The organism is Candidatus Nitronauta litoralis (assembly GCA_015698285.1).
Taxonomy (GTDB): domain Bacteria; phylum Nitrospinota; class Nitrospinia; order Nitrospinales; family Nitrospinaceae; genus Nitronauta; species Nitronauta litoralis.
Genome location: CP048685.1, coordinates 2,479,872 through 2,537,542, shown reverse-complemented (window position 1 = coordinate 2,537,542; position 57,671 = coordinate 2,479,872). Strand labels below are relative to the sequence as shown.

Sequence of the window (57,671 nt, the reverse complement as noted above, 5' to 3'; positions counted from 1 at the left end):
CCACAATTTTCCAGGATCATTTTGTATGATGGATCAGAACCCTCCGTGATTGAAAAAAGGAATGTGTTTTCATCGACCACCTGCATGGCTTTACAAATGGACGCAAATTGGCTCTTTGTTAGTGCAAAACCATCTTTGTCATAAAATACCAAAATATGCTCAATAAAATCCTTGGAGAAGGGCTTACTCGAACATAAAGAAAAGTTTTTACTTCACAACCGGAAGCTGAGTCACCTCATCTAACTGGGATCCAGTAGTTTCTTCAATGAGTTGAAGCACACTCGTGTCCATCGCCTCCATTAAAGGACCTGGGTACAAACCAATTCCCAATATCATAATGGCTAATGGAATCAGGGTAGCCAGTTCCCGGTTCGACAAATCCGGGAGAACTTTAGCGGCTTCGGTTTTTGGCTCTCCCAACACCAGCCTCTGGAGCATCCACAACATATAAGAGGCCGCCAATAGAATACCGCCCATGGAAATAAGCACCATGGCAAAACTGACATAGGATGTTCCTACCAGAACTAAAAACTCACCAATAAAATTACAGGTGCCCGGCAACCCAAAGGCGGCGACGGAAAACAAAAAGAAAAACGCCACAAACCTTGGCATGGGCTTATGCAAACCACCGTAGTCCGATATCGCACGACTGTGAGTGCGGTCGTATAATTGTCCCACAGCAATAAACAAGGCGGCAGTTGTGATCCCATGATTAAACATTTGCAATACTGCTCCCTGAATACCCTGGCTATTGAATACAAAAATCCCGAGGGTAACAAACCCCATGTGAGAGACCGAGGAATAGGCTACGAGTTTTTTCAAATCCGATTGCGCCAGCGCGAGATACCCGCCATAGATAATCGCAATGACAGACAACCATAAAATAAAAGGAGCAAAATTCGCTGAAGCCTCCGGAAACATCGGCAGACAAAACCGCAGGAACCCGTATCCTCCCATTTTCAATAACACCCCGGCCAGAATCACACTGCCAGCGGTAGGGGCTTCAGAGTGAGCGTCCGGCAGCCAGGTATGAAAAGGAACCATTGGCATTTTTATGGCAAAGGCCAGGAAGAATGCCAGGAATAACCAGAATTGAGTGCTGGAAGAATAAGTTTGTTCAGACAACACCAACAGGTCGTAGGTATGCCCACCGTTGAGATAAATACCCAATATTCCCACCAGCAGGAGCAGGCTTCCTGTCAGGCTGTACAACACAAATTTAAGCCCGGCGGCAATACGATTGGGACCTCCCCATAGAATGATCATGAAATACATGGGAATCATCGTGACTTCCCAAAGCATGAAAAACAGGAAAAGGTCGAGGGCAGTGAAGACCACGATCATCGCGCCTTCAACCAGCAGGATTAACGACAGGTAGGCTCTTACCCGTGTTGTGATTCCGGTCCAGGAACAAAGAATGCAAAGCGGGCAAAGAAAAGCGGTGAGAAGCACCAGAAGTATGCTGATGCCGTCAACACCAACTGCATACTGAATATTGAACGTGGACATCCACATCACGCGTTCCACGAACTGCATTTCATGCTGGGTGGGGTCAAATCCTCCCCAGAGAATCAGCGAAAGAAAAAACTCCACCAAGGTGATGATAAAAGCTATTCTTCGAATCGATTCAACTTTACGCACAAAAGCCAGAATGACGATTCCTAAAAAAGGAACAGCAATCATCCAACTAATCAGATGATCCATCAACATAGCCATTAAAAATACCCCCTACCTCAAAATGAAGCAAATTCCCGACGACTCAACGGCGCAGGAAAAAATGACATTTGGCGTTTTACAATCAGACCCATTCGTAATTATAGCAATACAAACCGCAAACCTCCTAAACCAGGAAATACAGGAGGCCGGTCATTGCCACCAACCAGAAAATCATTACTAGTAGTTGATGTTGAATGGTGCGGGATTCCATCTCTTGCAGAATTTGTCCCGCATCATTTACCTGCTCCGCCATTTCACCCACATTTTTCTCCAACCAGCGAATATCCACAATCCGCCACAACCGCCCGGCAAACTTTACAGAATAAGACGCAATAAAATGAATGAACCGGTCAATAATGCTGACATCCATTATTCGCCACAGCCATCTGGCAAAATTCACTGAATAGTTAGCTATAGAATGAATGAACCGATCTATTACCTTTATGTCAATCCTCTGCCACATCCAGTGTGCAAATCGAATGGTTGGTTTTATCAGATATACATCATAGATTTCATCAAAATAACCCTTATTCCAAAAAAGAACATAAAAACGATTGCTTTTCCAAATGGATCTGGAAAGCTGATGTTGAGAACGGTTCTGATTCAGGTAAGCATAGGCCCACCCAACTGCAGCGACACCAAGGGAAACCACAAGCCATACTGAAACTCCCTGTTCAACTTCACCGGCACCCAACAAGACTTTTTGAAAAATAAAAACCGGAGCAAGAAAGTTTGCGAACCAATTCCAAAACAGAGTCATTAACCCACCCACCAGAACCAATGCCAGAACCAGACCAGTTAATATGGAGCTATTAAAAAGCTTCGGCCTGGCAAATTGGGCCTCCTGGCCATATTCACCGGAAGCCGGCCAATACGTTTTTGGACCGTGAGCAAAAATCGATGTCACTCCCTTAAATAAATACTGGGACGCCACAAATACCGTGATCAGGCCAATGACTTTGAATCCGAGAGAAGCAGAAGCAAATCCTGTGACTTTCCACAAATTTTCATAGGACCCAGAGAACAACACAAATGGAGGGAGCAGCGCCAGCAACAAGGCCCCGCCATATAAAACCCCCATGCCATCGGAATTGTGATGTTCATGGTCAGCGTGTTCAAGATCCTGCTCCACTGACCTCAACGAATTGCCGGTGGATAGAAAAAAGAAGGCTTTGTAACATCCATGTGCAAGAAGATGGAAAATTGCCACTGCAAACGCGCCTAAACCACATGCCATGACCATGAATCCAATTTGACTGATTGTCGAATAGGCCAAAATCTTTTTGATGTCCGACTGAGTCAGCGAAACTATCCCGGCAAATACTGCGGTTGCAGCTCCGACAATAAAAATAAACGTCATGGCGCAGGGAGAAAGGACAAACAACGGACTCAGTCGCACCAGCAAAAAGGGACCTGCATTCACCATAGTGGCTGCATGAATGAGTGCCGAAACCGGAGTCGGGGCTTCCATCGCGAAGGGCAACCATACATGAAATGGCATTTGTGCTGATTTTCCCATAGCCCCCATAAAGAGGAAAAAGGGAATGACGGTGACGGGATGGATAAAGAGCTCCATTCCCATCCATCCCAGGATATTGATGGTATGGTCCTGCATACCCTCTGCCTGAGCCAGAATAGTCTGGATATCGAGTGTGCCGAAGGTAAAAAAGGTAAGTATGATGCCGAAGCTCAGTCCGATATCTGCAACAGCGTTGACCAGAAAAGCTTTGGTGGCCGCCTTCCCTGCTGATGGCCGCTCGGCTGCATGAGAGATTAACAAATAGGAACAGATCCCCATGACTTCCCAACTGATCAACAACATCAGGAGGTTACCGCTCATGACCAGCAAAATCATTGAAAAAGTAAACAGGGCTATGACGGCGAAAAATCGATTGTAGCGAGGCTCTCCTATCATGTAACGAGAAGAGTAAACATGCACCACTCCACTGACGCCTGTGACAAGGAGCAAAAGCAGAACCGTCAGTTGGTCGACGTACAACGAAATGTCTATGGTTAATGAGCCCGATTGAAAGAGACGATAAAGAGAAACAGAAAATGGACCATTTCCCAACACCTCAACAAAAGCGGCCACGGATAGCGCAAAGGAAAGGCCGATTGCAGGAATCCCGATCCGGTGACCGTTCTCACCCCAGCGTCGCCCACCAGTAAAAAGAAGTATGGAAGCGAGGAGCGGAAGCAAAGGAATGAGGATGAAAATGGCCATGATTTCCCTTAGAGACCTGGTGGCAGAGTCCGGCTCAGCAAGAGCTCAACAATGGGAGCGCTCAATAATCCAAGAATCACAACTGCCGCAGATGTGATACCCAGGGTCAGTTTAAAGGAAAAGGGAATTTCACTCGATGGAATGTCTGATGGAGTTGAGGTTTTTCGGAAAATTCCCTCGAACAGTTTAACGAAATAAGCAAGTGTCAAGAGCGTAGAGAGTAAAACCGCAGCTACCGAAACATAATTGCCCGCATCCAACGCCCCAAGAATGATGTACCACTTTCCAAAAAACCCACCTGTCGGAGGCAGGCCAATCATGCCCATAGCCACAACAATTAACGATCCCGTAAGCCACGGAGCGTGCTTCCCAACACGGCCAATGTCTTCAACAGTTCTGACCCCATATTGACAAAACGCCACGCCTGCTAAAAAGAACAAGGCAGCCTGCATAACAGCATCATTCAGTAAATAAAAAATACCTCCCGCAAAACCCGTTGCGTTGCCCTGGCCGATTCCAATAAGAATAATGCCGATGTGGGAAATCCCTCCATAGGCAAACATCATTTTAATATCCTTCTGAGCCAGAGCCAGACTCGCCCCTATGATCGCCGCCAATGCGCCAAGAACTTCTACCAATAACAAAATCGGAATATTATAAATAACAATTGAAGCGTTAAAGACCCAGTAAATCACCCTGATCCACGCCAAAAGCGCTACTTTAGTGACGAGTGAAGCCAGAATTGGAGAAACGGACTCGGGTGCATAGGAGTAGGCTTCCGGCATCCATGAATGGAATGGAACCAGGGCCATTTTGATTCCCAGACCAATAAACATAAAAAGCAGTCCACCCACCAAAGCTTTAGAACTGAGTAAGGAGGGAATTATGACAGCCAAATCCGACATATTCAGTGTGCCACTCACCGCATAAAGATAACTCACCCCTAAAAGATAAAGGGAGGCACCCAGAGTCCCCAAAACAAGATATCGAAAAGCTGCAAACAGGGCTCTTCCTCCTGCTAAACCAATAAGAGCGTAACTCGAAATAGCAGCAACCTCTAAAAACACGAACAGATTGAATAAGTCCCCGGCAAACACAATACCCGTCATGGCTGAAATCAATAGCAGCACCAACGTATAATAGTGGACGATTCGTCCACCCAGATCCTTCGGGACTGTTGATACCGTAAACACCACCCCCAACAAGCCCAGGGCACTCAATACCACCATGATCACACTTGCTAATCCATCAGCCACCCATTCAATGCCAAAGGGCGCAGCCCACCCGCCAAACACATACCTCATCTCCCCATGTTCAATGACGTATAACAGATTTAAGATCGAGACCAGCACCATTGCAGAAAGAATTGCCATGGAAATTGGCTGACTCCAATGTCGGTGTTTCAGACAAACCACCGGCATGGAGATAGCGGCAAACAATGGGAGGAGGAACAGGACTACGGGAAGTTGGTGAATCATTCTAGTTTTTCGAGGATTTTTTGTTCGTCAAGGCTTCCATATCTTCTATAGATCGCCGCGCACAAGGCTAACCCCACTCCTGTAGTCGCTACACCGACCACAATGGCTGTCAGCGTTAATACATGAGGCAACGGATTCGCGTAACTGGCGGCTTGCACCGGTTCAGTGGTTGACACGAGCACAGGAACCGTAGCGCCCCTCTTCGCACTAATAGATACCAGAAAAAATATCACGCTGGTTTGCACCAGATACATCCCGATGAGTTTCTTCACGAGATTGTATCGGGTGACCATGATATAAAAACCCCAAAGAAATATGATGACGAAAACCAGAAAATTGGGTCGCTGGAAAACTGCGAGAATTGCATCAGCCATTTATGGAATCCTCCATAATCTCTTCAGCAGACAAGCTGAACACAATGGAAACGGCTGTTACCGCTACATCCACGGCCACACCAACTTGCGTGAGCACGATCCCCAAAGACCTTCTGGAAGCCTCTTCAAGCCCTGGAATTTCCAGATTCGCATAATTCAGAAACTCTCCACCTCCAATCATACACAGGCCGCCTACTCCCGCATAGATCAGCATCCCGACCCCATCACCATGTAAAATCTTTTTTGCAATTTGACTCCGGGAAGCATCGTGACCAAATATCAAAACCGACAAGATCATCCCAGTACCCAGAATTACCCCGCCCACAAATCCTCCCCCTGGTCCGTATTGCCCAAAAAACAGAACATACAAGCCAAATATCTGGACGACAGGAACGAGGAACCGTCCTAACGTCTGTACGATAATGCTGTCGTGTGGACGTATCATTAAACATGCCTCCTGAGCAATAAAGCACACGCAATACCCGCAGTAAAAATCACCACGGTTTCGACCATCGTATCAAGCGATCGGTAGTCCATCAGCACCGAAGTCACAACATTCGGGGTGTGGGTATCCTGATAGCTCCGCTCCAGATAAGTCGGCGAGATATGGACACTCGCAGGAGAATTCGGGTCCCCAAATCCAGGAAGGTCATTTGCGGCATAGAGCAAAAGAACTCCCAATAAAGGGAAAACAATTAACGTCGACAAAGTGGGAGGAGGACGTCTAAGCCGAGTGTCTTTGGGAGCGGTGCCGAATAAGGTTAACAGGAAGAGAACTGTTCCCAACCCAGCCCCTACAACTGCTTCCACAAAGGCGACATCAACAGCCCCGAACCATGCCCATACCAACGCAAGGAAAAAGCTATAAGATCCCAGGAGCAGGACGGAACTCATCAAATCCTTGACCATGATTGCTCCTGCGGCGGTAACAAGCAGCAAAAGAAGCAAAAGAATTTCAAATGAAAAAATCAAGGGGTCTCCTTTTTCCAGGGTTTCAGACCAGACCGGAGGGCTGCGCGAACCGTGGCATGTGCGATGACCGGGTTTTGAATATAGAGCAAGGCCAACACCACTAGAATTTTTAACGTATTTTTATCCAATCCTTCGTGCATGGCGATTCCAGCTAACATCAAAAAGGCTCCCAAAGAGTCTGTCAGTGATACGGCATGGGCACGACTGAAAACATCAGGCAATCGAATCACGCCAATCGCAGCCACAACCAGAAAAAACAACCCCACTGATAAGAATATTACGGAAAGCGTATCCATGTTATGGGAGCCCCTTTTGTTCCAGATATTTCGCCACCGCAAGTGCTCCAACCAAATTTAGCAGAGCATATCCAGTCGAAATATCAATAAACATATCTTCCCGTTCAAAATAAACGCCAATGACAATAAGCAAAATTATCGCCTTGGTGGAAATACCATTTAGTCCCAACACGCGATCAAAAATTGTAGGCCCCTGCAGGACGCGGTACAAATACGCACCAATAAGGAAAGCCAGCAACACTAAAACGAAGAAAAGGAAAGCTGTCATAAATCAGGCTTTTCATCCTTAAAAATGTCGGCGATTTTTAATTCAATCTCCTTATTCACCACGTCTTCACCTAAGACCTTATCCATCGCGTGAACAATCAACTTATTACGATCGACCTCGGCTGTAATCGTTCCCGGGGTTAACGTTATGGAATTTCCAAGAAGAACAACCGCTGCGTGGTGATTCAGTTTTGATTCCACAGAAATCAAATGAGGAGAAATAGGGAGTTCTGGATGCAAAATAAGCTTGGATAAATGAACACTGCTCTGGACGATTTTATAAAAAAGCCAGGGAACATAAAGGAAAATTCTAAGCCACAAACGAAACTTTGGAACAAAAGGTGAGTGTCCAGAGTTAAGCCATGCCACAACAAAGGAAAAGAAAAGCCCCAAAGCAAGATGAACCCATTCAAAGCTGGCAGATAATAAAATCCAAAATACGAACAGGGTCATTGCTTTAAAAAACAGGAACTCAGATGATATTGGCCTGGATCGATTTACCATGAAATTGCCCGATACGAGTTTAACGGCAGAGTATCAGTGTTATTGGTGTTTACCTAAGAAAACCAACCGGATATTTTTTATAAAACTTCTGCATTCCTTTAAAAACCCGGCACCCTCATCCTCAATCAAAAACCAGCTCACGGAGCATGAAGTATTTCCCATGTTGCGTTCGGATTATACCGATGAAATTCAAACTTATGAGGATCAAGGGCCACAAGATTAAGCCATTGATTATGAAACAACTGCTGAAGGATCGTGTGTTTTTGAATGATCGATGAAATAACACTGGGGGTATGCTCAATAACAGCCAGCAGACGCATGGGTTCATGATAGTGAATGTCCCCGTTGTTGACAGTTTGCAGGGGAAACCCCATTTGCAAATCACTTTGGGTTCCCAGCATCATACCAACACCACCAACGACATTGTGCAATACCTTGCTCCCACTTCCATACGCCCATGGATCGACTGCAGAGAAATAATAACCGGTATTAATCCACTCGCCGACAATTAATGGCGCGGTCATGATTTTTTCGAGGATTGCCCCTTCCGGGTCCGCAATAGGATCATAAGAGTGCAGAAAAACCCTGCCCCCCAGATCCATTCCTTTAGTCAGTCTTCGTCTGGCAATCAGGAATGCTCCATTGCCCGCCAACCCCCATTCTGGCCGGGTATTCGCCCAATCACAACTGCGTTCATCTACATGAGCAAAAGCCTGCTCTGAAGAAATATCGGCTGGAGCACCGGGAATACGATGGCACCGTTCCAGGGCCTGCTCTGCACCCGCTTGTTCGAGATCCTTATTCAACGCCTGCAAATCTTCCTTATGCGATTCCGGCAATTCCTCCAGATCATAAAATTCAACCCGATCAGTAGTCGTGTTGTGTTTTCCTGGAAGAAACCAGGTGTCATCGGGAATCGGCAATCCATTTTCCTTCAGAATGCTACGAACTTCGGGTTCATTTGCCATCGCAGCAAAAACCCGCGCATTGGCATCGCCCGGTTTTCCACCACAAGCTCCGCAATCCAATGCACCATAATAAGGGTTGTTATCTGTCTCACTCCCATGTCCGCAGAGGCATACCAACCGCGCAAAGTTTTTGGTGAGCCCCATAGCACGCAAACCGTTTTCGATAAATGTCGCTCTTTCCGAAAGAGAAAACCCAAGAGAAAGCCCATCAGGGATCTCTTCCCCATTCACCTCTCCAATTCCAGGGTTTTCCGGATCGGCAGGTTTGGCAATCGAAACCCGGGTTGGAACCTTACAGGTCAGCCCTCTCCGAACAATAGAGATCATGGAACGAAAAGTTTTTTGGAATAAAGTTTTGCCCACCAATCCCAGACTGAAGAAAAACCCCAATACATCAATCACCATCATCGATCCAATAGGGTGATGCTTCATGTCGTGAAAAAGATGATGCCCCATTTGGCTCCAGCGGGTTCCTGAAGAATATTTCCCTAACGCCGCTCCTTCTCCCGACCGGGGGGTTTCCCTCACGGCATGGCCAGGGGTCAACAACACCGGGCATAATAAGGAGCGTTGGGCACTATCAAAAGGCTGATGGTTAATGGGAACGCCAAAAAACCCGGCAAATCCAAAAGTCTCATAAGGACCTTGAGCCTCAATATGACGACGAAATGATTCAGACCTCACATCGATACAAAAAACCAGTTGTGCATTGGGACGAGTTTCCTTTTCTGGCGCCATTCCGCGATGTTCGGAAATTTTTCTCAGTACATTATCTCGAAAAGAATCTTCGTACGCTTCAATCCAAACCCGCCCATGTTGATCAGCAGGAAACTGATCCAGCCATTCCAGTAGAACCTGCGCATCGTCAGGCGAAAGCTCTGAGACTTCTTTCGGAGACAACTCAAGAAACTGTGCCAAATGGAATAATCGCCAGGCATGTTTACACTTTATCTGTTTGATTGGGTCTCCAGACAACCTAACATGCCCAATTCGTTGACCGTATTCTTCAGATCGGTCGTTCCAATAGGTTGTCAGGCTGGGAACCGTTGCGTCAATTCCCCATTCCTGTTGGCACTTAACCTTCGCCAACTCCACCTCGTAAAACAGACGCACGGCCAGATATTGTGTTGCATCAATAGGATGTTTTTGTTGAGCATGGTATGCAGGATGTTCCCCAAGCCATCTAATGTATCGCGTCCAGCCTGGCAACAATGACAGTTGCCGCGAAAGATAATCTTTCCATTGTTCCCGGGGAATTTCGAGTTGTTGCAAACTGGAATGGATGGCATCTTCTGGTGTTGAGGGAAGGTTATGAACTTTTTGGGAAAAACCTGTTATCCCAAGCAGCTGTCCCGAAAAGTCTTTCTCTGCCAGATCCCTCCAGGCCTGATAAAAACCCTCTTCCCGGCCTGGCATTTTCCAGCCGGCCAAACCTTCGTCAAGAAACGCAGTCAACCATTTAATGAGCTGATCATTGACTTGTTCAACCAACCCACCCTCAGTTAATTCATCAATCCAATCACTGAGAGTCCGCTGAAGCGGCAGAGAAATAATCGCAGCCTTTTGTGAGCCTTTTGATTTTGCGGAAGAAGTTATAAAACCTGGTTTACCCAGGGCGGCCACCACATTTTTCCACAAATGGGTCAGGTAAGCCCATTTTGGATGATCCCGATACTGTTGGAACTCGTTGATGGTTCGATCAATTATTTTTTTCAGGGATTCCTGTGGGAGGTCCTGCCGGAACTGCTGTAAAGCTCCGCCACCACTAAACTCCCACTCCAGGAGGGGCAGGGGTAATTCTTCGAAGCCAAAAAGAATATGCAATCGCCAGACATCTTTGGGAGTAATTTTTCGATTTCCAACATCAATAGAAATTTGTTTGTCTTGTTGAGGCCCAACCCGGGAAAAAGCCCGTTCAAAACTTTCTTTTGTGATACGGCCCTTTTGATAGAACTGACGGTATTCCTCATTTGCAAGATATCCATTTCCTCCAAGGAGATCTTTACCTTTTCTAACAGCCTCATCAAACGGCAGATATTCCAATCCATGAATCGGATTCTGCGCAACCATAGTTCGCATGGGCCAAAACGGTGCAATGGGCTCACTGGCGTTTAATACAGTTTGTCGAACCTGATCACGGTCTTCCGGTGCGAGCGGCTTCACTGAAATCGTCTTCATAAATAGAGCGACCTATTCTTCTCTCAGAAACAAAGAAAAGCCGGTCGCCTCTCCACATCTTCAATAAAATGGTTAACCACACGGTCGGCTTGAGCCAGAGTTGATTTTACCAACTGAACCGGCCAAACACCGCACTGTTTTTGTCAAACAGTGAATCCCACCCACTATTTACCCACTTCCTTTAAATGAAAATAAAAGGAAGAAAAAACGGGTTTTGAACCACAAAAAAACAGTACCTTTTATTATTTATATCAAGATTTTCAGGCAGGTCAAGTGATGTTTAATGTATTCCCAAAGAGGTCGAATTGATGGGATTCCTCAAGGAAAATTGTCGTCAACCACTTTGGATATTTTTATCAGGAATAAAACTTCGCGCCCTATCAACATATCAATATTCAACCAAGTTCTACTGAATCTATTTAGACTGCATCGTATACACGCCATCCCAATCATCAGGAAGGATGTTACCTTTATCGCTTCCTCGCCGGCCTCTTTTTTGAATTTGCTGGTATAACTGGCATCTTTTAATAAAGGTAGCGGATGGGCCATCCCCATTTTTGATCTCAATACATTCCTCAAACCTACCGATGGCTTCCTGCCACTGCTTTTTTCGGTACAGGCTTAAAGCCTCCGCATAAACTGTAAATGCATCCTGCAATACAGAATCCAGCTTGCTCTTTTCGCACAGGACTTCGTAAATCGCGACAGGCTGATCTTTACCGAAAACACGAATACGATCCAGCTCGCGACATTCCAGAATTCCTTTTACAAAATCATAGGTAAACCCGCTGATCAAAATTGTGGACTCATAAACCTTGTTAACCCCTTCCAGCCTGGACGCCAAATTGACACTGTCTCCCATGATGGTGTAATCCATCCGATGGGCACTGCCCATATTTCCGACAACCATGGGTCCCGTATTGATCCCTATTCGCATATGTAATTCAGGCCGTTCCTCTTCCTTCCATTTTTCGCGCATCTCAGCAAGACGGTTTTGCATTCTCAACGCCGCAAGGCAGGCTTTGGCCGCATGGTCCTCGTAAGGAAGGGGTGCGCCAAAAAAGGCGACAATTGAATCTCCCTCAAATTTATCAACCGTTCCTTTATGGGTCATTAGAATATCGGTCATTTCCGTTAGAAATTCGTTTAACAACTCCACCAGTTGCTTCGGGGTCAGCGATTCGGCAATAGAAGAAAATCCTTTTACGTCGGTGAAAAATGCTGTGAGTATCCTTCGGTCTCCACCAAGCTTCAGGAGATTTGGATTGTCGACCACCTGTTGAACCACTTCTGGTGCAAGATACTGGCTGAAGGCATCCTGAACGAAACGTTTCTTTCGTTCCTCGAATGCAAACCGATAAATGGTCACTCCTGTATAGACAAACAACTGGGTGAACACCGGGTAAACGGTATGAATCAACAGTCCTTTTTCTTTTAAAAGGAAAAAGTCCAGCCCCAGAAACATACCAATACCCATCAGGGCTAAAACACCTGACGCAATCGCTTTGAAAAAGTGGGAAATAATACCGAGAATGATTCCGGAGGCCAGCATTATAGATATATCCAGAAGGCCAATCCAGGGAGGTCGCTGGATATAATCATTTTGAAGTATGTTTTCTATAACTGTCGCGTGGGCTTCAACACCGGGATACAGTGGATCAAAAGGAGTGATTTTGGTGTCATAAGTAGCCGCAGCTGTGGCACCCAGTAATATTATTTTCCCTTTTAATTCTTTTTCAGGCACTCGCCCTGCAAGCACATCAGTCGCTGAAATATGGCGAAAAGTATAAGACGGACCATAGTAATTAACAAAATATTCTCCAAATTCTGTTGTCGGTATTTCGACCTTGTTAAAAGTCACCTTATCGACTCCATACGGAACAATATTGACCATCAATGGAGTTTTTTGAGCCTCCTGCAACACCTGCAGACTGAGAGGAGGAAACAGGTACTCGCCACCATAACTCATAACAAGAGGAATTCGCCGCACAACACCATCCCTGTCTGGCAGGTAATGGACAAACCCGGCATTATTGGAAGCTTCCATAAATTCAGATAAACTCATGCTCACTTCGTCAATTTCCGGAATTCTGACCTTGTCTTCAGGCTTGTCTGTGCGGTGCACCAGCCCATATTGGGAAAAATCCAACAAATCTAGATGCTTTTGATTCAACCGCTCGGCGTTTGCTTTGCCCTGTTTATTTTTTGGAATGACCAGATAGCCCAATACAGTTCTATCTGATTTAATTATCGACTGGGCAAACAGCCGGTCGGAATCCCCCACTTGTCGAAGCCAGTCGGCTGTTTTTGCACTGTCCCAACCCTGTATTTCCTGCTCCGCCAGAGCCTTGTCGAGGGTTTCGAAAGGAACGTAAACATCTGGTTCTGGGAAAAAGATATCTACCCCGATTACCGCAGCACCGGAGGCTGAAAGCTGATCGATAATTTTTGCATGTTTGGATCGGGGCCAGGGCCAACGACCTTCCTGTTCAAGACTTTTCTCATCAATAGCAACAATGACCACCTGGTCGCTCACATTCCGGATACCCCGGGCGGTCAACTTGACATCATAGGCTTTGAGTTCGAGTAACTTTAAAAAAGGGAGGTCAAACGAATAGATTGAAATGGATACTAGAGTGAGCAGAAAAGCAATAGTGAAATTATTGAGCAAAAAACGTTTCACAATTCATAGCCACCCCGATACCCCGGGGAGGTCCCCCATAACATCATTTATTTTCCGGGAATGATGATACCGCCCGACTCAGGTCAATCACCAGAAATCAGTCTAGCAGTTGGTCTGGGAGTCTTCTATAAAATAATTGAGGAACGTACTTTGAGTGCCTTGCTGAACAAAAGGATTATTTTTCGGAGAAACTTCCACTTCAGCAGGAGTTGAAACTTCAAGAGGAACCACACAACTGGTGGAGCCGTTACAAGTTACGGGGCTACCATCCAGGTTGCCATCCAGGATCAGCTCATTAGCAAATATTGTGATTGAACCACCCGAGGTGATATTGGAATCTGCAGTCACTTCAAAAGTCCCCACACCATCAAGCGTGAAAGAGAAGCTTTGGCCACCCAACAGGACGGGCTGTTCTACGCTGGCCAGAAAATCACCAAGAGTGGAAATATTACCATCCACCAGGATCTTGTCTCCGGCATTCAGAGTGAGGTTGTTAAACTTTGATGAACCCACAAAGGTGATCTGTCCTTTAAAACCTTCAGGAGCCACAGATTGAATGGCGACATTGGCAATGTGCTCTGCGTCTGCACCGTCGACAGTTACCTCTGGTGTATCCAAAGTCGAATCGCCAATCCTCAGTTCATTAGCGGAAATATTAGCAAGCTCATCGTTGTCCACCGTCAGGTCCCCGGCGGCATTTCCAAGACCAATAGTCTTAGATTGTTTACTGTTATTGATATGGACGGTCTCACCCGCAACCAGATCACCTGACAAATTGATATCATTTGCACTTAGTAAGATATCATTTCCGGCTGTAATCGTATTCCCATCCTTCACATCAAAGAACCCGGAAGGGAGGAAAGAGTAAAAGTCATTTACCGCACTGACATTTGCATTTACCACCACGTTTCCAAGTGAAGAGAAGTTGACATTATTTCCGGAAACCGCTGTGTTCACATAGATTCCGCCAAAGGGCAATGCCTGGAGAGTCGAAGAAAAAACTGAAGGCGCATTGACAAAGCGCAAATCACCGGCAGAGCGGAAATCGGTTATTGCCTGATTGGATGTGTGGGGTGCTTGCAACCCTGAAACATAAACATCGTCATTGAATCCGTTTCCAATAACCATTGATTGGCCGCTCGGTGCGTGAACGTTCTGAAGTTCAGTACCACTCAAGGTCAAACCACAAGGACCGTCGCAGATGTTGGATACCTCCCCTGTTCCGGCATCACCATCCACACCGATGGTTCCATTGTCTCGTGGTGTAACATAAACCCTGTTTGTAGAATGAAGCTGTCCCTGAATATCGACATCATCCGCAACAATCCCCAGGTCGCCTCCCCCTACATTCACAATGGCTCCCGATGCAATGTTCACATTGCCTACGCCATTGGTATCAGAATCGGCTGTCATTGTAAGGTTCAAAAGGTCGCCATCACCTGTTGCGCTATCAAAGATATCTGCATTGACATTGATATCGTTGTTGGCATACAGAAGTAGAGACCCGTTATTGGCTCCATCAAAGTCTATATCGCCATCTATATTTAGTGCTTCCGATGGCGGGTTTTCACTAATGACGTCACCACTTGCAGGGGCCTGAACTGTTTTCTCTTTATGAGAAAGGACAATAACGTCAACGCCATCACTCAACGCACCTGCAATCAGATCCACCCCAAGCTTGGAAGTTTGGCGAGTTGATTGGAAATTAGGCCCGGAACTGTTATTTGTCGCACCGCCACCCTCGACCAGATCTATGTTCGCAGGACCAATCAACCAGGTCCCTCCATTACCATTTGGTGCCGAGAGGTCAGGTCCTTGTCCCAGCTCCATGAACTGTAAACCTGCAGTTTGAACTGCTCCGCCATCGCCTCCCTGTTGGCCACCGCGCGCACTGATTAATCCGTAAACGCGAGCCTGCCCTTCCGAGGAAATAATAATTCCGCCCCCGTCACCATCGTCTGTAGCGTCTGCTTTAACCGTTACTTCATCACCTATATAGGTCCCTTTTGCAATTTGCAAATCAGGATTTTCGTTTTGAATTATTCCACCGACCAGGATTCCACCGCCTCCTGCCTTACCGGATGCGTCAACAACGGCTGTCTGGTCCAGCCCTACAAATTCTCCAAGCATGATTGCAGTACCGCCGGTTTCCCCATCATCATTCCCAGTAACATCAATGGTGCCGGTATTCATTACAATACCCGAAGGACCGCCATGCAAAAACACTTCGCCATTTATCTTTTCAACCGAACGCGCCTGAACCAGGCCTTCGTTATTGATTACATTATTGATCACCTGACCCGCATCCCAGGCTGACATGGCGACCATACCGCCATCGGCTTTAATAGTGCCTGAGTTACGCACGCGGTCATTCAATAAACTTCCCTCGGTGTCTTTTACGTCCCCGGAAACTGCCTGAGTGACGGCAAACCGGATGAGGTCATCACCAACAAAATCCAAAGTCCCCGCTTCCCCGGAAGCCATTACTACCGAGCCCAGGTTAGCCATAATCATTCCCCTGTTTTCCACACCAGGGCCGAACAGACCGACAAATCCTTCTGCTGTAATCCTTCCTTCATTAATAACAGAAGCAAGAGACCGTGTCGGGTCCTGAAAAAACCGGTAGTTGCCATCCAGGAAATCCTGATCAGAGATAGAGAGTGTGGTGGCGATCAGACCATGCACGTCAACAATCGCACCTGCTCCAAACAGCACACCTGACGGATTACTCAGGAACACCTGGCCGTTTGCGGAAAGTCGACCCATGATTTTGCTGGGATCGGTTCCTATGACACGATTAAGAGCGGTTGATGAGGAGTTGGGTTGTTGAAAGGTTACAGACTCTGCTGCACCAATAGAAAAACTCTGCCAGTTGGTAATGATCTGTTGCGTATTCTGCTGGATGGTCATGTTTCCACCAGACGTCTGGATGGATCCGTTTCCAGTGGTAATATTTCCACCAGATGGAAGCGCAGAAACCCAAACAGGGGCTACTGCAAACCATACTGTCCACATTATGATCAACAGGCATTTAGTTTTCATGACCAACCACCTTTTCGTACCAGTCAAAAATTATATCTACCCAAAATGTACTAGTTCATACTACAGGATTCCGCATCGGAATCATCAAAGAATTCATAGAATTCAGTAAAATCCTCCTGAGTTCCCGAGCTATCAGAGCCAAGTTCTACGACTACATCTCCAGACTTCGCTTCGCCTGAAAAACTTGAGGCTGGAAAACCGTTGACAATCCGATTAATAAGTATGCGCTCTCCAGGGAGCAACGGAGCCGGTGTGGTGGGAGGCTTCCCGGCTTCAATAATACTCTTCATCATTATTCCTACATTTACATTTCCAACGACTTGTGGATCGACGTTCCTGGCATTCATTGCCCCTGCCTGATTAGCAAGAAGCGTTCGACCCGATGTGGCACTGAAAAAACCTTTGGTACCCCGGGCTGCCAGAATCGCCGTTGGTGTCTTGATCTCAAACTTGGAGTCAGGGTTAATCGACTCTTTATTGATAATGTACATAGACAACCCATGCGCGATATTGACTACACTTTGTCGCAATTTGTTATCGGGCTGGAACAGGTATTTTTCCAGAGTGATTTCTGTTTTGGGTCCCATAGCGAACAAACTTTTGTCTTTAAATAGAATTTTCAACCGGCTCTTTCGGGAGGTGCGGATTCGATCGTTGACATGAATCTCCTGTTTCGGTTGAACTTTTTGCCAGGGACCAAAAGAAACCGGTTTTACCTGCCCGGCTGTGTTAGCTGCCGAACCGCCCTGAGGAGATTGAAACTCGACTGTCCCCCGGATTGAAATAATACGACCCAACACATCTTCCTGGGCCTCAACCCATTGGCCGAAAAATAAAGTGCCTATTAGGGCGATAAAAAATACACCCGGCTTTTTAAAACGAAGAAAAAATGAGTTTTGAATTGTTGAATTCATGCCCGCATGCTCAAGCTAAAAATTCAGCCTGCCTCCAATATGAATTATTCCCAGACTCCCGTCTGATGGATTTTGGTCACCCAGAACCGGGAGTCCATAAGTCAGTGAAAAATCTGCTCCCGGCAAATGACCCTTTCCCTTGGGCACCGACAACCGGATACCGCCTCCTGCGCTGGTAAGAGAAGTGTTTCTTTCCCCCGATTGAGGGTCTTCTATAAATATACGACCGTGGTCGATAAACGCGAATAGTGAAAACAGATCTTTAAAAGTATACACGGGGTTTGTAGTAACGGGAATGTTTATCGGGAGTGGAATTACATATTCAACCGAGGCCAGGTAACCCTTGTCACCCGAAGCATCGGCAAGTGGGTACCCCCTTACCGTTCCAACTCCGCCTAATACAAACTGATCTGGCGAGAGAACGCGCTCGTGGGTGATTTGACCACTGAATTTCATCGTCAAATAACTGTCGAAAAAAAATGCTGATTGATACCGGGTAACGCTAAGGGAGGTGATGATTTCATTGCCCTGACCAAGGAATCTGGAATTCAAAGGGTCTGTTGCATCTGTCTCTGTATAACCAAATTGCATGCGGCCCTGCACAAAAGTTTGCGCCTTCAGCGAGTCTCTAAACTCCAACCCCGCAAACAGGTGAACATTAAAAAGGTCGTCACTGGTTGTAATAATATTCTGAATGGAGTTTTCAAAGAAACGAAAGTCCAGCCCTCCTCCCACATAAATTGTCCTCATTCGACTGCGGTACAGTGTCTGTAGAATGTCTGTAGTGAAAAGGTGTGAGCTTCCTCCAGCATTCAGCACAGACAGGGCTCCGCCCAGTTGATGGTCAGAATATATATAAGACAACTCCAGGCTGGCACCGTTATCATTCAGCGGCATCATGTAACTGGGACTGACAAAATCCTGTCCCAGTCCTGTACGGAGAGCGCGCAACTTGAACATATCCCCAAATGTAAACAGACTTCCAGTTGCCGCTGTAATTCCCACACGGTTTTGGCCGGTGAAAACAGAACCGAAGTTATCTGCATCCAGGGAAAACCTGAAGGGCAAAGATTCCTTAACTTCAATTACCAAATCTGATGTACCGAATTCTTTACCCGGTCGCAAAACAGAAGAAACTCTGAGACCGATCAGATCGTTTAATTCCAGAATAGGACGTTCGAGATCCTTTTCTTTTAAGTCGGGTCGACCCAACAACGGTTTAAATCGCTCCCTTATCAGACTGGCTAAAAATCGCTGGTTACCTGTTACCTCTATCCGGCCAAGTCGACCTTCCACTACCTGGAAAGTAACAACACCATCCTGAATCTTTTGCGCAGGGATATAAGTGCGGGCCAGAATGTATCCTTTTCTAAAATATAGAGCAGTGATTTCCTGACCGATGAGGTCAAGAATACCCAGAGTCACTTCCAACCCTTCATCGAGGGCAATGATAGGAGCCAGTTCTTCATATTTAACCAGACGGTTCCCCTCCACCTGGATGTGTCTGACAAAAAAGGAAGGTCCTGTACCAGGGTCCTTGAGTTTTCGACTATCTTGGATTTTTATTTCAGGAATTACTGTTGGAGGACGACCCCGTTCGGGCCGGGTATTTTCCAGAGACTTTTGAATAATTCCGGATTCTCCCGCAGGAGGAATGATATTTTGTTGTGCATGAACAATGGATTGGAGGAACAAGGTGATTAAAAGCGCTTGAAAAAAAAAGCCCCCCTTAAATTTTCCATCTAAAAGATACGAAAACATTCAAATCCCAAAGGTATCGTCATAATTCAGTTAATGACCCAATCATCCTGCAGTGAATCAATGGCATTAATCAGGCAATCTACCGCACTTCCTCGGGTATCGACCATTTGGATATAAAAATCAATAATTGATACTTATCCCCGGACCCTATCTGCCTTGTTTTGGATGTGGAAAATTATACCATTTTTTACTGGTTAGAGAGCCCGTTCTCCAATAAAAACAATGGAGTAGTTCACTAAAAAGGACTCCGATCGGATGAAAACCCTTTCAAAAGGCACTTTAATAACCCATATACGCGTCACCCACAAAAATAAAAAACTTAGATTTACACTTCCCTCAATCTTCAAACCCCCTCCTATCCGTCCTTCCTGCATATCCTTTATGCTATAGTTTTTCTCTAAACAAAACCTTAGTTTTGCTTATCCAATTTTACGACGAGGGGTCTGTTCGGATAAACCAAATCCCTTTAACTGAAAATAAATTTTGAAACTGCGGGGCAGCAATGCCGCGTATAATAGTTCTGATTTTATTTTCCGTCAGTTTGATTTTGTTCCAACCTGAAAATTTTCACAATACAGTCCCTGCCGAACTAGTGAGCAGCCACCTTAGAACCTCTTCTCCAACGCCTTATTGATTTCAAATTGAATGATCGCAAAATACGTGATTTAAAATACGGGGGAGGGGGGAGGTGCCAGTACATCGATTACCCAACATTAAAAAGCCGAAAAGCTCCAGATTGTACTCTCATATTATTTTTGATAACCTCCCTTCATAAGAATTTGAGAATTATCCACTTATTCGGGCCATCCAGCTTAACCAGATGAAAAAATCATCCTCACCGCTTCTCACAGACAAAACGAAAGCTCTTCTTAAAGAGAAGGGATTGAGCATAACTCAGCCTCGAAAAACTATTCTCGAGTTTCTGCTGGAAAACCACGGTCCTTTTTCTATTGAGGAGATTCACCAGAGGATTGGCGAAAGTGCCTGCGACCTGGCGACGGTATACCGCTGTATGGGACAATTTGAAAAGGAAGAGCTGGTCGAAAAACGTTTTTTAGGAGATGAGACGCTTCGTTATGAATTCAGGGATGAATCTCACCACCATCATCATATTATCTGCCGGAACTGTAAGAATGTAACCCCAATGGATTATTGCCTGATTTCTGAAGTTGAAAAAATGATACAAGACAAGGGTTACACCAATATCACACACAGTCTTGAATTTTTTGGCATTTGCCCTGAATGCAATATTTCTGACTAGTCCCGTCCGTTCAAAGAATATTTTAAGGCACACACTCAAGGATCTTGATTTAAATCCCTCCAGCCATGCACCCTATCCAGGTCTGCTCCCCCTCCACCGCCAAACGAGAAATTCCTTTTTATCTTAGTCTTGTTTCCATATAAGTCCTGAACCTCAATTACTATTTCACCATCCGGCACATTAGCTATTGAAGAGGGGAATTGATACTCCCAGATATGGTCGTCCACCTCAACAAACAGATCTGCAAGGTTAGCCCCTGCGGGACGCCCCGATCCGGGAACAACAAAATTCAGGGTGACGGAAAAGTTCGGATCGAGTTGAGAATAGTAATCGAACGCAGAGAACCGGATACGGGTCATCGCTCCAGAATTCTGCCGGCCCCTTGGAGTTGACAGAAAAAGGGTTGGCCTGAGCTCATCCGCAAAAAAGCCGGATTGCGCAAAATAAGGATCTGCCATGGTGACGGGTGACCCCAGATCAATCCAGCGCGCGATGATCATCTTTTCAGTTTCCGTCAAAGGCGGTACACCCGAACCCGGTGGCGGCATGATGGTTCCCTGATAGTCGATATCTGCCTGTTCGATCTCCTCAACTGTCGTTCCACCATTAGGCAACGTCGAAGGATCGCCTGGTGCCGAAGCTGATGGATGGTCCGCGTTTGTCCACCCATCCAATCTTTGCCCATAGAGTTTCCACATGAGCAGGCTGCGCCGTGACTGGAAGGACCGAATGTACCTGGATTGATTACCCTGGTTCCATCCAAAGGGGTAGGTGAGAGGCGGAAATCCATAAATTCCCTGATAATCGTTTGCTAACCGGTGGTATGTGTTATCGACACCATTCACCAGGAATACATCATCAAGCACTAACCCCGCTTCCGCTGGACCATTGACTGAGTGGCATTGCACACAGGACCGTTCCAGGATCGGTTTTATATTTCGGTAATATTCAAGATCAATCACCGGGGCAGGAATGGGAAACTCAAAACTGTTCCCGTTGCCATCGCTGAAAATAAAAGGTGTGTTGTTAGCCAGATCGGGTATCACATATTCCGGTTTTGCGGCCGCCGTCTGCGAAAAATCCAACGGCTCCTGCGAATGGGCGTGGCATCCGCCGCAGCTTGTGAGAATTTCTCCCGGCCTCACCTGATGCCAGGTCTGGGACATGTTTAAGACCATTCCGTTTTTGTCTATCGTTTGAAAAGTAAACGGAGTGTCGGCAGGAACTTTAGCGAGAAAACTGGTATCCGGGTTTCCTTCCGGATCAAAAATAAGATTACCCTGGGCATCAAATTTTCTTAACGCAATTTCTCCAAGAATCCGCATCCGTTCCGCACCCACACTGATGTAGTTCCGACTGAAGTGCCCAACGTGATTCGGACCGTAACTGATGTGTGAGGTGGGATCTATGGTGACCAGGCGCACTGCAAAAATATCACTATTGTCGTATTTACCCGCATCGGCTCCCTGTCGAATCCAGTTACGAGTTGTCTGGTCAGAGAAAGTATTAAAGGCATCCAGCCCGTCAAAATTCGGATTGCCATTGCCCGGCTTGGTATCACGCTTGTAGAGAGAAGAGGTCCCCACCAAACCGTAGGGAGTGCCTTCGGGTAATTCTGCGGACAAGGTGCCATCGTTTGGTAACCACGGAATCTCTGTCGGTTCATTGACCCCATAAATCTCCTGGTAAGTCTGGACCGCGCGGGGTTGCTGCTCATTATAAGCAGGATCGTTTTTAATCAGTAACATCTCATTGGGATAATTAACCGGACCACCACCGGTAATCACATACAAACCTGCGTCGTAATAAGGCGTGTTGATTGGTCGGTTTTTTTCATTCGCCGGCCCCGGTGTCCAGACCAAAAGCAAATCGTTGTTGGAAGCACCGCTCGGTTGCGTCACTTTACCCGCCCTTACAGAAGAAACTCCATCGATAAAAGGAGAAGCCTCGTCATGCGGCCAGGTAAAGCGGGTCAACGATTCCAGACCATAAGGCATGAACGGATAGCGGTTGTAGGCAAAATCTCCAGTGGGAAACCAACCCATCTGAATATAGGGGTTGTCTTCAGAATTGGGACTGCCAAAACGAACCGCCCCTTGTGGAATCTCTACAGGAAATTTCAGGAGAGTCCCAAATCCATTATTAAACTGACTGTAGTATTCAGTTACAACTATGGAACCATCCGACAATTGAGTTTGAAAGTGAAGGGCCGTATTACTTTGACCTGGAAATGAACTCATCAAGGGAGAGGTGTTGCGTCCATCCGGGTAGATACTGAGCAAAGACCAAAGCCTGACATGCCGAAGCCCCTGGGCTTCATAACTCGAAAACATCACCCTGCCATCCTTGAGGATCGTAGGGTGTAAGGCCCCTCCCAGATTGTGATGCCCGACCTGCGTCACATTCTTTCCATCATCGTCCATAACAAACAATTGCGTGTTGGGGAACAACAAGAGCTTGTTTGGCATAAAAGCATTTCGACTGGAAGTGAAAATAACTTTTCCCCCGGGCAGTGGACACGGTCCCAGATTGTAAATACCATATCCCAGGTAATTCTCATTGCCTGCACCCGAAACCGGGTTGGACGACCAGTTGGCCACGCCTGTATTGGGTGTGAACTCCTGAAAGGTCAGTTGGACGATCTGCCGCGTTTGAAGGTTAATTTTAAAAATATCAGACCCGCTCCGGGCCCCGTCGCGCCGTTCGGTGTTCAGGTCGGTCTGGTCGTGGATTTTTGCGTAATAAACCCATTGACCATCAAAGGAAACATATGGGTCCAGGACCGCGCCATTGCCTCCGGGCACCAGGACTTCTTCCGTTCCGTCCTGATGCAAAAGCATCAGGTCGGTTCCCGGTTCTGCATCTATAGGACTGAACACCTCGGGAATCCGCGTGAGAACAAGGTTTCCTGCACGTGGGGCACGCACGTAAACAATGTCGTAATTAACGGGAAGGGGAGCTGCCAATGCCAGAGATTCACCGGCAATCAATGCAGTAATTAAAAAGATGAGGATCTTGATACCCCATCCGGAAAATGTTGCTGGTTTGAAGAAAATCAGGTTTCTCATGTATAACCCCTTTATAGTTTTTTCTTTACCCTCCACTCAAATTCTTAATTAGCTGGAAACGTTCTATTGAAATCTAAGAACCCCCTGCGACTGAAAAAGACCTTCTGACTTTCGTCACATTGCCCTCAATGTCGGATATCTGAACGATAACCTCCCCGTAAGGGAGATCATCAATCGGTGTTGGTAACTTTATTTCCCATACCTGCCCCTCCACGTTCTGGAATAAATCCACAAGGTTGTCTCCGGGGGCACGCCCATACTCCGGAATTGGAAAGGTGGCAAAAACGCCAACTGAATCGCCATTGATTCCCGAATAGTAATCAAAAGCAGAAACACGAATGGTGTCGAACCCCGAAGGGTTGACTCCTGCCCTTGGGCTCGACAACACCAGGGTTGGCCTCAAGTCATCGCCAAACCAACCCGATTTTTGCCGTCCCGGTTCCGGTCTCGTGATGGGGGTTCCAAGATCGATCCACCTTGCGATGAACATTTTTTCAACTTCACTCAAAGGAGGCACACCCGAGCCAGGGGGTGGCATGATTGTTCCAGTAAAGTCGATGTCTGAACGGTTGATTTCGCTGTTGCTTCCCCCCCCCGGCAATGTGCTGGCATCTCCCGGAACCGCTGCCGAAGGATGATCTTCATTCGTCCAACCATCGAGCCGTTCTCCAAACACCTTCCAGGTGAGAAGACTTCTCCGAGATTGCAACGAACGGATATAGCGGGACTGATTGGTCTGTCTCCAACCGTATGGAGTAACCAAAGAAGGGATACCGTATTGCCCGCCGGAATCATCAGCCAACCGGTTGTAAGTATTTTCGTATCCCCCAACGAGGGATTCATCATCCAAAACCAGTCCCGCTTCTGCCGGACCATTGATGGAATGGCACTGCACACAGGAACGCTGCAGAATAGGTTTGATGTCACGATAATATTCGACATCGACTGCGCCACTGTCCACGGTCCAGACTATGGGATCGCCATTTGAATCCTTCGCTATTAGAGGAGTTGCGTGTGCAAGATCGTGAACCGCATATCCCGGCTGTGCGGCGGCTGTTTGTGAAAAATCGAGAGGCTGCTGGGAATGCGCATGGCATCCTCCACAGTCGGTCCGGACTTCCCCGGGTCTCACCTGGTGCCAGGTTTGAGCTGTATTTAACGCGGTTCCGTTTTTATCAATAGTCTGAAAAGTAAACGGGGTGTCTGCAGGAATCTTGGCGAGAAAACTGGTGTCCGGGTTTCCTTCCGGATCGAGAATAGGATTCCCCTGCGCATCAAATTTCCTGAGAGGAATCTCTCCAAGAATTCGCATGCGTTCGTCTGCTGTATTTTTAAAATTGCGCCCTCCCCCGCCAATGTTATTTGGGCCGTAACTCAAATGCGAGGTCGGTTCCAAAGAAAGAATTCGAACCGCGTGAATATCACTGTTGCTGTACTTACCAGCATCAGAACCCTGTATCCCCCAATTGGAACTGGCACCGTTCTGATAGGTATTGAAGGGATCAAGCCCATCGAAAGCCGTCTGCCCCTTGCCGGGCTTGGTGTCCCGCTTGTAAAAAGAGGATGTACCGATAAGCCCAAAAGGCGTTCCAGCAGGTAATTCAGTTGACAACGATCCATCGTTTGGAAGCCAGGGAAGCTCAACCGGCTCATCAACGCCATAGATGTCACGGTAAGGAACTACGGCACGCGGTTGCTGCTCGTTAAAGTTCGGATCATTTTTTATTAAAACCAGATCGCGTGGATCATTGATCGCCTGTCCACCGGTCTGGATATACAACCCCATATCGTAAAACGGTTTGTTGGTGGGACGATTCAAACTGTTGGCAGGTCCTGGAGAATAGACCAGCAGTAAATCATTGTTGGGAGCGCCACTGGGCTGGGTCACCTTGCCCGCTCGCCCCAGGGATTCGTCGCCAAAAATATAGGGAGAAGCGCTATCGCCTACATTTGCAAATTTTGTGATCGTATCCACCCCAAATGGTGGAAAGGAATAATGCGCATTTTGAGGTTTTCCATTACTGAAATACCCCACCTGGACAGAGGCGTTATTTGAAGGAATGGGATCACCAAACGGGATCTCACCTGGAGGAACCGTAGCCGGGAACTTAAAGAAACTTCCGAAACCGTTGTTGTTCAAATTGTAATATTCAGTAACAACGATTGAACCATCTGACAATTGCGTCTGCCAATGGAACGCTCCTCCGGGAGAATTAAAAGCGCTCATCAATGGTTCCCAATGCCGACCGTCAGGCCAAATTGCCCATATTCCCCAAAGGCGGCGACTGCGATTTCCCTGAGCTTCATAACTGGAAAACATCACACGACCGTCTTTTAATACGGTCGGGTGGAGGGCACTGCCGAGGTTCAGGTGTCCAATCAATTCAACATTTTTTCCATCCTCATCCATTACGTAAAGTTGAAGGTTGGGGAAAGTAAAACTTTTGTTCGGTAAAAATCCGTTGCGGCTGGAGGAGAACATGATCTTCCCACCTGGAAGTGGGCAGGGAGCCAGATTGTAAATTCCATAGCCCAGGTAATTTTCACCACTGTTGGCATTAATGGGGGAAGACGACCAGTTCGCCACACCTGTGTTTGGAGTCCACTCCTGAAAAGTGAGCTGAACTATTTCTCTGGTCTCAAGATTGATTTTAAAAATATCTGCACCGCTGCGTGCCGCTTTTCTTCTTTGGGAGTTCAGGTTCGTCTGATCATGAATCTTTGCGTAATAAACCCACTTACCGTCGAAGGAAACATATGGGTCCATCACCACTCCATTCCCGCCAGCAACCAGCACTTCCTCAGATCCATCGGGGTGCAGCAACACAAGGTCGGCACCAGGCTCCACTCTGATAGGATCAAAAACTTCAGGGACCCGTGTGTTTTGCTCGTCTCCAAACCTGGGAGCTTTTACGTAAACGATATCGTAATTGACTGTGGTCTGCGCCAACGCCTCGGCAGCACTCAAAACAAAAATCAGGCTACAAATAATGAGCCCGAAAGGCCACAACCTTGAAAAACAATTTTTATCCAACGTCGATACCATGCTCCCCCCTGACAAGAGTTAAAAAAACTTTTACACTCGAAAATTTTGTCCCTGTTATCCCTATTGCATATCCCCGAAACACACCGGTGCCTGTTCGAACATTTCTAAATGTTGGATTAATGCAAAAAATTCAATACTATAAACAAGCAAACCGCTTGCCATAGTTTGTGATTTACAGAGGGAAGGTTTTCTTGAAGGGGGAAATCAACAAATTTCAGTTTTGTTTAATCACATTGATCAAACAACATGTAATTTACCTACATAGATTTTCCAGGTTGGTAATTACATTTTTTACATTGCAATTCATCAAATGTAGTTCAGGCTATTTACCTATCAAACAAAAAGGAATGACTTGAAAAGTTTACATATAGTCAAATGAATAAAAACCAAATGGTTACCGATAACAACCCGTAGGGCAAACAACCAAGACCTCAAAATATCCCGTAAGCTTCAAAAACAAACCAGAGATTACCTTCTCCAAAGACTCCAAATCCAAAAAGAATCAGGATTCAAAAGTCCAAAGAGTCAGAGCGTGTTGTTTATTTTGTAAAGGAGAATCAGAATCCTGCCTTTTTCACTTTTGGCGCTCCTTACCTACCGAAACAACCAACTCGATACATGGAAAAAAGTAATGCCGGGTATCATATTTTTGGTATACGAATTTAAGCGAGATCCATCGTTAAAAACCTCAGTGTCAGGCGCTTGATAGCTTCATCAACACCAACCCTGAAACAATGAGAATCATAGCAACGATTCTCGATGCACTGACCGGCTCAGCCAAAAAGGCAATTCCGACAAGAAACGACCCTACAGCTCCTATTCCAGTCCAGATCGTATAGGCAGTTCCGAGCGGAATAGTTCGCATGGCAACGGCTAACAGCCAGAAGCTGGCCACCATCGCAGAGATTGTGATGAGTGATGGTATGAGCCGACTGAAGCCATGAGATTGCTTCATTGTATAAGCCCATACAACTTCAAGAACACCGGCAACGAGAAGATAGAACCAAGGCATTGACCCCTCCGGAATCTAACGGGACCAGGTCGTCCTGGTCATTACTGCCCAAGATGGGGGAGGTCGTCCTCCTTTGAAAAGATCTATACTAGCTCGCGAGAAGCAGTTGATCCACCAGAATTTCCGTTGAGAAAACGAGTTTTAAGCCAACCCGTAAATGAAGGAATCACCCAGATATACCGGATACCCCATATTTTTATGGTATTCCCCAAATATTTAGGATAAATAGAACAAAATTTGTTAATCATTGTGTATTCTATACGAGCACTCAGTGTACATTCAGCCATCCTTCAAATGGGAGTAACGCATGTCAACCCACGATCAAATAGTAGCCGCTTACGAAGCCTACCTCGCCGAGAACGAAAGTTTTGAAACCAAAAACATCAAAGCTGCAGCAGCCCGCGCCCGCAAGGCACTTGGAGAGCTTGGGAAACTGAGCAAAACACGTCGCGCCGAAATTCAGGAAAAAAAGAACAGCCTGTAACCGCTAATCTTTCCATTCCATCATATTTCCTGAAGGGAACCCTTTACTGGATCCTTTGATGGGGGACCTGCGCCCTGCATTTCTTCAAGGGTGAAACGGGGAGTGATGTGCTGTGGGCAATTCCAGTCAAAAGCCAAAACCTGAAACACAATGATGCGCTCAACAATCGCATCATAATCTGGAGAAATAACCTTCTCCAGCAGATCAGGCACTTCCCTGCCCCCCAACACTTGTGCCTCAACCCAGATTTTCAAGCGCTGTTGCCGGGTATAGTCCATAAGGAAGAGGACGGCCTTTTTACTGGCCTTTAAGTTGCCTGCACTGATGTACTGTCCGTTACCCCTGAAGTCTGCATAGGCCAGTCGATTCTCATTAAGCACCTTCAGGAAACCTTTCGGGCCACCACGGTACTGCATATAAGGCCAGCCGTTTTCCCCGACTGAAGCGACGTAAAAGCTGTCTCTTCCCTTAATATAGGACTTCTCCTGCCATGTAAGTGTATTTCGAAACGCCTCTTTTTTTTCCATACGCTCATAGGCAGCTCGAGTGCCGTAGCTTTCCTGCTCTTTTCGTACGGGCTCTGTGAAAGCAAACTCCATAAAGTTATGTGCCATTTTCTACCCTCTTTCGGTTGGAAAAATTCAAGCCCCGGTATTCCGGGGCTTTTTATTTTTAGAACGTGTAAACATTCGATCCCTCATCCTGCAATCGACTCAGACTGGGAAGCCCGGTTGTTTTGGGAACAGCATTGTCCTTGATGAGGTCGTATCCGGATGTATCTGCACCGAACACATCAGCGCAGGCACACGAAATACCTTCAACCTTGTCTGCAACGGCCTCAAACAATTCATGTGCGGGGTGGTCTTCGTTTTGAAGTACCTCGGGCCACCGGGTCCCAGTGCCCTGAAAAATTATCGACACGTCTTTTCCTGCATTTTTTAAATCATAGGCTGTTGCCAATGCGTTAAAAACTCTCCCCAGGGATTCTTCGGATTCGTTCTTTGGATCGGATAACACAATGATTGCGTTTTTCATGTTCGGTCCCTTTCTTTTCCTTAACAGGAAACTTTTCAAATAAAGTTAAATATTTTTTCCAGGTTCACCCAGATGTCTCCCCTATAAAGCAGCATCTGTGCCAAACACAAAAAAAGCACAAAGACCTTTAATTTAAAACGAGTTAAACAAGTTTACCCAGCGAACAATTTTTATTAAATTTCATAAAACATGATTTTTCATGATAGATTAGTCGGAAAACCATGAAATTTCATTATCAAGAGGCTTTTCTTAACAGGCAAAATCATGACCAGTCGCAAAGATCCAAAAGCTTCAGCACAATCCTTTCAAAAAGCACTCAAAGAGATCGAGTATCTAAACAACCTCATCCTCAACTCGGCTGGCGAGGGCATTTACGGTTTAGATGCCGAGGGGAAAACCACCTTCGTGAATAGAGCTGCTGAAAAAATGACGGGGTATACAGCGGAAGAGATGATTGGGAAATGCCAGCATGAACTTTGCCACCACTCCCACCCGGACGGTACCCCTTTTCCCGTAGAAACGTGTCCAATCTACGCAGCTTTTACTGAGGGGAAAAAATATGAGGTATCGGACGAAGTTTTCTGGAGAAAGGATGGAACTCCTTTTCCAGTGGAATACGTGAGCACCCCCATCCTCGAGAACATGAAACTATTGGGTGCCGTGGTGGTATTCCGCGACATCACTGAACGCAAACGGGCGGAGGAGGAAATCCAGAATCTCCGACAACGACTGGAAATGGAAAACGAATACCTGAGAGAAGAGTTTCAAGAGACCACTTCTTATGGAGACATCCTGGGCAACAGCCCAGCCCTCGCCCACATCATCACCCAGATTGAAATGGTCGCCCCCACTGATGCCAGTGTGCTGATTACCGGGGAATCCGGAACCGGAAAGGAACTGGTGGCCAGGGAGATCCATAATCGCAGTTCAAGAAAAAACGGCCCCATCATTAAAGTAAATTGCGCTTCCATTCCAAGAGAATTGTACGAAAGCGAATTCTTCGGGCATGTCAAAGGCAGCTTCACCGGGGCTCTGCGGGATCGGGCCGGACGTTTCGAGCTGGCGCATGGAGGCACTCTGTTCCTTGATGAGGTGGGAGAAATACCACTCGACCTTCAAAGCAAGCTGCTCCGGGTTTTGCAGGAAGGGGTTTACGAACGTGTTGGTGATGAGAAAACCCGCGAAGTCGATGTACGTCTCATTGCCGCAACCAACCGGGATTTGAAAACCTCAGTTCGGGAAAAACAGTTCCGGGAAGACCTTTATTTCAGGTTGAACGTGTTTCCGGTTGAAGTTCCACCCCTTCGCGACCGAAAAGATGATCTCCCTATTCTGGCTGAGAGTTTTCTTGAAAGTGTTGCTGGAAAAATGAATCGCCCTGTCCCTCGACTGACGCGTGCCCATGTTGTAAAACTGAAACAATACGACTGGCCTGGAAATGTCCGGGAACTTCAAAATGTAATTGAACGCGCGGTTATACTATCCAGAAACGGAAAATTGAATCTGGATTTGCCAGCACCTGTCAGCAGGGCTGAGAGGGAAAAAGAAAGTTTTCCCATTGATAAAAACAACGAATCTAATCCCGAAATTTTTACCGCGGAAAAATTTAAGGAATTGGAACGCCAGAATATCTGCAGAGCTCTTGAACATTGCAAAGGGAAGGTGTCCGGACCTGGAGGTGCGGCTGAAATACTTCACATGAACCCCACCACTCTGGCTTCCAAAATGAAAGTCTTGTCCATTCGAAAGCCAGAATAAATTTAAAAAGATAACGTGGTCGAAATATAGGAATAGAGGGAATTCCCCTGCCCTGGCGCACCGGGCGCGCCTTGCTGAAAATCCCCATCAATCCGATAGACCACTCCCCCTTCCAGTTTTAAATTAGGGTGCGCCTTCCACTTCCCACGAAGAAACAACTGGTGCCCAAGGAAATGTTCCGAGTTACCTGTCACATCCCGTAAACCGGATGCCCCCTGCCAACCATCTTTGTTGGATGCCAACCAAAAGGCCCGGTAGGAAATGTACCCGGATACTTTTTTGTGAGGCTGAACCTGTAGTCGTGCTCCCGGAGAGCTGATATTGGCACGGACAAATGCAGTGTGGATACTGGTAGGCCCGAAGTCAGTAATGTTTGGACCAAACAACCTTTCAAACCGACCGCTTTTTCCATCAGCAGGATCAGCGTCACCGCTGGCATAATCGTATTCAAGAAAAAACCGCCAGCGCCAACAGGACTTCACGGTATACCCCACTTCTGCATGATGAAAATGTGCAAAGTGATCGAGGTCTCGGGTGTCCTGCAATGCGGGGGTTGCCCTTACACTCCCGAACTGCAGCATGGTTTCGAGTTCATAATCCAGATTGCCGGCTTTTTCGGGACGATAAAACCTAAAACCCGGGGTGTAAATTTCCCGATTCCGCGTCTGAAATTTATTGGCATCGTCTTCATGCAAAGCAAAAAACGATATCTCTCCTGCATGGCCAGCTGGTAAATCTGGAGCACTGATGAATATCCCCCAGAAAATTTGATGAAGAGACTCTTCATCGAATTCAGTATCGTTATTTAAAAGCTGGGTGGGTACAGTCGGTTGACGGTTCACGGGCAACGTAAGCAAAGTACGGACCTTAACTCCCTGTTGTGCGGTCCATAGCCAATCCAAACCGGAATATCCCTGTATCACATTTCGAAACCGGTTACGCGCAACAAACCTCCGCTTGCCCAGGTCCAGAGTGAAACGGCCCGCTCTCAAAATACTTTCACTGCCCTCCAGGAAAAGGTCTCCTGTTTTCCAGACAAGATTCGCTTCAAGAAGTTCGGCTGCATTGACAATGGAATTGTTTATCCTCGAGCCACTGTCTGCAAGCTCGGCACGCGCATCCTGCAATTCCAGTTTCAATTGAAACTCGTCATTGAATTTAATTCTCGCTTGCGCCAGTGTCCTGAAAGATAAAATCTGGTCGCTGCCGTTGCTACCCAGCCGGAACTGCTCAGATAAAGTTTCATATCGTGCCCGATGCTCCCCCGAAACAGAAAACCATTCAGGCAAATGCAGTGCGTCCTCTATTTTCCAGGGAGAGGAATTCTGAGCAAATGCAGGAAATGCCGTAGGAATAAAAAAGAGAACGAAAAACAAAGCCATAGGGGGCAACCAAAGGACAAGAAAAGCCTTCGGCTTCAGGTTATTCAGGAAGGTCATAACCATAGGATATGATCACTTTTCTGGCCAGCTCGCTTTTTAGAAATTCGAGAAAGTCCTTTGCCGCAGGGTTCCCATTCCCTCTTTCCAACAACACGGCATCCTGGTTAAGAGGGTCATGGAAATCCGATGGAACTTTCCAATACTTTCCTTTCGATTTATTCTTTGGGTCCAATACCTGTGATAAAGCCACAAATCCCAGTTGCACATTTCCGGAGAGTACAAATTGAAATGTTTGTCCGATATTTTCTCCACGCACAGCACGCGCTCCCAGTTTTTTCCAAAGGTCCAGTTTTTCCAGGGTCTGCCTTGCAGCCAAACCATAAGGAGCCGTTTTTGGGTTGGCTAAGGCCAGCCTTTTAATATTCATCTTGTCCAAGGATAAAATTCCATCCACCGAAAAAGCATCGGGGTTCACACTCCACAAAGCAAGCCTGCCCTGGGCATAAGTTAACCGGGAACCCATTTTTGCTTGCCCATTCTTTTCCAGTAATAGAGGTCGCTTGCTATCGGCCGCCAGGAACAAATCGAAAGGGGCACCATGGAGAATTTGCGCGTACAACTTACCAGTCGATCCGGTAATGGCACGGATCTTATGCCCCGACTGTTTTTCAAACTTTCCTGCAATGACTTTCAGGGGATTGTGAAAATTTGATGCCACCGCAACACGCACTTCTTCTGCTCCCGCTGTTTTGGAATTCATAAAACAGAGAGCCAAAGACAAAATCATTAAACTGAAGGCAAACGTAAAAAAAGAGCGCATCTTGAATCTGATTACTCAGTAACAGGGAGTTAATCTCTATTTATTTTCGATATATATTACCACATATAACGAATAAAAAAGAACACATTTTAAAATGGTTCTAGAACTCAAAATTTTAGGGAATTAGAAGGGAAGTACGCCAGCCCCACCGCAAGGTGGTGCTAAGTGCACGGCGAGCACAAATGATATTGCGATGCGCTCACAAATGTTCGGCCATCTGCCCCACCGCAAGATGGTGGTCAGGTCAGGCCGCAGAGATTTTGTTCAGCAGAGATTTCTGTCTTATCGGCAGGATTTTCTTTTTTCCGGGATTGTTCAGTGGGCTGGGGATAGCGGTAGGTATTGCCTTCAAAGTTGGTAACGACAACCTCTTCCTCGGAATAACGGACGACCGTGTCGGGCAACAAGCGCACTTTGCCGCCGCCACCAGGTGTGTCGATCACATAATAGGGGACACCCATTCCAGAGGTGTGCCCCATCAGGCCTTTGATGATATTCAATCCTGTTTCAACCGTGGTCCGAAAGTGGTCTGTTCCCATGGTCATATCAGCCTGATATATATAGTAGGGTTTGACTCGAATCTTGAGAAGCTTGTGAACCAGCTCGCGCATCACTTCAACCGAGTCATTCACATCCTTGAGCAACACCGTCTGGCTACCCAGCGGAATCCCGGTGTCTGCCAGCATATTGCAGGCACGTTCTACTTCCGGGGTAATTTCATCCGGATGATTAAAGTGGAGATTGGCGTATAAGGGATGAAACTTCTTCAACATTTCGCACAATTTAGGCGTGATGCGATCCGGCAAGGTCCCCGGAACACGGGTACCAAGACGAATAATCTCAAGGTGCTTGATTTCGCGTAGCGCGGTGAGAATGCGCTCTAATTCCCGATCGGGCACCAGAAGCGGATCTCCACCAGACATGATCACATCCCGCACCTCAGGATGTCGGGAAATATAATCAATTCCCTTGCTGAGTGTCTCTCGAGTGACCAGTCCAGGAAAACCGATCTTGCGTTTGCGTGTGCAGAAGCGGCAGATAATCGGACAATGGTTGTTGATCATCAACAGAACCCGGTCCGGGTATCGGTGCACCAACTCCGGCACCGGCATGTCACGCTCTTCCTTGAGAGGGTCCGACTCCAGTGCCTCTTCCGTACTTAGAAAATCGTCCAGCTCTTCTTCCGTTGGCACCACCTGGCGCCACAAAGGATCGTTTGCAGATTTAATCTTGTCAGCAAAATAAGAGTTGATCCTTATAGGAAAGACTTCCGCAACCTTATTCAATTTTTCCCGGTAGGATGGGTCCTGGGGGATAAAAGGAAGCTGTTCTACTTTAGTAATGCTGCCGCTCAACTGCCGCTGCCAGGTTTCCATATTTCGCCTTGTTAAATTTCGGGGAGAGTTAAATCAGGAGTTGGCGTAAGTCTTATTGAGGTATTCGATGATGTCATTTTCATCGCTCAACACGACATCGTCATCCACCAGGACAGGAACTGTAGTCTGTCCAGATATCTCCATGACTTGCTTACGCAGGTGATGCGGCCATGGAACATCAATTTTTTCATATTCGATTCCCATCCGGTCCAGATGTGACCGAACCATCGCACAATAACCACAGCCATCTATGTTGTAAAGTCGAATCAGTTCCATATCCCTTGCTTCCTTATGTTTCGTTTTCAATCCGCGATGCAACAAGGAACCATCACCGCATCAGTCATTCCGTGAATCTTCTTTTTATCTTGCGGGCAAAGCGTTGCCAGAATGCCACCTAAACGGGTTTTGCCCTTCACCACAAAATAATACGGTGTGAGCCGAACCCGGCTTTGCATCTCACGCAAAACCTGTCGTTCTTCATCCAGGTAGGAGATGACAAAACGTTTGCCCTTGTGAAACTCCTGCAAAATGCTTGGCTCATTCGGGAACCTGTCCAGCCGCTCATGGAGCGTCGCCTGCCAGTCTTCAGACGAAACATCGTGCCCGACTACCACTCCCCGGCTTCCCCAGGATAAAGGAGAAAAACCGGAGGTTTTCACCACCAATTCTCTTTCCTTTTGGGTCAGTGGGAGAAGTTCACTCCAGTCGGACACCGCCCGCCCCTGAATCTTCAATCCAGGAATTACTGCCTGAGGCGGTAATGGCCGGTTATCGAGAATCCAGGTTCTTGGAATTAGATGGGATAACAGGCTAAAGGTTTCACTTCCGAGATACTTTTCCCACCAATCAGCCAATGAGGGGTGATGAAACAGGCCAAAACTGAGCTTTTCTTCCAACTGCGGTTTATAGGGAGGGGTGACCGCAACCTTGCCCTTTTTGACCGAATAACTGATCAATTCCGCTTTGGGTATGTTGAGGAGGTCAAATAACTCAAAAAAGCGATATACCGCATCAAGTTCCTGGGGTCCTTTGCCATTATCTATATATAGTCCAGTTTCCTGAAACAGAATTTCCTTTGGATGACAAACGGTAACCTGCGCCCCCTGTTCCTGTAAAATGCCGCAAAGATAATCCATTTCTGACCGGTAGTCTTTGGCCTCATCAGAAACCACAATGGCAACCCGGCAATTTTCCTTACCAGATAACGCTTCCATCATTTCCCAAAACAGCCTGGGGATGCCACCTTCCTTTTGACCAACCAGTTCATGCTGCTCCCCATACAGAGACATCAATCCTGATGTGCGCCCAAATCCTCCAGGAACCGAGTCCAACTCCGTAATGGAATACCCGGACTCCGTTACCATAATATCGGGCCGGATTATCCGGGGAAGATGCGTTTTGAAACGCTTCATCCGTGATAATGTCAATAAATCGGAAGGTTTCCCCTCATCCAGGTACTCCGATATCCAGACTGGAGCCCTGCCCTTGATGCTATCGAAATAAAGCTGGTTCAGGCCCTGGTAAAAAGTCAGCAGGTGGGAACCCAGGTTTTCCAGATACTCGACATCCTTTCGGGATAATGGGAAGGGTTCAGGAGAAATACGCCAGACTTCTCCGGGCGCTTCCTCCATTTCGCCATATAGGCCCCAGTCGGTCAGTTCCTGTTTTATATGTTCACAACGGTCTATCGGGTCGGCTATAGCAGTTTTCACTAAATCACAGTCCTTAAAAGGGGGAAATACATCGTTACCAGATTAGATGCACAATTTTGTGTCTTTGATGCAGATTATCGAAAAAAACGTTGAATATAAAGGGGCAAAACCCCCACAAAGGGGTATTTGAAAAGAAATGCTACAATAGCCTTCGAAATTGTAATGCACCGAACTGAAAGGCCCTCATGACTGAAAAACGTCAAATTTCCCTGTTTCCATTACCTTCAACAGTATTTTATCCAAATACCCTGCTGCCTCTTCATATCTTCGAAATGAGATACAGAGAGATGGTCGCGCATTCCATCGAAACCGGGCAATGGATTGGCATGGTGTTGCTGCAATCGGGCTGGGAAGAGCAGTATTACGAGTCACCTCCCATTGATTCCATCGGTTGCGCAGGCCCCATCAAAAAACATACCCAACAAGAAGATGGCAAATACAACATCGTGATATCCGGGCAAACCCGTTTCCGCGTGCTCGACGAATTTGGTGACCGACCATTCAGGCAAGCCAATGTGGAACTCCTCACCAATATTGAGGACTCTCCCATAAATAAAACAGAAGGCTCTCCCTTTTACAATCTTGCTTCCCGTTTCTGGAACTTCAGGGAACTGCTGCCGGAAGAAAAACGCGGGGAGCTGGAACTGGATCTCGACAATTGCCGAAGCCTGGGTGATGCTACCGATCGTATGGCCCACCTGCTGGATTTCACTCTCGACCAACAACGTTTCTTCCTTGAAGAACTCAATGTCGAAAAACGGGTGGCCGCCCTGCTGGAAACCCTCGAACTCAAAACCCGCATCGTCCAGCAATCCTCCCGCTTCGCCCGCGAAGGTCTTGACTCCCGCTGGAATTGATGCCGGAGCATGGCTAACGTTCTTGTCTATTGGATAAAAATGTCATTTTGAACAAAGCAGAATGAAGTGAAATATCTCGCCTTTTATTTATTGCTAGCCCTCCAGATTGTCACACCGAGCCTGTCGAAGTGAAGCAATCTACACCAAACTCCCCAGGTGGGTTGCACACATCCATCGAAAACGTGCATAATCTCCCTTCCCTATTACTAACTGTAAAATACCGAAACCCATGATCTGTATTCCCATAGTCGGTCCATCGCACCAACAGGCATTAAAAGACATCGAACGCTGCCGCAACCTGGCGGACATCGTTGAACTGCGCATGGACCTCATCCCGGACGGGGACCTCAAAGACCTGATGCAGACGGCTGACAACAAGGTCATCGTCACCTACCGGTCGAAAATGGACGGCGGTCAATACCGTGGCTCGGACGAAGACCGCGTGGCATCCATTCGAAAAGCCATCGATCTGGGCGCGCCTTATGTCGACATCGAAACGTCTACTCCCGGCCCGCTGCTTAAATCCGTGTTGGAGAACAAGGGTGAAAGCCAGATCATTCTGTCGCATCACGATTTCACCCGCACCGATGAACGCATCGACAAGTTTTACGAAATCATGTGCGAAATGCCAGCGGATATCATCAAGCTCATCACCTATGCTCAGGACATCACCGACAACCTGGCAATGTTCAAACTGCTTTACCGGGCGCGCAAGAATGAAAAAAAGATGATCGGCTTCTGCATGGGAGAAAAAGGAGAAGTAAGCCGCATCCTGTCAGTCCACTTTGGAAGCTGGCTAACCTTTGGCTCTCTTGAAACGGGTAAGGAAAGCGCACCCGGGCAAATACCGGCCCGCATCCTCAAAGAAGTTTACCGCGTTAACGAAATTCCATCGGATGCAAAAATCTTCGGTGTCATCGGTGATCCGGTCAACAAAAGCATGGGCTACCTCATCCACAACAAGGCGTTTCAACTGACCGACCTGCCTCACGTATACGTCCCGTTTCCTGTTCAGAACGTACAGCGATTTTTCTCCGCATTCGAACCGTACCTCGGTGGACTCAGCGTCACCATGCCGCACAAGGAGGAAATCGGACGTTACCTCGGTTCCATCTCCGCACAAGCGAAAAAAATTGGTGCGGTCAACACGGTGGTGAACGAAAACAAGGCCTGGGCGGGACACAACACCGACGGTACCGGTGCCCTGCGTGCGCTAAAGGCTAAAGGCGAGGTCGCCGGAAAAAACGTGGTCATCATCGGTGCAGGTGGAACGGCCAAAGCCATCGGGCACACATTGAAAGACGCCGGTGCAAAACTGACTCTCACCTATCACCGTAACAAAGAACGCGGAGAAGAGTTAGCGAACCAGCTCGGAGCGCGACTGATCCACATTGACTCGGTTGCCAATGAAACACCGGACATCCTCATCAACTGTTCGCCGGTCGGGATGAATCCGAATGTGAAGCAGACCCCCTGCCCTGCCAGTTGCCTTAAACCCGGCATGATCGTATTCGACTCCGTGTACAATCCCCTGGAAACCCGGCTGATCACCGAAGCCAAAGCCGCCGGCTGCACTGCCATCCCCGGCATTGAACTGTTTGTCAATCAAGCCGTGGAACAATTCGAACTATGGACCGGCACAACCGCCCCCATCGACGCCATGCGACAAGTGGTACTGGATAAGCTTAAAGAGAACTAAGCCGCTTTTCAGTTTCGCAAACTCCATAAAAGCAAATGCGAGATTCTGAGTTTATCGAAGGGTCCCTTTGGTCCTCAGAATGACATACGTGAGTTTTACCTGTCAGATAAAAAGACATAAAGCTCCGAGTTGTCATTCCGAACAAAACGCCGTGAAGTGAAGAATCTCGGCTTTGCTTTGGAGTTTGGAGGTAATGATATTCCCCCTTCTCCGAAGGGGGAAGGCGAAGCCAGGGGGCTTTTAAGCTGTTGCCACCTAAAAAACCTCACCCACAAAAAGAAACATTAAAAAAGAAATTAAAAAACGATCCCCCCAAACCCCTTTACAAGGGGGAGGTGCTGGCGCACGGCCAACAAAACCATTTAAGCTATTTTGAAAAAAGTAAAAAGGAAGAAGCCCCCCAGCCCCCTTCGGAGAAGGGGGAGTAAAAGCAAACTCTTCCGGAGCCGCGCCGCTCCTTTCAGTCGTTCGCGTTGAACTACTCCGCGACGATGCAACCCAGACTCTCCATTCACGCGCCAGCCTTTTCCCTGCATGGTTTTCGCTGGATATTTCCCCGAGGCAGTTTGATACACTGTCCTCATGAAAGCCGTTAAAAAACTTTTGATTGCCCTGGTTGCTTTCGCCATTGTGCTGGGTATCGCAAACCAGGGAATTCCGGTGAATCGAATAGACAGGCAACTAATCGATGCGGCAGAAAATAATGAAGCTGACAAGATCAAACAACTTCTGCAGCAGGGTGCCAACGTTGACAGTCAGGATTTACGTGGACGCTCTGCTCTGCTGATAGCTGTCGATAAAAACCATATTGAAACCGCGCGGCTGTTAATTGAAGCGGGTGCTGATGTGAACCTGCAGGACCGCATTCAGGACAGCCCGCTCTTGCTGGCGGGAGCCGAAGGAACGCTTGAAATATTAAACATGATCCTGCAGGCCAATCCCGATTTCGGCCTGTATAACCGTTACGGCGGCACGGCCTTGATACCCGCCTGTGAGCGTGGTCATGTCAAGGTCGTCAAAGCATTGCTCCAAACCAAAACAGACATCAACCATGTGAACTATCTGGGTTGGACTGCCTTGATGGAAGCCATTGTCCTGAGCGATGGCGGCCCAAGGCATCAACAGATTGTCCAGATGCTGGTCGATGCCGGAGCCGATATTACGATTGCAGACAACGATGGAATCACCCCATTGCAACACGCACAGCAAAAAGGATTCACCGAAATTGTGAAGATTCTGGCAACCGCGAAGACACGTTAATTTTTTCTCAATAAATAAACTCCAAAACAAACCCGAGGGGGCATGATGATCAATACCAATATTATTTCAATAAAACGGTCTCGGATTAAATCGATAACAATAATGACAGCTCTGTGTTTCGCAAGTTTGCTAACTGCAAACGTTGCAGCCGCTGAACTACCAAAAGAAAGTGTACTTCCTCTTGCCCTGGCAGCGAAGGCCGCGCAGGCAGCGGTCGATCAATGCAAAGCCGATGGCTACACCGTCAGCGCCGCTGTCGTCGACAGGGGAGGAAACGTACGTGCCCTGTTGCGTCAGGATGGAGCGGGTCCGCATACGGTTCAAAGCAGCAGCAAAAAAGCCTACACGTCGGCCAGCATGAAACGTTCTACCGCAGATCTGGCGGCCCTGGTTGTCAAAATGCCTGCGGTCCAGGGCCTGCAACACATGAACGACCATATGTTGCTTCTGGGTGGCGGACTGCCCATTAAGATTGACGGCGAAGTGGTAGGGGGAATAGGAGTCGGCGGAGCACCTGGTGGCCATCTCGATGCTGCCTGCGCTGAAGCCGGTTTAAAAAGCATCGGCGCCGAGACAAAAGCTCCCGAGAAAAAATAACAGCTGAGTGCCTTGCCTATCCTGTCTTTGCTTTTGATTTAATATTCCCCCTTCTCCGAAAGAGGAAGGCAAAGCCAGGGGTGCTCGGTGCCCGGCCAACAAAATCAATCAAACTATTTTGAAATAACATTCAAGAAATAATCCCCCCAACCCCCTTTACAAGGGGGAAGTGCTGGCGCACGGCTAACATAAAAACTCCAGGAACTCTCTCGGCAATTCTACTCTCAGGTTCCAGTCGCCCATCAGGCTAGGACTTGCGCTCAGGAGCCATCCACTCGAGAAACTGTCGCCATGCACTGTCAAAAGCGTGGGAGGGGAAGCGCTTGATCTCGGGTGGATCATCTTTAACGGGTGACTTCACAACAACATATTGATTTTCACTGACGTTCAGGTGCTCGACGTATATGGCCACACCATCCGCCATCACGTTCCCCGTCCCGTTCAACAATTCTTTTTCGATTTCAAGCGGCGAACCGGGCACAGGCATTCCATCGCCGTTAAACATTATGGTTTCCGACATCACATCGCCGCGCGGTAACGCGGAACAGAAGCATCCGCGACCTGGGAATAGGCATCGATGCCGCCGGCGAGGTTGTGCACCGTCTTCACTCCGGCTTCAATCAATATATCGGCGGCCCGCCGCGAGCGTTGCCCGACGTGGCAATACACAACGATCTCTTCTTCGAACGCCAGTTCCATCATGCGATCGACCAACTCGTTCAGCGGGATGTGTATCGAATCCGGCAGTGCAACAAGGGAGTGTTCCCACTCATCGCGCACGTCGAGCAGACACTCCACTTCACCGGCATCCAGTTGCCGCTTCAGTTCGATCGGATCGATGTTGTCAATTGTTGGCATGGTCTCCTAACCTACCAGGCCGATCAGCGGCCAGTAAACTTTAAGTAGCAATAGATACGCGATAAAGCCAATCGCAGCCAGGATGAATCCTGTAATCACCATCTCGCGCAACTGGAAACAACGGGAACTGTACGCCAGCGCCGATGCAGGTGTTGCAATTGGCAAAATAAAGGCAAAGTTGGATGGCAGAATAACTGTCATCGCCGCCACCAGGGGACTGATCCCGTAATCCCCGCAGAGAGACAGCACCGGCGGCAGGAGAACAGCGATCACGGCTGAATTGTTCATCACTGTGGTGAATGCCGCCGACAGCACCGCCACGGTTATCAGAAACATCACCGGCATCTCAATAATTCCGGAGAAGACTTTCTGTGCCAGCCACAACGCCGCACCGGTATCGGCCATCACTTCACCGAGACAGATAGCGCCGCCGTACATCAGGATCACTGCCCAGTTGACGTGCTCCTGAACTTTTTCCCATGTGATCAGCCGAAACAGAAACAACACCACGATTGCAATGATCGCAATGTTGGCGATTCCGTAGTGTTCGCCAAAGACAAACCAGAAGAACAGGGTGATCAGCATCACACCACCGACCCCCATTTCGTGAAAACTTATTTTGCCCAGAGCCTCGCGCTTTTTGTGCAGGACTTTCAATGCCGGAGACACATCCTGGATCTCCGGCTTGAACAGGGTCGTCAGCACCAGCCAGCCCGCAGGCAACATGATGAGAAACAAAGGAAACGACAGGGCTGAATACTCCCAGACTCCGAGGGTAGCCACCTTTTGCGTACTCTTCTCAAGAATCTCGACTGCAAGTGGCACGCGTCCACCACCCAGAACCGTTGCCGCACCGCCAATGATGCAGCCCCAGGCCATGGCGAAGTACAGTCCTTTGGCGAATACCGATTTGCCAGGAGTCAGATTGAGCGTCCGCACGATTTCCGAAACGATGGGAAACAGCATCGCCGCCACAGCATGCTCGGACATGAAGCAGGAACTGATCGCACCAAAAAAATATATAGAACCCCAGAGTCGTAACGGACTCTGTCCAAAATTTTCCATGATCCACATCGACAGGCGCACACTCAGTCCGCAGGCGATCATCGCTCCCGACAAAATAAAGGCACCGAGGATGAAGAACACCGCCTTGTTGCCGAAAAACTGGTACACCTGCCCCGATTCCATGATGCCGAGCAGCGGCACCATCCCGATAGCGAGCAGGCTGGTTGCTGAAAGCGGAATCAGGTTGGTCGACCAAAGGGTGACGCAGAGTCCGAACAGACAAATGACCTTATACGCTTCCGGAGAGAGGTCCGATGGACCGTCAAACCCGAGGGCGACGAAAAACAACAGGAAGATCACCGCCAGGAAAATCCCGCGGCGCATACGGTCAAACACCACAATCCACATGGGACGGCGATCGATGACGATCTTCGGAATGGCAGTTTGTTGTTCGATCATGGCCACGATAATACCAGATGAAGGCCGTTTTTCCCACGGCCTGAAGCTAAAAAGCCTCTGTTTTTAAATAGCTTAGAGTAAATTTCCACTCCGGAAAGAGACTTTTAGAAAAACAGAGTCCGTTCTTTCTTCTGTCACCCTAAACTCATCAGCAAAGGGAAGGCCTTACAACTCATACCTTCTGGATCGCCACGCTCCTTTCAGTCGCTAGCGATGACGGTTTGTACCTCATGGCGAGAAGCCTTTGCGACGAAGCAATCCAGATAAAGAGAAGTGAGCCTTTCCGCTGTCACCCTGAACCAGTCGAAGGGCGGCAGCGGCAATCCAGTGCCTGGGCCATCAAGGTTCTCCGATCTTACAGGTTAGGAAAGAACAGGTTCGGGCCTGGGTGTCGGTGTTTCAGGTGAAGGCTGGTCGACCATGTCGACGGTCCAGAGGTCGCATTTGCCACAGGTGTCCCGGTAATTTTCACGGAAGTGGTTGTAATCGCCGCTGTTCCAGATGGTGTTGAGGTCCCCGGTCAACGCGCTGCCTATTTTTTTCTCAGGCAGGAGACAGCATGGAGTGACGTTCCCCTCGCGGGTCACGTAAGTGTAGTCGAAGGTTTTCAGGCAATAGCGACCTGAACGATGCAATTTTTTGCGTAGAAGTCGGTAGAAAAACCGGACCAGCCCGCGTGAAACACCATATTGCAGCCAGTCGAGCTGGATTCCATTCTTACTTGCCACCCGGTCGGCCTTTTCAAATATCCGTTCTTCTTCCAACGGACCCGGTCGGGTCAGCGATGGATCGTACTTGCGGTCCACCCGACCGACATTGACCGCATCATAGCCATGCCGCGCACCATATTCGATCACAGCGCACAGAGCATCGCCACCACCCGCATGCAAGGTGGCCTGCAGGCGCAGCCAGGGTTTTCCCTGCTTACGAAGAGTGGGTATCCGTTCAATATTTTTCAGGGCCTTGTGGCTGGCGTGACCGGAGTCCACCTCCCCTTCCACACTGTCGATACTGAAAGTCAGCGCGTCGAGTCCGGACTCGATAATTTCTTCAGCGATATCCGTCCTTGCGAACAGGCCATTGGAGGTGATTCGCACCGTATGCCCACGCTGTTTGCAATAGCGAATCATGTCAAAAATCCGGGGATGCAGGAAGGGTTCGCCCCAACCGGTGAGCGTGATGTCCTCATCGCCGTGCAGCTTGTCGACCACCTGCCTGAAAGTGTCCCATTCCATATGCTCCAGCTCAATGTCCATCACTTCCCTCGGGCACATCGGACAATCGAGATTGCACCGGTTGGTGACCTCCAGCTGGACCTGTCTCGGCCGTCCGGGAATCCGGTAATTCAAGCGGTTGAAGGTATCAAGAATGAGATTGAGCATGATTGGGTTCGGTGGTTATTCAGTCAGAAAATAGTGAAAAAAGGGCTCAGGCCGCGAGCCACCCGATTTTGGGTGCAAGTCGCCTCACATGAAACCCGGCATCACAGTTGTCACATGAAAATATTTTAACCGTGAAGGCCCTTAAAATCATGGTTTTTATTACAGTTGAGGGGTTAAAATGGTATCTTAACAAGATTGTCCCCGTTGAAATATTGATCGGCATAATACTGAATAAACTCAACTGAATTCATAAGATAGGAAAATCCTCATGGCCATGACCATTACTGAAAAAATCCTGGCGGCCCACGCCGGTAAAACCTCCGCCCAGCCGGGCGATAACATCTGGGTCGATGTCGATGTTCTCATGACGCACGACGTTTGCGGACCTGGTGCCATTTCCATATTCAAAAAACACTTTGGACAGAACGCCAAGGTGTGGGATCCCGAAAAACTGGTCATCATTCCGGATCACTATATTTTCACCGAAGACCCTCATGCCCTGCGCAATGTCGACATCCTGCGTGACTTCGTCAAGGAACAGAATCTGCCCTACTACTACGATCCGGGCACCGATGATTACAAGGGTGTGTGCCATGTGGCTCTGGCGCAGGAAGGCCACAATCGTCCGGGTGAAGTGTTGTTCGGTACCGACTCACACACCTGCACCTCCGGTGCGTTCGGTATGTTTTCGACAGGTATTGGTAACACAGATGCAGCGTTCATTATGGGGACCGGCAAATTGTGGGTGAAGGTTCCGGAAACGATGCGTTTCGAATTCCACGGCACCTTCCCGCCTTACATCATGGCTAAGGATATTCTCTTACAGGTGATCGGTGATATTGGCTGTGACGGCGCGACCTACCGCACGATGGAATGGGCGGGCGACGCGGTCATGCAGTTCTCTATGGAAGAGCGCATGACCCTGTGCAACATGGCCATTGAAGCGGGCGGTAAAAACTCCGTGATCGAAGCCGATAGTGTGACCGAAGAATACGTCAAGCAACGCACCAGGAAATCGTACTCCATTGAACGTTCGGATGCGGATGCAAAATACTTCTTCCGCAAAAGTTACGACGCTTCCAAAATGGAACCCGTGGTCGCGAAACCGCACTCACCGGACAACCGCGCTCTGGCACGGGAATGTACCGACGTCAAACTGGACCGTTCGTATATCGGATCCTGCACCGGTGGCAAGCTGACTGACTTCATCGCAGCGGCTGAAATCCTGAACGGTGAGAAGGTTAAGATTGAGACCTACATCGTACCGGCGACCCGTGAAGTCGAGAATGGCATCCGCGAATACAAAATCGAGGGCAAGACCCTGCAGACGATATTCGAGGAAGCCGGTTGTCACATCGGCGAGCCCTCCTGCGCGGCCTGTCTCGGCGGACCTAAAGACACGTTTGGTCGAACCCACGGGACGGAAGTGGTGGTCTCGACCACCAACCGCAATTTTCCAGGACGTATGGGTTCGAAGCAATCAGCTGTGTATCTCGCATCACCCTACACCGCAGCGGCTTCTGCTCTTACCGGGCACGTTACGGATCCGCGCGAGGTCATGTCCGCAAACGTTTAAACTGAACACACCACCCGCGATGCCGACAACGCGTCTGCGGTTATCAGGAGTTTATTGATGAAAGAACAGTTTGAAGGCCGGGCTTATGTGCTTGGCAATAATATCGACACCGATCAGATCATTCCGGCGGCACATCTGGTGTACAGCCTGAGCGACCCGGAAGAACGTAAAAAATACGGTCAGTATTCACTTTCTGGTGTTCCTTCAGAAGGCGCAGGACTGCCTAAGGGCAACACCCCTTTTGTAGAGGAAGGTGAATGGCAGTCGAAATACAGTATCATCATTGGCGGCAAAAATTTCGGCTGCGGCTCTTCACGTGAACACGCACCGGCCTGTATGGAAATCGCAGGTGTGCAGGCGGTCATCGCAGAATCCTACGCGCGGATTTTCTACCGCAACTCAGTCGACGGCGGATTCTTCACCCCCTTTGAAAGCGAAAAGCTGTTGACGGACGAGATCAACACAGGGGACGAGCTTGCAATTGATATGAAAGAAAACACGCTGACCAACAAGACTCAGAACAAAACGTATAAGCTAAAGCCGCTGGGGGATGTGAAGGATATCATTGAGGCGGGAAACATCTTCGAATACGCCAAGAAAGCCGGCCTGATGCCGGCGTGATCCGGCTTTTCACATGGCAGAATTTCTTCACAACATAAGCCTGCAGGATATTCTCCTTGGTGTAATAGCAATTTTATTTGGGATACCCCTTCTGGTGTTTGGCATCATGACCTTTCTCTACAAGGCAGGACTCATCGCTCCCCCGGTAAGAAAACCGGAGTCCCCTGTTTCGGTTACTTCTGAAAACAACACAATGACCAACAACGTATTCAAACAATTCTGGATGCAGGCTATTTTATTTATTCTACTCAGCCTGATGTTGTTGTTCGGTTTGCGCGGTTTTTCGCAAGCCAAGACGGCTCCCAAGGGAATGGTGTTGATCCCGGAGGGGACTTTCATTATGGGGTCCTCCGATGAAGAAATCTTGTGGGCCGCAGAAACGTTCCTTTCTGAGTCGCTCGAATATTACCGGGATGAAACCCCCGCGCACCCGGTCAACCTGGATGCATTTTTTATCGACAAGACCGAGGTGACGGTCGGCGACTTTAAAGACTTCATGGCGGAAACGGGACAGGAACCGCCCCGATATTTCGACAGTGAAAACTTCAAGGCCGTCACTCAACCAGTGGTCGGGGTCACCTGGCAACAGGCTGCCAGTTTTTGCAAGTGGGCCGGTAAGCGCCTGCCGACGGAAGCGGAATGGGAGAAGGCCGCGCGTGGAACGGATGCGCGAATGTATCCCTGGGGCAAGAAACCGGAAGAAAAGCGCGGGAATTTCCGCGGTAAAAAAGACGGCTTTCGCTATGTCGCACCAGTCGGATCGTTTCCGGAAAATAAAAGTCCGTACGGAGTCCTGGACCTTGCTGGCAATGTCTGGGAATGGACCGATTCCTGGTATGGGCCTCATCCAGGCAATACAACGGAAAACGATTTCTACGGAAAAAAATTTAAAGTGATGAAAGGCGGCTCATGGTTTTCCAATTTGGACCTTGCACGCATAACCGTCCGCGGCAAAGCCCTGCCTACCCAAAAAATGAATTACATCGGGTTCCGGTGCGCCCAGTCTTTATCTGAAAAAGCGGCGGCTAAAAATTAAAACTACTGGCTTCGTAACGAACACATTGAAACATTTGGAGTGACGAAATGAATGGTAAATTGACTTTGGGAATTGGCGTGATCGCCCTGCTGTTTAGCGTGCAACCGGTTTTTGCAAACGACGAATACAGTGCGAACCCACATGGTGGGAATCCGCATGCGGGAGCTGAAAACCCCCATGCGGCAAGTCCGCATGGCGTTGGAGACAATCCACACGGTGGTGGAGATAATCCACATGCTGCCAATCCACATAACCCACATGGTGGGAACCCACACAGCCCGCATGCAAAAGGCGGTCACCCAGGTGGCAAACCGGGTAAGGGCGGACATTCCCATTACTACCGTCGGAGCGGTCCCCCAAAAGATATCCCGGCACACGTGAAATCACGCACGAGCGAGGATGGCCACGGCCTCAACCTGAACAACTCGCAAATCGGCCTAAAAGGCGCGGAAGTGCTGGCATCCTCACCTGAATTAAATCAGGTCCGTAGTCTTGCTCTCAAAACGAATAAAATCGGGGATGCAGGCCTCAAGCTATTGTGTGATTCTAAAAACTTCCGCCATGTCGAAAAACTTTCGTTGTGGGACAACGGGATTACCGGTGATGGGGTGGACATGCTTCTTACTTCTCAAAACTTCAACAACCTGACGGAACTGAACCTGATGAAAAACCAGGTAGGTGATGCAGGGGCTGCAGCACTGGCAAAATCAAAAAAACTTTCAAAAGTTACATTTCTCGACCTGAGTCAGGCGGGTTTGACCGATGCCGGCGCAAAAGCATTGGCGGCTTCCCCCCATCTGGGCAACGTAAAACGGATGGACCTCTATAAAAATAAAATCGGTCCGGAAGGAATCAAGGCATTGTTGCAATCGCCCAACCTCAAAAACCTGGAACATCTCGACCTGACACTCAATTCAGTGACTTTTGAACAGTCACAGGAGCTGATAAAACAGGCCAAGCTGCCAAATCTGAAACTTTTGAATTTGAACTGATCTTTTTATGCTAGATGCAGGATAAATCCGGCTCGGACTGAAAGTAAATCAAACGTGGTTTCTCAGCATGAGTTCTTTTGGATGCGGGTTCAGATAAACCTGATCCTGCAAATAGTCCACCTGATGTTTTTTTACATAGTTGCGGATTAAAGTGACCGGGACAATCAAGGGGAGCAGTTCCTTCCGGTAATCTTCGACTGCTTCCAGTATGTCCGCCTTTTCGTCTTTTGAAAGCATCTTTTTAAAAAACCCCATCATATGCATGAGAACATCTGTATGTTTTTTGGTGGTTGATTTAAGCGCCAACGCCTCCATAAAAATAAACGCATAGGATGCAATCACTTTATTCCAGGGATCCTTTTTTACCTCCGCCACAATTTTCCCCAGAGCTGTGTAATGTTTCCGGCTGTGGGAAAGAAGCAGGAATTTATTTTTCGTATGAAATTTTACCAGGGTGCCCGGCCTGGCCCGGCTGCTGAGCAATTCATTTTTCAACCTTGAAAAACTGAACACCCGGACAATAAAATTTTCCCGGATCCTTGGATCGTTCAATCTCCCTTCATCCTCGACCGGGGTCAGTGGAAAGGTCTCTGTGAATGCTTTGGCGAACATCCCCGCTCCATGCCTCGCTTTACCTTGCTCCGTTTCAGAATACACCGGGATCCGACCGAGACCACATGAAGGAGATTTACTTTTAAAAATAAAGCCGCACAGATCATCGTGATTGAGTTGTTTGATCCTGCCTTTTACAAATCGATTCATCTTACCCGTCCAGTCGGTCCGGCTTTTTCGACCCAGCATTTTTGGCTTTTTAAGATCACCATAAAGAGCAACGGTTTCTCTGGGAACCCCCATCCCGACTTCCATTTCTGGACAAACAGGAAGGTATTGGAAGTACTGTTCCAAAACCTCACGTACATAACGGTCCTGCTTATGGTCTCCATTCCAACGGACTTTCTCTCCAATCAAACAACTGCTGACCCCAATTTTTATTTTTTCTTTCATATCCGTGAGCTTCCCGGTTTATTTGTTGGGTAAAAACTGAGACAAGCGTTTCAACCTATCCTCCAAAACGTGCAACGATTCCAAAACCTCTATTCCACTTTCTTTAAAATACTCTCTCATCATATACGCACCTGCCCCCCCTGCCCAAATCGGACAAATTGGCAAAACCATTTGCACATAGTCCTCGACCAGAGATTTGGCTTCGGGCTCAGTTAATGAGGTTGTCCATGAAAGTAAAACCAGGTTTGGTCGGGTCAATGTACAAAATGCAGCCAGTTCTTTAACAGGCATGCTGGCTCCCAGGTAAAACACCTGACACCCATTCCTCGCACACTGGTAGGCCGCTATCCAGATGGCCAGCTCATGTTGCTCGTCTGGCAGGCAGGCGATTACCACTTTTGGCCCCTGACTGGAGGATGGTATTTGATTTAAAACTGAAAGAAATTTTTGACGGATATGATTGCTCACAAAATGCTCTTCACCAACACCAATTTTACCCTCATGCCAAAGGTCGCCTATTTTTCGCTGAAGGGGAATGAAAATCTTGTAAAACACTTCATCAAATGGCAGTAATGCGCTGTATTCATTAAAAAGACGCACAAACTTGTTTCGATCTAAAGGTGAAATAGAAGAAAGCAAGGACTCCAGTATACGATCAAGCGAGTTTCCGGCTTCCTTACCTTCATTATCGTCTGTCCTCTGGATTCGGGCGATTAACTCATCCCTTCCCAGACTTGCCAGCTCTCCAATGGCGAATCCTTCCTCCAATTGATCCTTTAAGTAAATCAGGAGTTCGACATCCTCTTGGGAATACATCCGGTACCGGTTGCCTCCCCTGACGGGCTTTATTAAATCAAATCGCCTTTCCCAGGACCGGATTACGTGTTTGCTTAAACCCGTCATTCTAGCTACATGGTCAATTTTATAAGTATCCATAACTAAACATTATCAAGAGTTTTCATGTTTGTCAAAACATTTTTATAAAAAACATTTGACAAACAGCTAAACATTGGATAAAGTTTTGAAATAAGCTTTGACAAACCTTAAAAAATAAAAAATGAGAGGTTATCCAAATGAAAACAAAAAAGTACCTGAAAACAGCTTTTTGTGGATTGGCATTGGCAATGTTCATTAGCCCGCAAGCCGGGCTGGCACAGGAATCCCCGGAAAATATGTCCTTTATTCCCGGCGGTTCCTTTCTGATGGGCGTGGATAAATCCGTGGTTGTGGACACGCAAAAGATGACGCAGAGAGAGCGCCTTAAATATGCGGTTTCCCGTGAAGCGTTTCACGATGAAGGACCCGCCCATATGGTGATTCTTGATCCCTATTACATGGACAAGATGGAAGTGTCCAACAGCCAGTACGCAGATTTTATCAAAGCCACCGGTCATCCGGCCCCGGCCTACTGGGATGACCATCGCCGCAACAAACCAGAGCAACCGGTCAGTGGCGTTAACTGGCACGATGCCAATGCTTATTGCCATTGGGCAAACAAGCGTCTGCCCACCGAAGCGGAATGGGAAAAGGCAGCACGTGGTCCCGAGGGTTTTAAATATCCCTGGGGAAATGACCTGGATTCCAGTAAAGCCAATTATGGTCGCAAGCAGGAATTCACTGCAAACGTAGATTCCTATCCGGAAGGAAAGAGTCCTTACGGCCTCCACAACATGGCTGGGAATGTTTTTGAGTGGGTTCATGACTGGTATGACCCGAACTATTACAAAAACACCCAGGACACAGTAAATCCGACCGGCCCGAAACAAGGGGTTTTCCTTAGCAGCACAGGAACCTTTGTGGATCGAATTGCAACCGGCAAAAAGCGGGTAATCCGTGGGGGTTCCTGGTACGCCCCGGAAGCAAGTGTAACCAACACACATCGTTTCTGGAATGATCCAATGAACAACAGTTACGGCGTTGGTCTTGGCTTCCGATGTGCCCGGTCGGTTGATAATGACTCCATGCTTCAAGCTCGCACTTTCTATATGGACGCGCTGATCAACATGGGTGCGGAAAAAAATAAGCAGGCTTTGAAGTCAATTGAGAAGGCACTGAAACTGGATTCCAGTAACGCGGAATACCTGAAGTTGAAAGAAATGATTCAGAAACAGGTTCGATAAGGTATTTCCAGTATCAGGTTTTCACAGAGGAGGGGATTTTCCCCTCCTCTTAAAACCTGGAATATACAAAAGGAAAATAAGGAGATTGAACAATGAAAACCGGCTTCCAATTAAAAACCTCAACAAGAAAAGGTCTGCTGGGAATTTTAGCAATTCTTTTGTTAGCGGTGCCCTCTTCGGCCTTTACTGGAGAGGTCATTAAAGTATCGCAGGTAGAAACAACATCAGATGCCAGGCGGGCGGTTGAAAAAGCGTGGGAAGTTTATCACCACGCTGCCCTGGGCGGAACCCTCGCATCACCAACTGTACAGTCTCAAATGGAGGCGAAACTTCATAAATCAAGAGCCTTGCTTGCAGAAGCGTACGAGGCTGAGGAGCGCGGTGAACAACAGACAACTGAAACATTGATTCGCAGAATTATGAAAATTACCAACACGGTCATCGCGGGAAGTCAGGAGCCTAAAAAATGAACTTCTTCAAAACAATAAAACATAAAAAGATCCTCGCAGGAATTACAGCAATTCTTTTTTGCCTGACTCCTATAAACCTGCAAAAAGCATTTGGGGAAGAAAAGGACCCGGTTGAAATGATTGAGATACCCGCAGGTAATTTTTTAATGGGGAGTCTGTCTGGAGAAGGCAGGGCAGACGAAAGGCCGCAACGGAAAGTCTATCTTGATGAGTTCTCAATTGATGTTGAGGAAGTAACCAACGAACGCTACCTGAATTTTATTCATCGTACGGGAAGAAAAGAACCCCCAAACCCCTACGGTGAGGGTTTGTTGTCCCAGCAGACGGAAGTGGCTTTGATGCCGGTGGTTCAGGTCACCTGGTACGACGCAGTGGATTACTGCCGCTGGGCGGGCAAGCGCTTGCCTACTGAAGCTGAGTGGGAGAAAGCAGCTCGCGGAGAAAATGGATCCATTTTCCCCTGGGGATCCGATTCTCCTCGTACCAGGCCTGTGAATTTTGAAAGAAATTGGAATGGAACCAAAACACTTTTTCCTGTGGGGACCCGTCCGGACACCTCTTCTCCTTATGGAGTTCATGATCTGGCAGGTAATGCGCGGGAGTGGGTAAAAGATTGGTACGAACCAACATATTTTGCAAACGCCCCAAATCATAACCCTCAAGGCCCCAATACGGGAATATTGAAAGTAATTAAAGGAGGCTCCTGGCACAGCTTCAAGGCTGATATCCGTGCCGCATCAAGAGGAAAAGGAGGTTTTGCCTTAAAGACAGATGGCATTGGGTTTCGCTGCGCAAAATAATTTTCTAAAGTCACTTTTTCAATTTCAGGAGCAAGCCATGAGACATGTTAAGGACATAGCAAAAATAAAAAATAGATTGATCAGCCTGTTTCTTCAGGGATGCTTTCTTTCAGCAACGTTGTCAACAGCCTGGGCAGGAAATCCAGTTGCTCCTGAAAACATGGTTCTGATAAACCCGGGTGGATTTATCCGCGGGGTGGATAAACCGGAATCTACCACAGGCCCTCCATCAGACTCAACTCAAGCATTCAAAGATGAAAGCCCGGCAAGGCAAATTTATTTGGGTGCTTATTATATAGACATATACGAGGTATCGAATACCCACTACACAGAGTTTATTAAAGCAACCGATTATCCTGCTCCAGCCTATTGGGATCATCACAAACTTAATCAACCCAACCTGCCTGTAACCGGAGTGAATTGGTACGACGCCAACGCCTATTGCCATTGGGCCAATAAACGTTTGCCAACGGAAGCCGAATGGGAAAAAGCCGCACGTGGCCCGGGGGGCTATGTGTACCCCTGGGGAAATAAACTGGATTCCAGCAAGGCTAATTTTGGCAAAGGCAGTTCTGGGAAAAAACACGTTACATCCAATGTCGACTCTCATCCTGAAGGGAAAAGCTACTACGGTCTCTTTAACATGGCGGGAAACGTTTTTGAATGGGTGCAGGACTGGTATGACCCAAATTATTACAAAACCTCAAAAGAAGTAAGAAATCCGAAAGGCCCTCAATTGGCATTGCCCCTTAAAGTTTCCGATAACAATTTCAATAATTTTTCACATGGAAACAAAAAGGTAATCCGGGGAGGTTCCTGGTTTGCACCGGCACAAAGCATCACCACCACTCACCGTTTCTGGAATGATCCCATGAACAATTCCTACGGGGTTGGACTTGGATTTCGCTGCGCACGGGATGGCAATACAGATCCAGAGATGGAAGCACGATCATTCTATATGGATGCCCTTATTAAGTTAGGTGCTGAAAAATTTAAAAACGCTTTAACTGCAATTAACAAAGCGCTGCTAATCAGCCCTGAGAACAATGAATACCAGAATTTAAAGCAAATGATTGAAAAGCGACAAGGTCTTTGAATTATCGTGAAAACAAAGTCAGGCGAAGATATTGAAACCATCAGGAACGGTACTGCTGGAATTTTGGCAAATAAACATTCACATAAGGCATTCCCAGGGAATTATGGGTTTCAATAATAACGACCAAATCTCCATGAGGGAAAAATGAATCTACTAAAGCCAACAGGTAACTCCAAAAACTTATTTTGCATTTTCTTAATAATATTTTTGTTTTCTGCCAACAATATCTGGGCCAGGGAATGTCCACAACAGCGAAAAACACAGGTTGCACCCAGCTCTTTCCAGAAAAAAACAAATCCTCTCAGGAAAGAACCAGGTCATTTAAAAAAGGGGAAGGTTCTCGCACATATAAAAGCAAAACCCATTGCCTGCAAGCAATGTCATGGCATGAAGGGTGATGGACAAGGGGCCATGGCATTTAACATGAACCCCAAACCCAGAAATTTCACTTGCAACCAGACAATGGATTCCATTTCAGACGGCCAGCTTTACTGGATCATTAAAAATGGATCAAAGGGGACCGCAATGCCCTCTTATTCCTACTTATCCGATGAAAAAATCTGGCAACTCATTCACTACATTCGTTCCCTTTCAGCATTAGATTCATAATTTCCAACTTTGTTAATAATTTCAAACATAGCGGGTGAAAAATGAAAAAAACAAAAACATTTCTAATTTCAACAACCGCATTTTTATTCCTGTTTGGAGAAGCTCTTACACAAGCCCCCTCAATAAATGTGTCCTCTACTTTTTCGGAAAATCTGGCCTGGGCTGGCGAGCAAGTAGAAATTTCAACTGGGACCGATGTTAAAAGCTGGGAAAGTTTCAGAGGGTGGAGCCCTCGTGTTCCCTATGGTTCATCTTCAAACCCATCCCGATCAACAGCCACCCAGTCTGAAAATTTAAAAGCTGAAAAGGAAACCAAGACTTCAAAACAGGAAAACGACGGAGCGGTTAAAAGGGAAAACAGCACTTCATCTCCAATTATTCGGGATGATGTCAAACCCTGGGAAAGCTTCCGCGGATGGAGTCGAGAAGTCCCATACAACCGGAATTATTGAAACAAACAACCGTAGTTCAATCCGGCTTCAACAAAGAGAATGATATGAAGAATACGTTAACGATCATCTGTCTCAGTTTAGTTTTGTTTCCAGCTTGTGTGGAAAATTACGGCTACGAAACGTTTGCCGATCCTGACAACAAGGGGGAAATTCTTTTTGCGAAGCATTGGAAGACGTGCAGGACCTATACCAGTCAATTAATGAAACCAAGCGAAGGCAGCGAAGGTGCCGGAGAATTACGGGACAGAAAACAACGCCTCTTTCTCCGTTGTATGGAAAAAGAGGGATGGAGACTAAACCCATGAAAACCAACGTATGCTTTACAACAAATAATGTTTTTCACACAGGCATTCAATACCTGGTTGTTATTTCCTTCATGATTGTCATCTCTTCCCAGGCCACGGCTTGGGGTTCTAATGAGTTCCCTTTAAATCTGCCTAAAGTTGAAGGCTCAAAAAGTTTTGATATGGAAATCGATCAATTTAATAACGCGGGAATAAAGCACTTCCAGAATGAAAGTTTTATTGAAGCGGAAAGAAATTTCAGAAAAGGATTGAACCTTGCCAGACAACTCAGAGATCCCAGTCTTGGTATTTTAAATTACAACCTTGCTTTATCCCTTCACAAGTCCGGGCGGCATGAGACCGCTACCCCTTACTTCACTGAAGCTAGAAAGTACGCCAGAGGAAACAAAGTAATTCTGGATTCTGCGCTACTCAAAAAACATGAATGCGGGTTTAACCCCAGCATCGAATGCAAAAACCTTCCTTCTGCAGACATGACCATTGAAGGTTCAAACTAATACAGGAAAATTCACCATGAATATCAAAGGATTTTCTAGAACATTAAACATAGTTGCAATTCTCATTATTTTAATTGGGCATGGGCCGTCCAGAGTTTATGGAGAATCCTTGCAAGATCCATTTTTGAAGGGTTGGTCGGAATACGAGAATAAAAATTTTGATTTGGCTTTAAAAACGTGGTTGCCACTTGCTGAAAGAGGTAACCCTGACGCCCAATACTTTGTGGGGATATTTTTCTCCAAGGGCCTAGGTGTTCCGGTCAATTTCAAAGAAGCAGGAAAATGGTTCCAAAAAAGTGCTGATCAGGGTGATGTAGGCGCGCAGTATCAGCTGGGAATATTCTTTGAAACAGGCAAAGGATATCCACGGGATCTCCATCAGGCAGGCTACTGGTTTAAGAAAGCGGCAAAGCAGGGTTATCCCGACGCCCAATATCACCTGGGCCGGTGGTACTCAAAAATCAATGGCGCAAAGCAGGATTTCGTTCTGTCCTATGTCTGGCTTTCTCTGGCAGAGGCGAACGGAATTCAAACTGCCAGACCAAAAATAAATGCGGTTAAAAAACAGTTAACGCCTGAACAATTAACAAAAGCCAGTCAATTAGCCCATAAATTGTGGTTGCAACTGGAAGAAAGGTAGAGGGATCATATGGTTTCCATCCAAAGTAGCATCCTGGTTTTAAACGCTTTGGTCTTCGGCTCCATATTTTTTGTATGGGTGGTTAGGTACCAGAATATTATTGAAGAATTTAGACTTTACAAGTTACCGGATTGGCTGAGGGACCTCGTAGGCATTCTCAAACTCTCCTTTGCTCTCATGTTGCACAGTACAAACCTTCACGTTAACTTGGTAGGTTCTTCGGGACTTGTAATCCTAATGGCATCGGCATTAATAACCCATTGGAGAGTGAGCAATCCATTTAAAAAAATGATCCCCGCAATCTGTTTACTTACAATCAGTTCATTCATTTTTTATTACCATTTTTTAAAAATATAAAAAAACCCACATATTCTGGAACCTTAGCGATTAATGGAAATTATGAATACGCTCGTCTGGATAAAATAGCAGCCTTTAATGAGTCGATGGTCAAACGTCGGGCGGCTAAACCGGAAGTACTGGAGGAAGTGTTGACAAAGATGGATAGGGAATATTATCGCTACGAAGATCGAATGATAGAGCTATTGAAAATCAGGACACAATAGATAATTCCTGCAACAAAATTCCAGATAAAAAAAGGGGCTGCAGATGGGTGGAAGCTGCAGCCCCTTTACGGCAAGAGCCGGGCCTTACAGAGGAGCACTTCCCAAAGCCCAAACTTTGCCAGTTCTTACCTTCTATAAAATTAAAAAGAGCTGTGGAAGGTTACTTCCACAGCCCCTTTGAAGGATCCAGTGACAGAAACTCATGCGCGTGCATCTGGTTGCGCCAGTTCCTCAATGGTCACGTGCACCGTTTGAACCCGGCCTTCTCTTACAACTTCCAGAGCCACCCGGGTGCCCGGCGAAACGGAGGCGACGAGTCGAGGCAATTCATCAATCGAAGAAATTTTCCGGTTCTCGAACTTGACGATCACGTCACCCCTGAGTATGCCGCCTTTTTCCGCCGGACCCCGGGGAGCGACCTGGTTTACCAATGCCCCGGAA

At 47.4% G+C, this 57,671-nt stretch carries 52 protein-coding genes (2 of these 52 cut by a window edge); 20 read left to right on the top strand and 32 right to left on the bottom strand.

From position 1 onward, the window contains the following. The 15 genes from G3M70_11525 to G3M70_11455 form a co-directional block, all read right to left on the bottom strand. On the bottom strand, positions 1-152 hold the 5' end (the start) of the coding sequence (locus G3M70_11525) for a hypothetical protein (protein ID QPJ62467.1). Its footprint begins 187 nt before the window's first position; 152 of the gene's 339 nt are visible here — the first part of the coding sequence; it begins with the start codon at positions 150-152; the stop codon falls past the left edge of the window. A 55-nt stretch (positions 153-207) separates the two neighbouring features. After that, positions 208-1,716 carry an NADH-quinone oxidoreductase subunit M gene (locus G3M70_11520; GenBank protein ID QPJ62466.1) on the bottom strand — a complete coding sequence of 503 codons (1,509 nt, stop codon included), beginning with the start codon at positions 1,714-1,716 and terminating at the stop codon, positions 208-210. A gap of 124 nt (positions 1,717-1,840) precedes the next feature. After that, positions 1,841-3,940, bottom strand: a complete 2,100-nt coding sequence (locus tag G3M70_11515) for an NADH-quinone oxidoreductase subunit L (protein ID QPJ62465.1) — start codon at positions 3,938-3,940, stop codon at positions 1,841-1,843. Positions 3,941-3,948: 8 nt separating this feature from the next. Then, entirely contained in the window at positions 3,949-5,418 is a 1,470-nt protein-coding gene (locus G3M70_11510; GenBank protein ID QPJ62464.1) for a hydrogenase 4 subunit B, read from the bottom strand. After that, a complete protein-coding gene (locus G3M70_11505) occupies positions 5,415-5,792 on the bottom strand; it encodes a cation:proton antiporter subunit C (GenBank protein ID QPJ62463.1) in 378 nt (125 codons plus the stop codon). Before G3M70_11505 ends, G3M70_11510 begins: the two co-directional genes overlap by 4 nt. After that, entirely contained in the window at positions 5,785-6,237 is a 453-nt protein-coding gene (locus G3M70_11500; protein ID QPJ62462.1) for a cation:proton antiporter, read from the bottom strand. The genes G3M70_11505 and G3M70_11500 overlap by 8 nt, the downstream gene beginning before the upstream one ends. Beyond that, on the bottom strand, positions 6,237-6,764 hold the full coding sequence (locus tag G3M70_11495; protein ID QPJ62461.1) for a DUF4040 domain-containing protein: 528 nt from the start codon (positions 6,762-6,764) through the stop codon (positions 6,237-6,239). The genes G3M70_11500 and G3M70_11495 overlap by 1 nt, the downstream gene beginning before the upstream one ends. After that, entirely contained in the window at positions 6,761-7,060 is a 300-nt protein-coding gene (locus tag G3M70_11490; protein QPJ62460.1) for a cation:proton antiporter, read from the bottom strand. The genes G3M70_11495 and G3M70_11490 overlap by 4 nt, the downstream gene beginning before the upstream one ends. A gap of 1 nt (position 7,061) precedes the next feature. Further along, entirely contained in the window at positions 7,062-7,328 is a 267-nt protein-coding gene (locus tag G3M70_11485; GenBank protein ID QPJ62459.1) for a pH regulation protein F, read from the bottom strand. Further along, the gene (locus tag G3M70_11480; protein QPJ62458.1) at positions 7,325-7,831 is read right to left on the bottom strand and encodes a Na+/H+ antiporter subunit E; all 507 of its coding nucleotides are present in this window, start codon (positions 7,829-7,831) and stop codon (positions 7,325-7,327) included. Before G3M70_11480 ends, G3M70_11485 begins: the two co-directional genes overlap by 4 nt. Before the next feature lie 137 nt (positions 7,832-7,968). After that, positions 7,969-10,977 carry a DUF2309 domain-containing protein gene (locus tag G3M70_11475; protein QPJ62457.1) on the bottom strand — a complete coding sequence of 1,003 codons (3,009 nt, stop codon included), beginning with the start codon at positions 10,975-10,977 and terminating at the stop codon, positions 7,969-7,971. A 415-nt stretch (positions 10,978-11,392) separates the two neighbouring features. Further along, positions 11,393-13,660: an adenylate/guanylate cyclase domain-containing protein gene (locus G3M70_11470; GenBank protein ID QPJ62456.1), complete on the bottom strand. Its 2,268-nt coding sequence runs from the start codon at positions 13,658-13,660 to the stop codon at positions 11,393-11,395. Between the two features lie 102 nt (positions 13,661-13,762). Next, positions 13,763-16,702: a filamentous hemagglutinin N-terminal domain-containing protein gene (locus G3M70_11465; GenBank protein QPJ62455.1), complete on the bottom strand. Its 2,940-nt coding sequence runs from the start codon at positions 16,700-16,702 to the stop codon at positions 13,763-13,765. Positions 16,703-16,752: 50 nt separating this feature from the next. Beyond that, a complete protein-coding gene (locus tag G3M70_11460) occupies positions 16,753-17,616 on the bottom strand; it encodes a FecR domain-containing protein (GenBank protein QPJ62454.1) in 864 nt (287 codons plus the stop codon). A gap of 15 nt (positions 17,617-17,631) precedes the next feature. Beyond that, entirely contained in the window at positions 17,632-19,377 is a 1,746-nt protein-coding gene (locus tag G3M70_11455) for a ShlB/FhaC/HecB family hemolysin secretion/activation protein (protein ID QPJ62453.1), read from the bottom strand. An 820-nt stretch (positions 19,378-20,197) separates the two neighbouring features. On the opposite strand from G3M70_11455, the gene G3M70_11450 reads away from it, so the two are divergent. Further along, complete coding sequence (locus G3M70_11450) at positions 20,198-20,638, top strand: transcriptional repressor (GenBank protein QPJ62452.1); 441 nt, start codon at positions 20,198-20,200, stop codon at positions 20,636-20,638. A 35-nt stretch (positions 20,639-20,673) separates the two neighbouring features. Here G3M70_11450 and G3M70_11445 read toward each other — a convergent pair whose 3' ends face one another. The 5 genes from G3M70_11445 to G3M70_11425 all read right to left on the bottom strand — a co-directional run bounded on the left by G3M70_11445 (position 20,674) and on the right by G3M70_11425 (position 29,283). Then, on the bottom strand, positions 20,674-23,706 hold the full coding sequence (locus G3M70_11445) for a hypothetical protein (protein QPJ62451.1): 3,033 nt from the start codon (positions 23,704-23,706) through the stop codon (positions 20,674-20,676). Between the two features lie 73 nt (positions 23,707-23,779). Further along, positions 23,780-26,752 (bottom strand): hypothetical protein, encoded by a 2,973-nt coding sequence (locus tag G3M70_11440; GenBank protein ID QPJ62450.1) that lies wholly within the window; start codon positions 26,750-26,752, stop codon positions 23,780-23,782. Positions 26,753-27,446: 694 nt separating this feature from the next. Then, positions 27,447-27,764: a multidrug efflux SMR transporter gene (locus tag G3M70_11435; protein ID QPJ62449.1), complete on the bottom strand. Its 318-nt coding sequence runs from the start codon at positions 27,762-27,764 to the stop codon at positions 27,447-27,449. 504 nt (positions 27,765-28,268) lie between these two features. Beyond that, the gene (locus G3M70_11430; GenBank protein ID QPJ62448.1) at positions 28,269-28,862 is read right to left on the bottom strand and encodes a pyridoxamine 5-phosphate oxidase; all 594 of its coding nucleotides are present in this window, start codon (positions 28,860-28,862) and stop codon (positions 28,269-28,271) included. Positions 28,863-28,920: 58 nt separating this feature from the next. Continuing rightward, entirely contained in the window at positions 28,921-29,283 is a 363-nt protein-coding gene (locus tag G3M70_11425; protein QPJ62447.1) for a DsrE family protein, read from the bottom strand. Positions 29,284-29,547: 264 nt separating this feature from the next. Between G3M70_11425 and G3M70_11420 the strand changes: the two genes are divergently transcribed. Then, positions 29,548-31,041: a PAS domain S-box protein gene (locus tag G3M70_11420; GenBank protein QPJ62446.1), complete on the top strand. Its 1,494-nt coding sequence runs from the start codon at positions 29,548-29,550 to the stop codon at positions 31,039-31,041. A gap of 2 nt (positions 31,042-31,043) precedes the next feature. On the opposite strand, the gene G3M70_11415 is transcribed toward G3M70_11420, so the two are convergent. The 5 genes from G3M70_11415 to G3M70_11395 all read right to left on the bottom strand — a co-directional run bounded on the left by G3M70_11415 (position 31,044) and on the right by G3M70_11395 (position 36,331). After that, positions 31,044-32,423, bottom strand: a complete 1,380-nt coding sequence (locus G3M70_11415) for an alginate export family protein (protein ID QPJ62445.1) — start codon at positions 32,421-32,423, stop codon at positions 31,044-31,046. 40 nt (positions 32,424-32,463) lie between these two features. Continuing rightward, on the bottom strand, positions 32,464-33,255 hold the full coding sequence (modA, locus tag G3M70_11410) for a molybdate ABC transporter substrate-binding protein (GenBank protein QPJ63793.1): 792 nt from the start codon (positions 33,253-33,255) through the stop codon (positions 32,464-32,466). Between the two features lie 227 nt (positions 33,256-33,482). Further along, a complete protein-coding gene (locus G3M70_11405; GenBank protein ID QPJ62444.1) occupies positions 33,483-34,619 on the bottom strand; it encodes a KamA family radical SAM protein in 1,137 nt (378 codons plus the stop codon). 33 nt (positions 34,620-34,652) lie between these two features. Beyond that, positions 34,653-34,895 carry a glutaredoxin gene (locus G3M70_11400; GenBank protein QPJ62443.1) on the bottom strand — a complete coding sequence of 81 codons (243 nt, stop codon included), beginning with the start codon at positions 34,893-34,895 and terminating at the stop codon, positions 34,653-34,655. A gap of 26 nt (positions 34,896-34,921) precedes the next feature. After that, positions 34,922-36,331, bottom strand: a complete 1,410-nt coding sequence (locus G3M70_11395; GenBank protein QPJ62442.1) for a hypothetical protein — start codon at positions 36,329-36,331, stop codon at positions 34,922-34,924. 185 nt (positions 36,332-36,516) lie between these two features. Here G3M70_11395 and G3M70_11390 point away from each other — a divergent pair, with 185 nt between their 5' ends. From G3M70_11390 to G3M70_11375, 4 genes are all read left to right on the top strand, one after another. Continuing rightward, a complete protein-coding gene (locus G3M70_11390; protein ID QPJ62441.1) occupies positions 36,517-37,188 on the top strand; it encodes an LON peptidase substrate-binding domain-containing protein in 672 nt (223 codons plus the stop codon). Positions 37,189-37,417: 229 nt separating this feature from the next. Then, complete coding sequence (aroE, locus tag G3M70_11385) at positions 37,418-38,887, top strand: shikimate dehydrogenase (protein ID QPJ62440.1); 1,470 nt, start codon at positions 37,418-37,420, stop codon at positions 38,885-38,887. Between the two features lie 582 nt (positions 38,888-39,469). After that, positions 39,470-40,147, top strand: a complete 678-nt coding sequence (locus G3M70_11380) for a hypothetical protein (GenBank protein ID QPJ62439.1) — start codon at positions 39,470-39,472, stop codon at positions 40,145-40,147. 45 nt (positions 40,148-40,192) lie between these two features. Then, on the top strand, positions 40,193-40,744 hold the full coding sequence (locus G3M70_11375) for a heme-binding protein (GenBank protein QPJ63792.1): 552 nt from the start codon (positions 40,193-40,195) through the stop codon (positions 40,742-40,744). Between the two features lie 247 nt (positions 40,745-40,991). Here G3M70_11375 and G3M70_11370 read toward each other — a convergent pair whose 3' ends face one another. The 4 genes from G3M70_11370 to G3M70_11355 form a co-directional block, all read right to left on the bottom strand. Next, positions 40,992-41,264, bottom strand: a complete 273-nt coding sequence (locus G3M70_11370) for a hypothetical protein (protein ID QPJ62438.1) — start codon at positions 41,262-41,264, stop codon at positions 40,992-40,994. Continuing rightward, a complete protein-coding gene (locus tag G3M70_11365; protein QPJ62437.1) occupies positions 41,264-41,602 on the bottom strand; it encodes a rhodanese in 339 nt (112 codons plus the stop codon). The genes G3M70_11370 and G3M70_11365 overlap by 1 nt, the downstream gene beginning before the upstream one ends. 6 nt (positions 41,603-41,608) lie before the next feature. Continuing rightward, positions 41,609-43,066: a DASS family sodium-coupled anion symporter gene (locus G3M70_11360; protein QPJ62436.1), complete on the bottom strand. Its 1,458-nt coding sequence runs from the start codon at positions 43,064-43,066 to the stop codon at positions 41,609-41,611. 362 nt (positions 43,067-43,428) lie between these two features. Further along, positions 43,429-44,448 carry a radical SAM protein gene (locus G3M70_11355; GenBank protein QPJ62435.1) on the bottom strand — a complete coding sequence of 340 codons (1,020 nt, stop codon included), beginning with the start codon at positions 44,446-44,448 and terminating at the stop codon, positions 43,429-43,431. Positions 44,449-44,716: 268 nt separating this feature from the next. Here G3M70_11355 and G3M70_11350 point away from each other — a divergent pair, with 268 nt between their 5' ends. Genes G3M70_11350 through G3M70_11335 form a run of 4 tightly spaced genes read left to right on the top strand, consistent with a single transcriptional unit; the run spans position 44,717 to position 48,673 of the window. Further along, the gene (locus G3M70_11350; protein ID QPJ62434.1) at positions 44,717-46,024 is read left to right on the top strand and encodes a 3-isopropylmalate dehydratase large subunit; all 1,308 of its coding nucleotides are present in this window, start codon (positions 44,717-44,719) and stop codon (positions 46,022-46,024) included. Between the two features lie 57 nt (positions 46,025-46,081). Then, on the top strand, positions 46,082-46,645 hold the full coding sequence (locus G3M70_11345) for a 3-isopropylmalate dehydratase (protein ID QPJ62433.1): 564 nt from the start codon (positions 46,082-46,084) through the stop codon (positions 46,643-46,645). A gap of 13 nt (positions 46,646-46,658) precedes the next feature. Next, a complete protein-coding gene (locus G3M70_11340) occupies positions 46,659-47,681 on the top strand; it encodes a formylglycine-generating enzyme family protein (GenBank protein QPJ62432.1) in 1,023 nt (340 codons plus the stop codon). Between the two features lie 47 nt (positions 47,682-47,728). Continuing rightward, complete coding sequence (locus tag G3M70_11335; protein QPJ62431.1) at positions 47,729-48,673, top strand: hypothetical protein; 945 nt, start codon at positions 47,729-47,731, stop codon at positions 48,671-48,673. Between the two features lie 48 nt (positions 48,674-48,721). Here the strand turns inward: G3M70_11335 and G3M70_11330 are convergent, their stop codons facing one another. Continuing rightward, the gene (locus G3M70_11330) at positions 48,722-49,678 is read right to left on the bottom strand and encodes a DUF523 and DUF1722 domain-containing protein (protein QPJ62430.1); all 957 of its coding nucleotides are present in this window, start codon (positions 49,676-49,678) and stop codon (positions 48,722-48,724) included. Positions 49,679-49,696: 18 nt separating this feature from the next. Beyond that, positions 49,697-50,614 carry a cobalamin B12-binding domain-containing protein gene (locus G3M70_11325; GenBank protein ID QPJ62429.1) on the bottom strand — a complete coding sequence of 306 codons (918 nt, stop codon included), beginning with the start codon at positions 50,612-50,614 and terminating at the stop codon, positions 49,697-49,699. Positions 50,615-50,751: 137 nt separating this feature from the next. Here G3M70_11325 and G3M70_11320 point away from each other — a divergent pair, with 137 nt between their 5' ends. The 10 genes from G3M70_11320 to G3M70_11275 all read left to right on the top strand — a co-directional run bounded on the left by G3M70_11320 (position 50,752) and on the right by G3M70_11275 (position 57,024). Then, a complete protein-coding gene (locus tag G3M70_11320) occupies positions 50,752-51,798 on the top strand; it encodes a formylglycine-generating enzyme family protein (GenBank protein ID QPJ62428.1) in 1,047 nt (348 codons plus the stop codon). Positions 51,799-51,890: 92 nt separating this feature from the next. After that, positions 51,891-52,268: a hypothetical protein gene (locus G3M70_11315; protein QPJ62427.1), complete on the top strand. Its 378-nt coding sequence runs from the start codon at positions 51,891-51,893 to the stop codon at positions 52,266-52,268. Further along, on the top strand, positions 52,265-53,068 hold the full coding sequence (locus G3M70_11310; protein QPJ62426.1) for a formylglycine-generating enzyme family protein: 804 nt from the start codon (positions 52,265-52,267) through the stop codon (positions 53,066-53,068). The genes G3M70_11315 and G3M70_11310 overlap by 4 nt, the downstream gene beginning before the upstream one ends. A 37-nt stretch (positions 53,069-53,105) precedes the next feature. Beyond that, positions 53,106-54,164, top strand: a complete 1,059-nt coding sequence (locus tag G3M70_11305) for a formylglycine-generating enzyme family protein (protein QPJ62425.1) — start codon at positions 53,106-53,108, stop codon at positions 54,162-54,164. Positions 54,165-54,308: 144 nt separating this feature from the next. Continuing rightward, positions 54,309-54,773 carry a cytochrome c gene (locus G3M70_11300; protein ID QPJ62424.1) on the top strand — a complete coding sequence of 155 codons (465 nt, stop codon included), beginning with the start codon at positions 54,309-54,311 and terminating at the stop codon, positions 54,771-54,773. 41 nt (positions 54,774-54,814) lie between these two features. Next, positions 54,815-55,225, top strand: a complete 411-nt coding sequence (locus G3M70_11295; GenBank protein QPJ62423.1) for a hypothetical protein — start codon at positions 54,815-54,817, stop codon at positions 55,223-55,225. Between the two features lie 44 nt (positions 55,226-55,269). Continuing rightward, positions 55,270-55,530, top strand: a complete 261-nt coding sequence (locus G3M70_11290) for a hypothetical protein (GenBank protein QPJ62422.1) — start codon at positions 55,270-55,272, stop codon at positions 55,528-55,530. Then, entirely contained in the window at positions 55,527-56,027 is a 501-nt protein-coding gene (locus G3M70_11285) for a tetratricopeptide repeat protein (GenBank protein QPJ62421.1), read from the top strand. The genes G3M70_11290 and G3M70_11285 overlap by 4 nt, the downstream gene beginning before the upstream one ends. A gap of 16 nt (positions 56,028-56,043) precedes the next feature. After that, entirely contained in the window at positions 56,044-56,667 is a 624-nt protein-coding gene (locus tag G3M70_11280; GenBank protein ID QPJ62420.1) for a sel1 repeat family protein, read from the top strand. Between the two features lie 9 nt (positions 56,668-56,676). After that, entirely contained in the window at positions 56,677-57,024 is a 348-nt protein-coding gene (locus G3M70_11275) for a hypothetical protein (GenBank protein ID QPJ62419.1), read from the top strand. A gap of 406 nt (positions 57,025-57,430) precedes the next feature. On the opposite strand, the gene G3M70_11270 is transcribed toward G3M70_11275, so the two are convergent. After that, positions 57,431-57,671: the end of a Do family serine endopeptidase gene (locus tag G3M70_11270; GenBank protein ID QPJ62418.1), read on the bottom strand. 917 nt of this gene lie beyond the right edge of the window; the window shows 241 of its 1,158 coding nt (coding positions 918-1,158); the start codon falls outside the window, past its right edge; it ends in the stop codon at positions 57,431-57,433.

What these genes read in the sequence shown, in the direction of transcription:
- G3M70_11520 (QPJ62466.1), bottom strand. Translation starts at nt 1,716, where the DNA reads ATGGCTATGTTGATGGATCATCTGATTAGTTGGATGATTGCTGTTCCT.
- G3M70_11515 (QPJ62465.1), bottom strand. Translation starts at nt 3,940, where the DNA reads ATGGCCATTTTCATCCTCATTCCTTTGCTTCCGCTCCTCGCTTCCATA.
- G3M70_11510 (QPJ62464.1), bottom strand. Translation starts at nt 5,418, where the DNA reads ATGATTCACCAACTTCCCGTAGTCCTGTTCCTCCTCCCATTGTTTGCC.
- G3M70_11505 (QPJ62463.1), bottom strand. Translation starts at nt 5,792, where the DNA reads ATGGCTGATGCAATTCTCGCAGTTTTCCAGCGACCCAATTTTCTGGTT.
- G3M70_11500 (QPJ62462.1), bottom strand. Translation starts at nt 6,237, where the DNA reads ATGATACGTCCACACGACAGCATTATCGTACAGACGTTAGGACGGTTC.
- G3M70_11490 (QPJ62460.1), bottom strand. Translation starts at nt 7,060, where the DNA reads ATGGATACGCTTTCCGTAATATTCTTATCAGTGGGGTTGTTTTTTCTG.
- G3M70_11485 (QPJ62459.1), bottom strand. Translation starts at nt 7,328, where the DNA reads ATGACAGCTTTCCTTTTCTTCGTTTTAGTGTTGCTGGCTTTCCTTATT.
- G3M70_11480 (QPJ62458.1), bottom strand. Translation starts at nt 7,831, where the DNA reads ATGGTAAATCGATCCAGGCCAATATCATCTGAGTTCCTGTTTTTTAAA.
- G3M70_11475 (QPJ62457.1), bottom strand. Translation starts at nt 10,977, where the DNA reads ATGAAGACGATTTCAGTGAAGCCGCTCGCACCGGAAGACCGTGATCAG.
- G3M70_11465 (QPJ62455.1), bottom strand. Translation starts at nt 16,702, where the DNA reads ATGAAAACTAAATGCCTGTTGATCATAATGTGGACAGTATGGTTTGCA.
- G3M70_11460 (QPJ62454.1), bottom strand. Translation starts at nt 17,616, where the DNA reads ATGAATTCAACAATTCAAAACTCATTTTTTCTTCGTTTTAAAAAGCCG.
- G3M70_11455 (QPJ62453.1), bottom strand. Translation starts at nt 19,377, where the DNA reads ATGTTTTCGTATCTTTTAGATGGAAAATTTAAGGGGGGCTTTTTTTTT.
- G3M70_11450 (QPJ62452.1), top strand. Translation starts at nt 20,198, where the DNA reads ATGAAAAAATCATCCTCACCGCTTCTCACAGACAAAACGAAAGCTCTT.
- G3M70_11445 (QPJ62451.1), bottom strand. Translation starts at nt 23,706, where the DNA reads ATGAGAAACCTGATTTTCTTCAAACCAGCAACATTTTCCGGATGGGGT.
- G3M70_11440 (QPJ62450.1), bottom strand. Translation starts at nt 26,752, where the DNA reads ATGGTATCGACGTTGGATAAAAATTGTTTTTCAAGGTTGTGGCCTTTC.
- G3M70_11435 (QPJ62449.1), bottom strand. Translation starts at nt 27,764, where the DNA reads ATGCCTTGGTTCTATCTTCTCGTTGCCGGTGTTCTTGAAGTTGTATGG.
- G3M70_11430 (QPJ62448.1), bottom strand. Translation starts at nt 28,862, where the DNA reads ATGGCACATAACTTTATGGAGTTTGCTTTCACAGAGCCCGTACGAAAA.
- G3M70_11425 (QPJ62447.1), bottom strand. Translation starts at nt 29,283, where the DNA reads ATGAAAAACGCAATCATTGTGTTATCCGATCCAAAGAACGAATCCGAA.
- G3M70_11420 (QPJ62446.1), top strand. Translation starts at nt 29,548, where the DNA reads ATGACCAGTCGCAAAGATCCAAAAGCTTCAGCACAATCCTTTCAAAAA.
- G3M70_11415 (QPJ62445.1), bottom strand. Translation starts at nt 32,423, where the DNA reads ATGGCTTTGTTTTTCGTTCTCTTTTTTATTCCTACGGCATTTCCTGCA.
- G3M70_11405 (QPJ62444.1), bottom strand. Translation starts at nt 34,619, where the DNA reads ATGGAAACCTGGCAGCGGCAGTTGAGCGGCAGCATTACTAAAGTAGAA.
- G3M70_11400 (QPJ62443.1), bottom strand. Translation starts at nt 34,895, where the DNA reads ATGGAACTGATTCGACTTTACAACATAGATGGCTGTGGTTATTGTGCG.
- G3M70_11390 (QPJ62441.1), top strand. Translation starts at nt 36,517, where the DNA reads ATGACTGAAAAACGTCAAATTTCCCTGTTTCCATTACCTTCAACAGTA.
- aroE (QPJ62440.1), top strand. Translation starts at nt 37,418, where the DNA reads ATGATCTGTATTCCCATAGTCGGTCCATCGCACCAACAGGCATTAAAA.
- G3M70_11380 (QPJ62439.1), top strand. Translation starts at nt 39,470, where the DNA reads ATGAAAGCCGTTAAAAAACTTTTGATTGCCCTGGTTGCTTTCGCCATT.
- G3M70_11375 (QPJ63792.1), top strand. Translation starts at nt 40,193, where the DNA reads ATGATCAATACCAATATTATTTCAATAAAACGGTCTCGGATTAAATCG.
- G3M70_11370 (QPJ62438.1), bottom strand. Translation starts at nt 41,264, where the DNA reads ATGTCGGAAACCATAATGTTTAACGGCGATGGAATGCCTGTGCCCGGT.
- G3M70_11365 (QPJ62437.1), bottom strand. Translation starts at nt 41,602, where the DNA reads ATGCCAACAATTGACAACATCGATCCGATCGAACTGAAGCGGCAACTG.
- G3M70_11360 (QPJ62436.1), bottom strand. Translation starts at nt 43,066, where the DNA reads ATGATCGAACAACAAACTGCCATTCCGAAGATCGTCATCGATCGCCGT.
- G3M70_11355 (QPJ62435.1), bottom strand. Translation starts at nt 44,448, where the DNA reads ATGCTCAATCTCATTCTTGATACCTTCAACCGCTTGAATTACCGGATT.
- G3M70_11350 (QPJ62434.1), top strand. Translation starts at nt 44,717, where the DNA reads ATGGCCATGACCATTACTGAAAAAATCCTGGCGGCCCACGCCGGTAAA.
- G3M70_11345 (QPJ62433.1), top strand. Translation starts at nt 46,082, where the DNA reads ATGAAAGAACAGTTTGAAGGCCGGGCTTATGTGCTTGGCAATAATATC.
- G3M70_11340 (QPJ62432.1), top strand. Translation starts at nt 46,659, where the DNA reads ATGGCAGAATTTCTTCACAACATAAGCCTGCAGGATATTCTCCTTGGT.
- G3M70_11335 (QPJ62431.1), top strand. Translation starts at nt 47,729, where the DNA reads ATGAATGGTAAATTGACTTTGGGAATTGGCGTGATCGCCCTGCTGTTT.
- G3M70_11330 (QPJ62430.1), bottom strand. Translation starts at nt 49,678, where the DNA reads ATGAAAGAAAAAATAAAAATTGGGGTCAGCAGTTGTTTGATTGGAGAG.
- G3M70_11325 (QPJ62429.1), bottom strand. Translation starts at nt 50,614, where the DNA reads ATGGATACTTATAAAATTGACCATGTAGCTAGAATGACGGGTTTAAGC.
- G3M70_11320 (QPJ62428.1), top strand. Translation starts at nt 50,752, where the DNA reads ATGAAAACAAAAAAGTACCTGAAAACAGCTTTTTGTGGATTGGCATTG.
- G3M70_11315 (QPJ62427.1), top strand. Translation starts at nt 51,891, where the DNA reads ATGAAAACCGGCTTCCAATTAAAAACCTCAACAAGAAAAGGTCTGCTG.
- G3M70_11310 (QPJ62426.1), top strand. Translation starts at nt 52,265, where the DNA reads ATGAACTTCTTCAAAACAATAAAACATAAAAAGATCCTCGCAGGAATT.
- G3M70_11305 (QPJ62425.1), top strand. Translation starts at nt 53,106, where the DNA reads ATGAGACATGTTAAGGACATAGCAAAAATAAAAAATAGATTGATCAGC.
- G3M70_11300 (QPJ62424.1), top strand. Translation starts at nt 54,309, where the DNA reads ATGAATCTACTAAAGCCAACAGGTAACTCCAAAAACTTATTTTGCATT.
- G3M70_11295 (QPJ62423.1), top strand. Translation starts at nt 54,815, where the DNA reads ATGAAAAAAACAAAAACATTTCTAATTTCAACAACCGCATTTTTATTC.
- G3M70_11290 (QPJ62422.1), top strand. Translation starts at nt 55,270, where the DNA reads ATGAAGAATACGTTAACGATCATCTGTCTCAGTTTAGTTTTGTTTCCA.
- G3M70_11285 (QPJ62421.1), top strand. Translation starts at nt 55,527, where the DNA reads ATGAAAACCAACGTATGCTTTACAACAAATAATGTTTTTCACACAGGC.
- G3M70_11280 (QPJ62420.1), top strand. Translation starts at nt 56,044, where the DNA reads ATGAATATCAAAGGATTTTCTAGAACATTAAACATAGTTGCAATTCTC.
- G3M70_11275 (QPJ62419.1), top strand. Translation starts at nt 56,677, where the DNA reads ATGGTTTCCATCCAAAGTAGCATCCTGGTTTTAAACGCTTTGGTCTTC.